Source organism: Variovorax sp. Varisp36 (genome assembly GCF_047304235.1).
In the GTDB taxonomy this organism is placed as follows: domain Bacteria; phylum Pseudomonadota; class Gammaproteobacteria; order Burkholderiales; family Burkholderiaceae_C; genus Variovorax.
In genome coordinates, this window is the sequence record NZ_JBGLYU010000043.1 from 1 (window position 1) to 52,727 (window position 52,727).

Genomic DNA, 52,727 nt, shown 5'->3' on the forward strand with positions numbered 1-52,727 from the left:
TGGCTGCGCCGAGGAGCGCAGCGGTTCGCGGATCAGGGCCCGCCCTTGTCTGAGCGAAGCGAGTTTGGGCGGGACCCCGCGAACCGCGAGCACCGCAGGTTGCCCGGAGCGAAGCGCAGGGACGCAGAAAGTAGGGTCGCCTTTCTTTTGCCTACGTTTCTTTGGCGAAGCAAAGAAACGTAGGTCGCCTGCCGGGGCGAGACCCGGCCCCGGGAAACAAACCAAGTCAAGCAACGTCAAGCCAACACCCACATCACAGTAGCCAGTGGCGGCACGCTGATCGAAACAGAGTCCGTCTTCCCATGCCATGGCACGGGAGAACTCTCGACAACGCCGTTTCCGACCCCACTGCCCCCATAAATCGAGCCATCCGTATTGACAATCTCCCGATAAGAGCCAGCACAAGGAACCCCCAGCCGATACCCATGCCGAGGCACCGGCGTGAAATTGCAGACCGCCACCACGAACGCCCCATCCCGAGCCCGCCGAACAAACGCAAACACCGACTGGTCCGCATCGTCATGCACGATCCATTCGAACCCCGCGCCCTCATGGTCGAGCTCATGCAGCGCAGGAAAGTGCCGATACACGTTGTTCAGGTCGCGCACCAGCCGCCGCACCCCTTGATGCGCCGCATGCTCCAGCAGATGCCAGTCGAGGCCGCGGTCGGCATTCCACTCCGCGTATTGCGCGAACTCGCCCCCCATGAACAGCAGCTTCTTTCCCGGATACGCCCAGAGGTAGCCATACAGGTTACGCAGGCCCGCGAACTTCTGCCACTCGTCGCCAGGCATCCGCCCGATCATCGAGCCTTTGCCGTGCACCACTTCGTCGTGCGACAGCGGCAGCACGAAGTTCTCGCTGAGCGCGTACATCAGCCCGAAGGTGATCTGCTGGTGGTGATGCTTGCGGTAGACCGGATCGGTGCCCGCATACGCCAGCGTGTCGTTCATCCACCCCATGTTCCACTTGTAGTGAAAGCCCAGCCCGCCGTCTTCCGGCGGCCGGGTCACGCCGGGAAAGCTTGTCGATTCCTCTGCCACCGTCATGGCCCCGGGCCGCTCGATGCCCACCACGCGGTTCATGCGACGCAGGAAGTCGATGGCCTCCAGGTTCTCGCGCCCGCCGAGCACGTTCGGCACCCACTCGCCGGCCTTGCGGCTGTAGTCGCGGTACAGCATCGAAGCCACCGCATCCACGCGCAGGCCGTCCACGCCGTAGCGCTCCAGCCAGTACAGCGCATTGCCGACGAGGTAGTTGCGCACCTCCGTGCGCGCGTAGTTGAAGATCAGCGTCTGCCAGTCGTTGTGGAAGCCTTCGCGCGGATCGGCGTACTCGTACAGCGCGGTGCCGTCGAAGCGGCCGAGGCCGTGCGAATCGGTCGGGAAGTGCGCGGGCACCCAATCGAGGATCACGCCCAGCCCTGCGGCATGCGCCGCTTCCACGAAATGCCGGAAGTCGCCCGGCGTGCCGAAGCGCGAGGTAGGCGCGTAGAGCCCGATCGGCTGGTAGCCCCATGAGCCGTCGAAGGGGTGTTCGCTGATCGGCAGCAGCTCGATGTGCGTGAAGCCCATGTCGCGCGCGTAGGGCACCAGCGTGTCGGCCAGCTCGCGGTAGTCCAGCCATTCGTGGCCGTTGTTCTTGCGGCGCCACGAGCCCAGGTGCACTTCGTAGATGCTGATCGGCGCAGGGCGCCCGTTCGCGGCGGCGCGGCCTTCGGGCAGCTTCACCGGCGCGGGAAGGGGCTGCACCACGCAGGCGGTGTCAGGCCGCAGCTGCGACGAGAACGCGAAGGGATCGGCCTTGCGCAGCACCTCGCCCTGCGCCGACAGGATCTCGAACTCGTAGCTGTCGCCCACCGTCACATGCGGCGCGAAGATCTCCCACACGCCGCACTCGCGGCGCAGCCGCATCATGTGGCGCCGGCCGTCCCAGTTGTTGAAGCTGCCCACCACCGACACGCGCTTTGCGTTCGGCGCCCAGACGGCAAAGGCCACGCCCTTCACGCCGTCCATCTCGCGCAGGTGCGCACCCAGCCGTTCCCAGGGGCGCAGGTGCGTGCCCTCGGCCAGCAGCCACACGTCGGTTTCGCCGAGCACGAACGGAAAGCGGTAGGGGTCTTCGAGCCGCGAGGTGTGCGCCTCCCAGTCGACCTGGAACGAGTAGCCCATGCGGGCCTCCGCGGCCGGGACCAATCCGCTGAACAGGTCCGATTCGGCATGCCGTGCCAGGATCGCAAGCGGCCAGCCGGTGCGCGAATGCAGCACGGCCACGCGCTGCGCACCGGGCAGCAATGTGCGCACTTCCAGGCCTTCGGGCGTCTCGTGCGGGCCCAGCACGGCGAACGGGTCGCCATGCTCCGCGCGCATCAGCGCATGGACTTCGGATTCGGGCAGCGGCTTGGAGGAGGGCATGGTGCTCAGCTTTGTCCTTCGGCGGCGGGCGTGCCGAAGAAGACGCCGTACGGCGCCAGCGCGAGCATGCGCTTTGCGCCTTCGGCCTGCATGACGGCGCTCGGCGCGAGCGGATGTCCGACGAGAGGCATCAGGGCTTCGGCCAGCGGCATCGAAACCGGTTCGCTCCCGAGGTTGAAGACCGCCTGCAGCGACGAATGCCCGTCGCGCCGCTCGAAATGCAGCAGAGGGTCGGGCGCATCGATGAAGCGGATGCCGCCGGTGCGCAGCAGGGGCTGCGTGCGCCGCCAGTGCAGCAGCGTGCGGCTGAAGGCGAGCATCGAATCGGGCCGCGCGGCCTGCCGTTCGACGGCCAGCGGAAGGTGGGGGCCGTACACCGGCAGCCAGGGCGTACCGGTGGTGAAGCCGCCGTTCGGCGCCGCGGTGGTCCACGGCATCGGCGTGCGGCAGCCGTCGCGGCCCTTGAACTCGGGCCAGAACGCGCGGCCGTACGGGTCCTGCAGCAGTTCGAAGGGCACTTCGGCCTCGGGCAGGCCCAGTTCCTCGCCCTGGTAGATGCTGGCGCTGCCGCGCAGTGCGAGCAGCAGCGCCAGCCAGAGCCGGTCGCGCCGGGTGTCGGCCGGGCCGCCGTCGCTCCATCGCGTGGCGACGCGCGGCACATCGTGGTTCGACACCGCCCAGCAACCCCAGCCGCCGGTGGGCGCCAGCGCGTCGTCGAGCGCCTCGACTTGGTGGCGCAGGTGGGCGGGGCGGTGGTCTGCCGTCAGCAGGCTGAAGCTGTAGGCCAGGTGCAGGCGCTTGCCGAGCTCGGTGTATTGCGCCATGACGGGCGGCGCGTTCTCGTCGCCGACCTCGCCCAGCGCCACCGCGCCGTAATCGTCGAGCAGGCGGCGCAGGCTTTCGAGGAAGGCCAGGTTCTCCATCTGGCTCTTGTCGTACAGGTGCTGCTGCATCGCGTAGGGGTTGTCGGCGCGCACTGTGCTGACCCCGTCGATCGACGCCGGTGAGGCCGGCGGGTTGTCGCGCAGCAGCGCATCGTGAAACTGGTGGTTGCAGGCGTCGAAGCGAAAGCCGTCCACGCCGCGCTCGCACCAGAAGCGGACCTCGCCCAGCAGGGCCTCCTGCACGGCGTCGCAGTGGAAGTTGAGGTCGGGCTGCTCGGCGAGGAAGCTGTGCAGGTAGTACTGCCGCCGGCGCGAGTCCCACTGCCAGGCCGAGCCGCCGAACACCGACAGCCAGTTGGTCGGCGGGGTGCCGTCGGCCTTGGGGTCGGCCCAGACGTACCAGTCGGCCTTGGGGTTGTCGCGGCTGCTGCGGCTTTCGGCGAACCAGGCGTGCTGGTCGGAGGTGTGCGAAAGCACCTGGTCGATGATGAGCTTCAGGCCCAGCGCGTGCATGCGCGCCAGCATGGCGTCGAAGTCGGCCAGCGTGCCGAACAGCGGGTCGACTGCGCGGTAGTCGGCCACGTCGTAGCCGAAGTCCTTCATCGGCGAGCGGAAGAAGGGGGAAACCCAGACGGCATCGACGCCGAGGCTGGCCACGTGCTCGAGCCGGGACGTGATGCCCGGCAGGTCGCCGATGCCGTCGCCATCGCTGTCCATGAAGCTGCGCGGGTAGATCTGGTAGATCACCGCGCCGCGCCACCATTCGCTGTCGCTCTTGCTGCCCATGCCGGCCCCTGTGGTCTGAAAATCATTGTGGCATGCGAAATCCGGGCCACCCGCGAAGCTTTCTACACTGGGCGTCGTTCCCCGCTCTTCAAGATGACATCAGATTCCGCTTCCTCCCTCGCCGCGCTCGAAGCGCGGCTCGCCCAGGACCTCGAATATCTCGGCTGGCCCGGCCGCAACTGGATGCCCGCCCGACAGGCCGGCGATGAATCCATGCTCGACGTGGCCATCATCGGCGGCGGCCAGGCCGGCCTGGCCGCCTCGGTCGCGCTGGCGCAGCTGGGCATTCGCGCCGTGGTGTTCGACCGCTCGCCCGCGGGCAAGGAGGGCCCCTGGGCGACGACGGCGCGCATGGAGACGCTGCGCTCGCCCAAGGAGCTCACCGGCCCCGCGCTCGGCCTGCCGTCACTCACCTTTCGCGCCTGGTTCGAGGCCCAGTTCGGGCTGGAGGCCTGGACCGCGATGGACAAGATCCCGCGCCTGCAGTGGATGGACTACCTGGTCTGGTACCGCCGCGTGATGGACGTGGACGTGCGCAACGACACCGCGGTGGTCGGCATCCACCCGCTGCCCGATGCGTCCGGCGTGCGGCTGGCCCTGCGCACGCCGCAGGGCGAGCGCAGCGTGCTGGCGCGCCGCGTCGTCCTTGCGACGGGGCGTGACGGCCTCGGCGGGCCGGCCGTTCCGGCTTTCGTCGACGCACTGCCGCGCTCGAAATGGGCGCATTCGTCCGACGACATGGACTACGGCCGGCTCGAAGGCCTGCGCGTGGGTGTGGTCGGCGCTGGCTCCTCGGCCATGGACAGCGCGGCCACCGCGCTGGAGGCCGGTGCGCGCAGCGTCGAGCTGCTGATCCGCCGGCCCGACCTGCCGCGCGTCAACAAGGGCAAGGGGGCGGGTGTGCCGGGGCTCACGCAGGGGCACTACGATTTGCCCGACGAGCTCAAGTGGCGCATCCGCCACTACATCAACGTGGCGAACGTGCCGCCGCCGCACGGCAGCACGCTGCGGGTGTCGGGGCACACCAATGCCTTCTTCAACTTCGGTTGCCCCATCCTCGCCATCGAGCCGCGGGGCGAGGCCATGCGCGTGTCGACGCCGAAGGGGGTTTTCGAATTCGACTTCCTGATCGTCTCGACCGGCTTCAAGGTCGACTGGCCGAACCGTCCGGAGTTTGCCGGCATCTCGGCCCACATCCGGACATGGAAAGACCGCTTCGAGCCCGCGCCCGGCGACGAAGACCAGGAACTGGCCGACTCGCCCGACCTCGGGCCCGCCTTCGAATTCCGGCAGCGCGTGCCGGGCGAATGCGCGGGGCTCGGGCGCATCCACTGCTTCTGCTACCCGGCCGCGCTGTCGCACGGCACGGTGTCGGGCGACATCCCGGCCATCAGCGATGGCGCCAGGCGGCTGGCGAGCGGCATTGCCAGCCTGTTCTATCGCGAGGACTTCGACCACCACTACGCCAACCTCGAGGCCTATGCCGAGCCGGAACTGTTCGGCGACGAATGGACGCCCGCGCTGCCGCCCCAAGAAAGAAACCGACCATGACAAGCACTCCCCACGATGTGATCGATGCCGCCGTCCCGCTGGCGCCGGACCACCCCCTCTGGGCGCTGCGGCGCCAGCGCGACAAGGTCGTTGCAGCCACGCAGGGCAGCTATGACGCGATGTTCTCGCCGGCCGTCGAAGGCCTGTCGGTAAGCGAGCGGCTGCTCGTGGCGCTGCATGCCTGCCGCGTGTCGAAGGCGGACAGCCTGGCCGCGCACTACCGCGACAGGCTGGCGGCCGAAGGCGCGGATGGCGACGTGATCGCTGCCGTGGACGCCGGGCGGCCCGTGGCCGATGCGCGCCTGCAGGCCGTGCTGGCCTTCACCGGCAAACTGATCGAGCGCCCCATCGAGGGCGACAAGGCCGCCGTGCAGTCGCTGGCCGCGAGCGGCCTCTCGACGCCCGCCATCGTGGCGATGAGCCAGTTGATCGCCTTCCTCTCGTACCAGATCCGCGTTGCCGCGGGCCTGAAGGCGCTGATCGCCGCGGAGGCTGCGGCATGACGGCCCCGATCCGCATCAAGGGCTTCACCACCGAGGCGCTCCAGTGGAAGCCGTGGCTCGACACGGTGAACGTCGACACCGCCACGCCTGCCCAGCTGGCCGCACTCGACGAGATGAGCCCGCAGGCGCGCAGCTCGCCGTACTTCCTGGTGCTGGCGCATCAGCCCGAGATACTGCTGCAGCGCTCCATCGCCTTCAACGCGATCATGTTCGCACCGGGCGGCATGCCGCGTGCCGAGCGCGAGCTGGGCGCCACGGTGGAATCGCGCGTCAACGGCTGCGTGTACTGCGCCTCGGTGCATGCGCAGCGCTTCGAGCAGCTGGCCAAGCGCAACGACGTGATCTCGCAGGTGTTCGAGGAGCCGCAAGGCGCCGGCACCACGGCGCGCGAGAAGGCCATCGTCGCGTTCTCGATCCGTCTCGGTGCCGAGCCCGACAAGGTCTCGGCCGACGACGTGCGCGGGTTGAAGGAGGCCGGGCTGACCGAGCAGGAGATCCTCGACCTGATCCATTCGGTCGCCCTGTTCGCCTGGGCCAACCGGCTGATGCTCAACCTCGGGGAGCCGGTGTTCCCCGAAGCCGACGCTTCATAAGCGCTCGAGCAGCCCGGCGACGGTTTCGTTCGCTAGGCCCAGCGGTTGAAGCAGGTCGTTCTCGCAGCGGAAGTCGATGCCGTTGACCAGCGAGGCCGCATCCACGATGGTGCGGGTCGCGGGCGTCGGCACGCCGGCGATGGCGCCCAGCGCCTCGACGAACGCCAGGCCGTAGGGCATGTCCTCGGTGACGTAGCGGGTGTCGGCCTGCGTGGGGCCGGGCGGACCGCCGCGCTTGGCGTGCAGCTCGGCGGCGATGTCCTCCAGCTTTGCCGACGCGGTGCCGAAGGAGCGCGCGAAATGCGCTTCGATGGGACCGAGCTCGATGCCGAACGCGGCGGCCACGGCGCGCCGCTCCCGGTCCAGCGCCTCGATCACGCGCGACACGCCGGGCGTCATGCAGTGGTACTGCGGCCAGTTCTCGGCGCGCTCGATGCGCGTCCAGTTGAACACCGCGAGCGGGCCGTGGGACTGCGGATTGACGTTGGCCAGGGCGCTCGCGAGGGCGCTGCCGTCGGGGAAGAAGCCGTCGCCGAAGAGGGCGGTGCACAGCGCGACGGCCTCTTCCACCCGCGAGCCGGGCAGGGCGGAGACGCCGACCGCCTTGCGCCGCGTCATCACCCTGACCTGCGTGCCGGACTCGCGGCGCGCGGTCAGCACGGTCGTGCCGAAGCTGGCGACCGTGATCCGCCGGCCTGCGCGCGCAGCTGCTTCGTGCAGATAGAGCGAGGACAGCGAGGCCATCGAGCTGACGATCACAGTCTGGCCGTCGCGCAGGAAAGGGAGCAGCGCGTCCATCACGCGCCTGTGGCCGTTGACGGGGAGGGCGAGCAGCAGCACGTCCGAAGCGGCGCAGAGCCCGGCCGCGCCGTCGGCGACCTCGACCTTCACCGAGAACGACTGGATGCCGCAGGCTTCCAGCGGCTGAGTGCGCAGCCCGTCCGCGCCCCGGCCGCCCGGCGACCACACCGTGACGCCATGGCCCGCCTGCCGCAGCCACGCCGCACTGGCCAGCGCGATCGCCCCGGCGCCGGCGATGCCGACGCGGTACTGCTTCGCCGCGACCGTCACAGGCGCATTCCCATTCGTGAACACCGTGGAACCGGCTTTGCCGGGCCACCGGTGTTGCCCCCGGCGAGGGGGTTGGCGAAGCGACACGAAGTGCGCGAAGCCTGGGGGAGAGCCAAGCTAGTCAACCTTGATTCCGCCTTGCTTGATCACTTTCGCCCAGCGCTGGCTGTCTTCCGCCACCACCTTGCCCAGCGCGGCCGGGCCGCCGCAGGTATTGACCGCGCCCAGCTGGGCGAAGCGCTGCCTCGTCTCCGGCAGGTTGCACACCTCGACCAGCGCCGCGGACAGCTTCTCGACGCTCGCCGCCGGCATGCGCGCCGGCGCCATCACGCCGACCCAGACCGGCACTTCCATGCCCGGCAGGCCCGTGGCCTCGCCGATGGTCGGGGCCGTGCCCATGCCGGGCAGCGCCGCATGGGAGAAGGTGCCGAGCACGCGCGCCTTGCCGCTGGCGACCATCGGCTCGATCGAGGCCACGCTGGTCACGATGGCCGCCACCTGCCCGCCCAGCAGGTCCGTCATGGCGGGCGCGGCGCCCCGGTAGGGCACGTGCAGCAGGTTCACGCCGCTCGCCTGCGCCAGCAGCGCCCCGGTCAGGTGTGACACGGTGCCGTTGCCGGTCGAGGCGTAGGTAACCTGGCCCGGCCTGGCCTTGGCGTCGCGCAGCACGTCGGCCACGGTCTTGTAGGGGCTTTCGGTGCGCACGGACAGCGTCATCGGCGTGTCCGCCACCAGGGCCACCGGCACCAGTTCGTGCACCGGGTCGTAGGGGAGCTTGGCCTGCAGGTGGGGTGCGATGGTGATGGCGCCGCCCGTTGCCAGCAGCACCGTGGCCCCGTCCGCCGCCTTGGCCACCGCGTCGGCGGCCACGATGCCGCCGGCGCCGGCCTTGTTGTCGACGATGACGCTCTGGCCAAGCCTGTCGGTGAGCTTGGCGCCCAGGTAGCGGGCGATGACGTCCTGGGCGCCGCCGGTGGCGAAGGGCACGACGAGGCGCAGGGGCTTGTCGTTCTGCTGGGCCCACAGCGGCGTGGCGGCAAGGCCGGCGGCGGCCGCGAAGGACAGGGCGAGATGTTTCCAGAGCAATTTCATTGTGTCTTTCCGTCCGCGTGAGGCAGCAAGCTGGGGAGCGAGTCTAGTCCGGCGCGATAATCCGTCCTCCCCGGCCACCCCGCGCCGGGTCTTGCCGAACCCGTCATGAATCCCAGCTACAAACCCAGCGACGTCGAGTCCGCTGCCCAGGCGCAATGGAGCGCCGCCGATGCCTACCGCGTCACCGAGGACGCGAGCCGCAAGAAGTACTACGCCTGCTCGATGCTGCCGTACCCCAGCGGCAAGCTGCACATGGGCCACGTGCGCAACTACACCATCAACGACATGCTCACGCGCTACCTGCGCATGAGCGGCTACAACGTGCTGATGCCCATGGGCTGGGACGCCTTCGGCCTGCCGGCCGAGAACGCGGCGCTGAAGAACGGGGTGCCGCCGGCCAAGTGGACCTACGAGAACATCGACTACATGCGCGGCCAGCTCCAGGCCATGGGCCTGGCGATCGACTGGAGCCGCGAGATCGCCACCTGCGATCCGAGCTACTACAAGTGGAACCAGTGGCTGTTCCTGAAGATGCTCGAGAAGGGCATCGCCTACCGCAAGACCCAGGTCGTCAACTGGGACCCGGTCGACCAGACCGTGCTGGCCAACGAGCAGGTGATCGACGGCAAGGGCTGGCGCACCGGCGCCACGGTCGAGCGCCGCGAGATCCCTGGCTACTACCTGAAGATCAGCGACTACGCCGAAGAGCTGCTCGAGCACACCCAGCACAAGCTGCCGGGCTGGCCCGAGCGCGTCAAGCTGATGCAGGAGAACTGGATCGGCAAGAGCGAGGGCCTGCGCTTCGCCTTCACGCATGACATCCATGGCGCCGACGGCAAGCTCATCCAGGACGGCCGCATGTACGTGTTCACCACGCGTGCCGACACCATCATGGGCGTGACCTTCTGCGCCGTCGCGCCCGAGCATCCGCTGGCCGCACACGCCGCCACGCTCGATCCGAAGGTCGCGGCCTTCATCGAGGAGTGCAAGGCCGGCGGCACCACCGAGGCCGAACTCGCCACGCAGGAGAAGAAGGGCGTGCCCACCGGCCTCACGGTGATGCATCCGATCACCGAGGAGCAGGTGCCGGTGTGGGTCGGCAACTACGTGCTCATGGGCTATGGCGACGGCGCCGTGATGGGCGTGCCCGCGCATGACGAGCGCGACTTCGCCTTCGCCAACAAGTACGGCATCGAGATCATCCAGGTCGTGCTGGTCGACGACGAGCCGCATTTCGACTATCACAAGTGGCAGGACTGGTACGCCGACAAGCAGCGCGGCGTGACCATCAACTCCGACAACTTCAGCGGCATGACCTACAAGGAGGCCGTGGCCGCCGTGGCGCACGCACTGGGCCAGAAGGACCTGGGCGAGCTGCAGACCACCTGGCGCCTGCGCGACTGGGGCGTGAGCCGCCAGCGCTACTGGGGCACGCCGATCCCGATCATCCATTGCGAAGAGCACGGCGCGGTGCCGGTCCCCGAGAAGGACCTGCCCGTGGTGCTGCCGACCGACTGCGTGCCCGACGGCTCGGGCAACCCGCTGAACAAGCACGAAGGCTTCCACGCCGGCGTGACCTGCCCCGTGTGCGGCAAGGCCGCGCGGCGCGAAACCGACACGATGGACACCTTCGTGGACAGCTCGTGGTACTTCATGCGCTACTGCGACCCGAGGAACGACGACGCCATGGTGGCCGGCGGCGCCGACTACTGGATGCCGATGGACCAGTACATCGGCGGCATCGAGCACGCGATTCTTCACCTGCTGTACGCGCGCTTCTGGACCAAGGTGATGCGCGACCTCGGCCTGGTGAAGGCCGACGAGCCCTTCAGCAAGCTGCTCACGCAGGGCATGGTGCTCAACCACATCTTCTACAAGCGCAACGAGAAGGGCGGCAAGGACTACTTTCCGCCCCTCGAAGTCACGGCGGTGCTCGACGCGCAGGGCCGCATCACCGGCGGCACGCTGGCCGACGGCACGAAGGTCGAGTACGGCGGCGTCGGCAAGATGGGCAAGAGCGAGCGCAACGGCGTCGACCCGCAGGACCTGATCGAGAAGTACGGCGCCGACACCGCGCGCCTGTACACCATGTTCACCGCGCCGCCCGAGGCCACGCTCGAGTGGAACGACGCGGCCGTCGAAGGCAGCTACCGTTTCCTGCGCCGCGTGTGGAACTTCGGCGTGGCGCAGGCGGACGTGGCGCCGGTCGCGATCGAGGGCCGGAGCTTCGGCAAGTCCGCCCAGGCGCTGCGCCGCGAGGTGCACACCGTGCTGCGCCAGGTCGACTACGACTACCAGCGCATGCAATACAACACCGTGGTGTCGGGCGCGATGAAGCTGCTCAACGCGCTGGAGGGCTTCAAGCCCGACGGCAGCACCGGCGACGCGGCCGCGGTGCGCGAAGGCTTCGGCATCCTGCTGCGCTGCCTTTACCCGGCCACGCCGCACATCGCCCAGCAGCTCTGGAACGAACTCGGCTACGACAAGGACCTGGGCGGCCTGCTCGACGCGGCCTGGCCCACGGTCGACGTCGGCGCGCTGGTGCAGGACGAGATCGAACTGATGCTGCAGGTCAACGGCAAGCTGCGTGGCAAGCTCAGCGTGCCGGCCGGCGCGTCGAAGGACGAGATCGAGAAGCTCGCGCTCGCCTGCGACGACTTCGTCAACTTCGCCGAAGGAGCGCCGCCCAAGCGCGTGATCGTGGTTCCCGGCCGCCTGGTCAACGTGGTTCTCTGAACGACTCAAGCAAGCATGAACACTCGCAATGCCTCGCTGCCGCGCCGCGGCTTTCTTCTCGGGCTGACGGTGGCGGGCGCTTCGCTCGGCCTGGCGGGCTGCGGCTTCGAGCTGCGCAAGGCGCCGGTCTTCGCCTTCAAGACGCTGTCGGTGTCGGGCAACTCGGCCATGATCAATCAGATCCGGCGCGAGCTGCGGGCCACCGGCTCGGTGACATTGGTGCCGGCCGACCAGTCCTCCACCGCCGACGTGGTGCTCGAGATCCTCGGCGAGGATCGCAACCGCTTCGTGATCTCGACCAATTCGGCCGGCCTCGTGCGCGAGTTGCAGCTGCAGTTGCGCGTGCGCTTTCGCCTGCGCACGCCGGGTGGCAAGGACCTGCTGCCGGCCTCCGAGGTTTCGCAGACGCGTGACCTGAGCTTCAACGAAACCAACGCGCTGGCCAAGGAAGGCGAGGCCGATCTGCTGTTCCGCGACATGCAGGCGGATATCGCGCAGCAGCTGATGCGTCGCCTGGCAGCCGTCAAGGAACTCTGAGGCTGCGCGCTCCGGCCTCCATTCGATTGCCATGCAACTCGCCAGCGCCCAGCTCGGGGCCCATCTCCAGAAGGGCCTGAAGCCGCTCTACACGATCCACGGCGACGAGCCGTTGCTCGCGCAGGAGGCGGCCGACACCATCCGCACCGCCGCGCGTGCGCAGGGCTACACCGAGCGCAGCTCGTACACCGTGGCCGGCGCGCACTTCGATTGGAGCGCGGTGCTCGCGGCCGGGGGCTCGCTCTCGCTGTTCGCCGACAGGCAGATTGTCGAGATCCGCATTCCCTCGGGCAAGCCCGGCAAGGACGGCAGCACGGCGCTGCAGCAGCTGGCCGAGGCTGCGCCCGGCAACGACAGCACGCTCACGCTGGTGATGCTGCCGCGGCTGGACAAGGCCACGCGCACCGGTGCCTGGTTCTCGGCGCTGGAGAACAACGGTGCGAGCATCCAGGTCGACCCGATCGAGCGCAACGCGCTGCCGCAATGGATTGCGCAGCGCCTGGGCCAGCAGGGCCAGCGCGTGATGCCCGGCGACGAAGGCCAGCGCACGCTGCAGTTCTTCGCCGATCGCGTGGAGGGCAACCTGCTCGCCGCGCACCAGGAAATCCAGAAGCTCGCGCTGCTGCACCCGGCCGGCGAGCTGAGCTGGGAGCAGGTCGAGGCTGCGGTCAACAACGTGGCGCGCTACGACGTGTTCAAGCTGTCCGAAGCCGTGCTGGCCGGCAATCCGCAGCGCGTGGCGCGTATGCTCGACGGCCTGCAGGCCGAGGGCGAGGCCGAGGTGCTGGTGCACTACACGATCGCGGAGGACATCCGGGCGCTCAAGCGCGTGAAGGACGCCATGGCCTCGGGGCGCCCGCTGCCGATGGCGCTGCGCGAGAACCGCATCTGGGGCCCGCGCGAGCGCGCCTTCGAGCGCGTGCTGCCGCGCCTGGACGACCGCATGCTGGCCCGGCTGCTGCGCGCGGCGCACGTGGTGGACGGCATCGTGAAGGGCCTGAAGCAGCCCGACTGGCCCGCCAGCGGCTGGCAGGCCCTGCAGCGGCTGGCGCTGATGCTGTGCCGCGCGTGCAGCAGCGCGGCGACCGCTCCGCGACGCGCCTGACTCGGCCCGCGCACGATGGCTCCAGCCATCAAAAGGCCCGTGTAAGCCGGGTCACAGGTCGGCGTGGGAAAATGAACACATGAATGCGTTCAACGTCAGCGAGCACATGCAGACCCTGGGTCTGCAAGCCAAAGCCGCTGCATTCCTCATGGCCCGTGCGGATGCAGCCACCAAAAACAAGGCATTGAAGGCGCTGGCCCGGCGCCTGCGCGAAGCCGGCCCGGTGCTGGCCGTAGCCAACCAGAAGGACCTCGAGCGCGCCACGGCCGCCGGCCTCTCGGCGCCGATGGTGGACCGCCTCAAGCTCACGCCCAAGGTCATCGAGACCGTGGCGCTCGGCTGCGAGCAACTCGCCGGCATGGCCGACGTGATCGGCGAGATCATCGGCATGAAGCAGCAGCCCAGCGGCATCCGCGTGGGCCAGATGCGCGTGCCGATCGGCGTCTTCGGCATGATCTACGAGAGCCGCCCCAACGTGACCATCGAGGCCGCGAGCCTGGCCATCAAGAGCGGCAACGCGGCCATCCTGCGCGGCGGCTCGGAAGCCATCGAGTCGAACAAGGCGCTGGCGCTGCTGGTGTCCGAGGCGCTGGCCGAAGCCGGCCTGCCGGTCGATGCGGTGCAGCTGGTACAGACCACCGACCGCGAAGCCGTCGGCCAGCTGATCGCCATGCCCGAGTTCGTCGACGTGATCATTCCGCGCGGCGGCAAGGGCCTGATCGAGCGCATCAGCCGCGACGCCAAGGTGCCGGTCATCAAGCACCTGGACGGCAACTGCCACGTCTACGTGGACGATACGGCCGAGTTCGACATGGCGCTGCGTATCGTCGACAACGCCAAGACCCAGAAGTACAGCCCCTGCAATGCCGCCGAAGGCCTGCTGGTGTCGGCCTCGGTGGCCGACGACTTCCTGCCCGAGATCGCCGCCATCTTCGCGGCCAAGGGTGTGGAAATGCGCTGCGACCCGGCCGCCGCCGCCATCCTGCGCGCCGACGGTGCGATCGATCCGAAAGCCAGGGTGGTCGATGCGGTCGAATCCGACTGGTCCGAGGAATACCTGGCCGCCGTCATCAGCATCAAGGTGGTGGCCGGCGTGGACGAGGCCATTGCGCACATCAACCGCTATTCGAGCCACCACACCGACGCCATCGTCACGCGCGACCACGTGCATGCGCAGCGCTTCCTGCGCGAGGTTGATTCGGCCAGCGTGATGGTCAATGCGAGCACACGCTTCGCGGACGGTTTCGAGTTCGGTCTGGGCGCCGAAATCGGCATCAGCACCGACAAGTTCCATGCGCGCGGACCGGTGGGGATCGAAGGGCTGACCTCGCTCAAGTACGTGGTGCTGGGCCAAGGCGAAGTGCGGACCTGATGCGCGCCGCTGTCGTGGTCTTGTCTTCGGGATGGGCACCCCCAATTCCTACAATTCCGCTCTACCTTTAAGCACAAAACCAACAAGGCCGCCCGCATGGTTCCGCATCTCGTCACCGCCCTGACCGGCCCGATCAACGAACTGGAGCAGCGGGTGCTCGACTCGATGCCTGCCATCGAGCGCTGGTTCCGGCTCGAGTGGATGGAGCACACGCCGCCGTTCTACAGCGCCGTCGACATCCGCAACGCCGGCTTCAAGCTGGCCCCGGTCGACACCAACCTGTTCCCGGGCGGCTGGAACAACCTCACCAAGGAAATGCTGCCGCTGGCGGTGCAGGCCGCGCAGGCGGCCATCGAGAAGATCTGTCCGGAAGCGCGCAACCTGCTCGTCATTCCGGAAAATCACTCCAAGAACACCTTTTATCTCGCCAACGTTGCGCAACTGGTGCGCATCTTCCATATGGCGGGGCTCAATGTGCGCATCGGGTCCATCGACCCCGCCATCAAGACTTCCAAGAAGATCGAGTTGCCCAACGGCGACACCGTGACGCTCGAGCCGGTGGTGCGCAGCAAGCGCCGCCTGGGGCTGAAGAACTTCGATCCCTGCACAATTCTCCTCAACAACGAGCTTTCTGCGGGAACGCCTGGCATCCTCGAAGACTTGCACGAGCAGTATCTGCTGCCGCCGCTGCATGCAGGCTGGTCGGTGCGCCGCAAGAGCAACCACCTGCACAGCTACGAGGAGCTGTCCAAGCGCTTCGGCAAGCTGCTGGGCATCGACCCCTGGCTCATCAACCCGATCTATGCGCGCGCCGAAGGCGTGGACGTGGCCGAGGGCCGCGGCATCGACGTGCTGACCAGCCATGTGGACGCGGTGCTGACCAAGGTGCGCCGCAAGTACAAGGAATACGGCATCAACGAGAAGCCGTTTGTGGTCGTCAAGGGCGGTCACAGCGGCAGCGGCAGTCCGGGCGTCGTGACGGTGCGCGACGCCAAGGACGTGGAGGCGCTGATCGGCAAGCCCCGCGCTGCGGCCGGCATTCCCGCCGCCAAGCCGGGCGCCAGCCGCGATCTGCGCGACCCCACCGAGCTGATCGTGCAGGAAGGCGTGCTGACCAACGAGCGCGTGCACAACGGCGTGGCCGAACCGGTGGTCTACATGATGGATCGCTACGTGGTGGGCGGCTTCTACCGCGTGCATGCCGAGCGCGCCGCCGACGAGAACCTGAAGCTGCCGGGCGCGAGCTTCGTGCCGCTGGCTTTCTCTGAAAGTGCGCACTTGCCTCAGCCCGGTGCCAAACCCGGCGCCAGTGCCCCGAACCGCTTCTACATGTACGGCGTGGTGGGCCGGCTGGCCATGGTGGCCGCCAGCTACGAAATGGAAGCGACCGATCCGGACGCCGAAATCTACGAATGATTTCCCGGGGTGGCTGGCGGCGGCTTGCGCCGGTCGCAAGCAGCGGCAAAATAGCGGCCCCACAGCAACGGAAACAAAAGGGCGGGAGGGGTGACAATGGTGAACTAAAGTTCCCCCGTGTCGCACCCTGGCGTGTCTGACGCGTCGATTCCAGCAGCCTGTCCTTTTCCCATCGACCTCGTGTCAGCCCCCAAAAATCTCTCAGCCGGCCTGATCGTCGGCGCCATCGGCGTCGTCTATGGCGACATCGGCACCAGCGTGCTGTATGCCGTCAAGGAAGTGTTCGGCCACGGCCATGTGCCGTTCACCGTCGGGAACGTCTACGGCATCCTCTCGATGTTCTTCTGGACGCTCACCGTCATCGTCTCCATCAAGTACGTCGTGCTCGTGCTGCGCGCCGACAACGAAGGCGAAGGCGGCCTCGTCGCCATGCTCGCGCTGGCCTCCCGCGCGGTGGCCGACAAGCCCAGGCTGCGCCACGTGCTGCTGGTGGTCGGCATCTTCGGCACCTCGCTTTTCTATGGCGACGGGGTCATCACCCCGGCCATCTCGGTGCTCTCGGCGGTCGAGGGCCTGGAGGTGGTGTCGCCGCACTTCACGCACTACGTCATTCCGCTCACGCTGGTCGTGCTGTTCTGCCTGTTCGTGGTGCAGAAGCGCGGCACGGCAGGCATCGGCAAGTTCTTCGGGCCGATCACGCTGGTGTGGTTCCTGGCGATCGCCGTGCTCGGCGTGTCCCAGATCCTGCACCACCCCGAGATCCTGAAGGCGCTGAATCCGTTCTACGCGCTGAAGTTCATGTGGGACAACCCCGGCACCAGCTTCATCCTGCTGGGCGCCACCGTGCTGTGCGTGACCGGCGCCGAGGCGCTGTACGCCGACCTGGGGCACTTCGGCAAGAGCCCGATCCGCATCGCGTGGTTCTCGGTGGTGATGCCGGCGCTCACGCTCAACTACTTCGGCCAGGGCGCGCTGCTGCTGGAGAACCCCGAGGCGGTGAAGAACCCGTTCTTCATGATGGCGCCCGAATGGGCGCTCATCCCGCTGGTGCTGCTGGCCACCGCGGCCACCGTGATCGCGTCGCAGGCCCTGATCACGGGCGCCTTCAGCGTCACGCGCCAGGTCATTCAGCTGGGCTACCTGCCGCGCCTGAACATCGAGCACACCAGCGTGCGCACGGCGGGCCAGATCTATATCCCGCTGGTCAACTGGGGCCTGTTCGTGGCCATCGTGCTGGCGGTGGTCATGTTCCGCTCGTCGAGCAGCCTGGCCGCGGCCTACGGCATCGCCGTGACCACCGACATGCTGATCACCACGGTGCTGACCTTCTTCGTGATCCGCTATGCGTGGAAGCTGCCGCTGGCGCTTTGCATCGCGTCGACCGCGGTCTTCTTCGTCGTCGACTTCCTGTTCTTCGCGTCGAACCTGCTCAAGCTGTTCGAAGGCGGCTGGTTCCCGCTGCTGATCGGCGGCTTCGTCTTCACGCTGATGATCACGTGGAAGGAAGGCCGCCGCCTGATGGGCGAGGCGCAGCATGCCGATGCGATCGACCTGAAGTCCTTTCTCGGCTCGGTGTTCGTGAGCCCGCCGGCACGCGTGGATGGCACGGCGGTGTTCCTCACGGCCGAGCCGGGCACCGTGCCCAACGCGCTGCTGCACAACCTGAAGCACAACAAGGTGCTGCACGAGCAGAACATGTTCGTGACCGTGCGCAACCACGAGGTGCCATGGATCCCGATGGACAAGCGCATCGAGATCGAGGCGCTCGGCCACCACTGCTGGCAGATCATGGTGCACTACGGCTTCAAGAACGACATCGACCTGCCGCGCGCACTCGAAAACGCGCGCATGCGCGGCTGCCAGCTGGAACAGATGACGACCAGCTACTTCCTGTCGCGCGACGTGGTCATCCCCACGCTCGGCAGCGGCATGGCGCCGTGGCGCGAGAAGCTGTTCGCGCAGATGCACCACAACGCGAGCGGAGCGGCGGCGTTCCTGGGGCTGCCGAACAACGCGGTGGTGGAGCTGGGGTCGAAGATCGAGATCTGAGGCCTGGCGCGGTACGCCTCAGCCGAACTCCCCGAGCCGATCCCTCTCGAGCCTCGCCACATGCGAGGCGATCGCGCCCGGCGTGGTGAACCAGACATCGCCCCGCTCGCGCGCCTGCGCCAGGCGCGCGAGCGCGGTGCGCAGGTGCCTCAGCCGGTAGGGCTGCCCGACGATGTACGGATGCAGCGCCAGGCCCATCACCAGCGGCTGCGCGCGCGACTGGTCAAGCATTTCCTCGAAGTTGTCGATCACCATGGCGCTGAAGTCCTTCGCGTCCATCAGGCGGCCGACGATCATCGGGATGTCGTTGAGTTCCTGCGGGTACGGCACCGACCACAGCGAACCGCCACCGCGCGTGCGCATGCGCAGCGGCTGGTCGTCGTGGCACCAGTTGAGGGTGTAGCCGTAGCCGGTCTCGGCCAGCAGGTCGGGCGTGAGGACGCTTTCGGAGATCCATGGCGAGAGCCAGCCGGTGGGCGCCTGCCCGCTTTCGCGCAGCATGCGCTCGCGGCAGCGCAGCAGCAGTGCGCGCTCGTGCTCCTCGTCGAGCACGCCCTGGCGCTCGGCATTGCTGTGGCCGTGGCCGATCAGTTCGTCGCCGCGCGCCACCAGCGCCTGGACCAACTCGGGGCAGTGGTCGTACAGCGCGGTGTTGACGAGCGCGCCTGTGGGCAGCGCGAGCGCGTCGAACAGTTCCAGGCAACGCCACGCGCCGACGCGGTTGCCATACTCGCGCCAGCCGTGGTTGAGCACGTCGGGTTGCGGCGAGGCCGGGCCGATGCACGCGCCCAGCCCGTCGCCGAAGGCGAAATGCTCGACGTTGAAGCCGATGTACACCGCCAGCCGCGCGCCGTTCGGCCACGCGTAGTCGGGACGCCGCGTGATGGGCCGGTAGTCGAAGCGGTCGTGCGTGGGGAGCCGGTCGGGCCAGCGCGTGCTCATGCCGGCGGCCTCACAGCACGGCGAGGCCGGCGCGCACCAGCAGCCATTCGGCGCTGTCGTTCCAGACGTCCATCTGCACGATCAGGCCGTGGCGCACCACATAACGGTCGACATAGCGATTGCCTTCGAAGGCCGTGCCGTCGGGCCATGCACCGTAGAGCGTGCCGAGGCTGTAGACCACCGTTTCCTCGGGCGTGCCGCCAGCCACCGTTTCGGTGCGCTCGATCTTCTTCTTGACCCATGCATAGCGCTTCGCGTTGAAGGCCGAGGTGTCGCCGGGCGCCTTCATCGGGCGGTTGCCGGTGAAGCGGATGCGGATGTCGGGCGCGGTGAAGCGGGAGGCCGACTGCGGGTCCGGGATCATCACCAGGCGAAGGAATTCGTCGACCACGGCGGCGGGATCGGGAGCAGGGCTGCCCTGCGAAACGGATGTCTCCACGAGGTTCTCCGGTAGTTGTCGGAGCCGGATTCATGCAATTCCCGTGCCGGATGGTTGACGTTACGAGGCCGGGATTGTTGACAATCCTGCGATTGCGGGCTCCCGGCACAATCGTCCGATGCTGCGGGTTCAAGAGGGGAAAAAGCCCCCGCCGGCAAGGACATCGCCGCTTCCGGCAACATCGCGCCCGATATCCCATGCCATTGGCCACCGTACCCCGGCACCGCAAGAAAGAACGCCTGATGAAAAACATCCTCTTCGTCGCCGATCCGCTCGATCACTTCAAGATCTACAAGGACACGACCTTCTCGATGATGCGCGAGGCGCAGCGCCGCGGTTATCGCATCGCCGCCTGCCTGCCGCAGGACATCCAGTGGAAATCGGGTGGCGTGGTCACGGCCACGGTGCAGCAGATCACGCTGACCGGCGACGCCCGGGACTGGTACGCCGTCGACATCACCGAGGCCAAGGCGCTGAAGGATTTCGACGCCGTGCTGATGCGCAAGGACCCGCCCTTCGACGCCGAATACATCTATGCCACGCACCTGCTGGAGCAGGCCGAGCGCGAGGGTGCGCAGGTGGTGAACTCGCCGCGCGCGCTGCGCGACCACCCCGAGAAGCTCGCGATCATGGAGTTTCCGCAGTTCGTCACGCCCACGCTGGTCACGCGCAGCGCGCAGGCCGTGCGCGACTTCCACGCGGAGCACGGCGACATCATCCTGAAGCCGCTCGACGGCATGGGCGGCATGGGCATCTTCCGCGTGAAGCAGGACGCGCTGAACCTCGGCTCCATCGTCGAGACGCTCAACAAGGACGGCGCCGAAACGATCATGGTGCAGCGCTTCGTGCCGGAAGTGGTACAGGGCGACAAGCGCATCCTGATCATCGCGGGCGAGCCGGCGCCTTTCGTGCTGGCGCGCATTCCGCAGGGCACCGAGGTGCGCGGCAATCTGGCGGCCGGCGGCAAGGGCGTGGCGCAGCCGCTCACGGCGCGCAATCGCGAGATCGCCGAGACCGTGGGACGCACGCTCGCGCCGCGCGGTCTGCTGCTGATCGGGCTCGACGTGATCGGCGACTCGGTCACCGAGATCAACGTGACCAGCCCGACCTGCTTCCAGGAAATCACCGAGCAGACGGGCTTCGACGTGCCGGCGATGTTCGTCGATGCGCTCGAGGCGCACCTGGCCCGGGCTTCAGCGCACTGAGCGCTGACCGTCCACGAACACATGCAGTTCGCCTGGCGTGAACTGCGTCCATGTCTCGTTGGTGGTCAGCGGTGCGGTCACGACCACGGCCACGCGGTCGTTGGGCGTGGTGTGCCGTGCGAAGTCGATCTCCAGGTCTTCGTCCGACAACTGCGCCGTCACGAAGGGATGGCGGCGCTCCACGTACCAGAGGTTGGTCGAGGCATGCGCCCACAGCGCCTGCCCGTTGGACAGCATGAAGTTGAAGGTGCCGTGCGCCGCGAGCTGCGGTGCCAGTTCGCGCAGCGTGAGCGTCAGCTCATCGATGCTCGGCACGCCCGCATGCGACTTGGCCAGCTCCTGCATGATCCAGCAGAAGGCGTGCTCGCTGTCGGTGTTGCCCACCGGATGGAAGTTGCCGTGCAGGCGCGGGCGGAATTCCTTCAGGTCGCCGTTGTGGGCGAACACCCAGTAGCGCCCCCAGAGCTCCCGCACGAACGGGTGGCAGTTCTGCAGGTTGACCTCGCCCTGCGTCGCCTTGCGGATGTGCGCGATGACGTTGCGGCTCTGTATGGGGTAGCGCCGGATCAGCTCCGCCACCGGCGATTCGCACGCCGGCTGGTGATCGACGAAGTGGCGCAGCCCGCGGTCCTCGAAGAACGCGATGCCCCAGCCATCGGCGTGATGATCGGTGCGGCCGCCGCGTTGAGCGAAGCCGGTGAAGCTGAAGGTCACGTCCGTGGGCGTGTTGCAATTCATTCCAAGCAATTGGCACATGGCGCCATTAAAGCGCGAGCGCCAGCCGCTTGGCGAATCCGCTCGCCCTTTCAGCGCACGAAGCGGCCTTCGGGCGTGACGCGCACCATCTCGATGAAGCGCGAGCCGGTGGTGCCGCCGGTCGAGAAATCGATGTCCATGCCGGCCAGGCGCAGCTTGAGCGCGCGCAGCGTCGCGTGCAGGCGCGCGCGCGTCAGGTCGCGGCCGGTGCGCTTGAGCGCTTCGATCATCACCAGTGCGTTCAGGTAGCCCTCGAAGCTGCCGTAGCCCACCGGCACCTGCGCCCGCTCGGCCAGCCGGCGATAGTCGCGCGTCACGGTTTCCACCTCGCCCCAGGGATAGGGCATGACCTGCGAGATCGCCAGGCCGCCCGCCTGCAGGGGCACCACCTTGGCCGTGACCTCGCCCGGCACGATCGACATGCCATAGAACATCGGCTTGCTGCCGGCGTCGTAGGTGGCCTTGATCACCTCACCCGCCACGGTGCCGGCCAGGTACATCAGGATGGCCTGGGACTGGCTGTCGGCCAGCGCCTTGCCGGCGGCGGCGGCGTTCGAGCCGTCGCCCTTGACCATGACCGTGGCCGTCGGGGCGAGCTTGCGGGGGGCCATGGCCGCCTCGATCAGCTTGACCGCCTCGGCGCCGCCGGGGTTGTCGAGGTGGGCGATGGCGATCTTGTTCACGCCGATGGTGGCCAGGTGCTCGACCAGGGCCTGTGCTTCGCGTGCGTTGCTGGCGCGCACGAAGTAGGCCGAGCCCGCCACGCGTTCGCGCGCGCTGTCGCCCACCCCGTAGCCGCCCACGCTGGGCGCGCCGCTCTGCTGCAGCAGCTTGGCCGCAGCGGCCGTCGTGCCCGAGCCCACGCAACCGAAGAAGGCGAACACGCGGTGGTCGTTCAGCAGCTTGCCGTAGTTTTCCACCGCCTTGTCGGCCTTCAGCTCGTCGTCCAGCGCCACCATCTTGATCTTGCGTCCGCCCACGCCGCCCTGTTCGTTGACCGAATCGAACGCCAGCGCGGCACCGTTGTGCACGACCTTGATCTGCGAGCCGAGCGGCCCGCTCAGCACGGCCGAACTGCCGAGCACGATTTCACTGTCGCTCACCCCCGCCTCGGCGGCTTGCACAGACGAGAGCCGCGCGAGGCCGCCGGCGAGAACTGCCGTCGAGGCGATAAAACTTCTGCGTTGCATGATGTAAGACCCACTCTAACTGTGTTTAACAACTGTTAACAATTAGAAACGATGGGGTCTTAGGTAGTACTGAGTGCTTACCCTTGTTGCGGTGGGTGGCGCAACTGCCAAGCCGCGCAGATGGCAATCGCGCAAAGCCCTGCCAGCATCGCGAACACCTCATCGAAGGCGGCCAGCCGCGCCGGGCTGCTCATCGGGTTGGCGAGCGAATCGCCATGCGCCGCCAGCCGCCACTCGAGAACGATGGCGCACAGGCTCACGCCCGCCGCGCCGCCCAGCATGCGTACGAAGTTGATGGCGCTTGCGCCCTGCGGGATCAGCGGCTTGGCCAGCGGCCGCATCGAGCCCAGGTTGAGCGAGGGCAGGATGAAGCCCAGCCCGATGCGCCCGATGATCGCGAAGGCCACCAGCAGCCACAGCGCGCTGTCGAGCCGCAGCACCATCATCAGCGCGAACGATGCCGCCAGCAGCGCGAGGCCGATCGTCACCAGCACCCAGGTCGGGTGCTGGTCGGCCAGCCGGCCGACGCCGGCGATGGTCAGCGCGAGCACGATGCCCGCCGGCAGCAGGATGGTGCCCACGTGCGAGGCCGACAGATGCAGGCCCACCTGCATGTATACCGGCAGCAGGTAGGTCGAACCGAACAGCGCCGTCCCGTAGATGAAGGCCACCACGCTGCCCATGGCGAATTGCCGGTACTGGAACAGCGCGAGGTTCATCAGCGGCGTGCCGCCCGAGGCCGCGAGCCGCCGCTGCCACCACACGAAGGCGGCGAACGACACCAGCGCGCCCGCCAGCAGCAGGCCGGCCTGCAGGGGCGAATCGCCGCGCAGCGCGACCAGCCCGTTCAGCAGGCACAGCGTGCCGACCGTGCCCAGCGCCAGCCCGCGCGCGTCGAGCCCCCCGCCGCGCGCCGCGGCCACGCCGCCCGGCGCGGTGGTCGGCACGAACTTGTAGGCCAGCCACAGCGAGGCCAGGCAGAACGGCACCACCATGAAGAAGATCGAGCGCCAGCCGAACAGGTCGACCAGCACCCCGCCGATGCTCGGCCCCACCGCCGGCGCCAGCACCACGCCCATGCCGAAGATGCCGCTCGCGCGTCCCTGTTCGTGCGGCTCGAAGGCGCGCAGGATGATGATGGCCGGGATGGGCTGCACCACGCCCGCCGCCAGCCCCTCGGCCACGCGCGCGAGCAGCACCAGCGAGAAGTCGTTGGCCACGCCGCCCACGATACCGCCTGCGAGCAGCAGCAGCATGGTGCCCACGTAGGTGCGCCGGTAGCCGTAGCGCGACAGCAGCCAGGGCGTGGTGAGCATCGACACCGTCATCGCCACCATGAAGCCGGAGCTCACCCACTGCGCGCGTTCCTGGCCGAGCGAGAAGTGGTGGCTCATGCCCGGGATCGCCACGTTGACGATGGTCGAGGACATGATCGACGCCATCGTGCCCACCATGACCGACAGCAGCAGGTACCAGCGGTAGCGCTCGCCATAGCGTTCGCGCAGCGTGCCGATGGAGGGCGGGGCCGGCGTGGTCGCTGCTTCGGAGGTCTGTGGGGAGGTCATGGGGGCGGCGGAATGTCTCGGGTCCGTCGTCCTACAAGCATATCGGTCTTTGCGCGGGCGGGGGCGCGACGGGTGGCCCGCACAATGCGTCGGCTGTCCCCTCAGCGTCAGGAACAAGATCGAAACAACACATGGACACCGTGCCCGACGAACAACAAGCCAACGCCCAACCGGCCCCCGCCGAGCCGGAAGGCACCCCCACGCTCGCGACCGAGCTGGCCGCGCCGACCGTGAGCCGCGCCTACCGCTGCCAGTGCGGCCGCCCCGTGTTCCTGCGCAACAGCAAATGCCTGGCCTGCCACACGCCGCTCGGCTACGTGATCGACCGGCTCGGCGTGATGCCGCTCGCGCCGGCGGTGGGCGAGGGCGCCCAGCCCGACACCTTCACCGTGTTCGGCGATCCGCATGGCAAGACCTACCGCCGCTGCACGAACCTCATGACCCCGGCAGCCTGCAGCTGGATGGTGCCTGCCGCACGCGAAGGCGAGACCCTGCCCGACGACACCCAGGGCCTCGCGCCCGGCTACTGCCTGGCCTGCAGCGTCACCCGCACCATTCCCGATCTTTCGGTGGAAGCCAACGGCGAACTCTGGGGCAAGCTCGAGACCGCCAAGCGCCGGCTCATCTCGCAGCTGCTCGCACTCGGCCTGCCGGTGGTGAGCCGCCACGCCGATCCCGTGCACGGGCTGACCTTCGACTTCCTGAGCAACATGCCGGGCGGCCCGCATGTGATGACCGGCCACCAGCACGGCGTGATCACGCTCAATGCCGAGGAGGCCGAGGACGCCGTGCGCGAGCGCATCCGCGCCGAGATGCGCGAGCCCTACCGCACGCTGCTGGGCCACTTCCGCCACGAGGTCGGCCACTACTACTGGGACCTGCTGGTGCTGCCCACGCCGTGGATCGACGACTTCCGCGCGCTCTTCGGCGACGAACGCGCCGACTACGCCGCTGCGCTGCAGCACCACTACGAACAGGGTCCGCCGCCCGACTGGGCCGACCGCTTCGTGAGCAGCTACGCGAGCACGCATCCCTGGGAAGACTGGGCCGAGACCTGGGCCCACTACCTGCACATGGCCGACACGGCCGACACCGCGATGAGCTTCGGTGTCGACGCAACCAACGTCGAGCTGGCAAGCGACCTCTTCACCACCGACGACCTCTGGCAGCCGGACGCTCCCGATGCCGGCAAGTTCCTCGACTTCATCAACGGCTGGGTGCTGCTCACCAACGTGCTCAACGAGCTGTCGCGCAGCATGGGGCAGCCCGACTACTACCCCTTCGTGCTGCCGCGTGCGGCCGTGGGCAAGCTGCAGTTCATCCACCGGGTGATCACTCAGCAGCGGCCGGGCAGTGCGCCGACGATGGTGGTGGCCAGCGATGTGGCCGATTCCGCACCCGACGAACAGGAGCAGTCACAGGGGCAATCGCAGAGCCCTGCTCAGTCCTGAGCCGGTGGTGCGCCGGTCGCGCAGCGCATGCAGATGCACGCCAGCCCGCGCATGTCTTCCGGCAGGTTCGTGAGCGGCGCCTTGCCGAAGTCGGCCTGCATGCACCAGCAGGGCGGCTGCGCCTGGCCCGTCTCGCGTTCGATTTCCATTGCGCAGCGGTTCGCCTCGCCGCACAGCGGGCAGCGCGTGGCGTCGATCAGGCCGGTGGCCGCCGCCGAAGTCGTCATGCGATCTCGAAAGCCGGCAGCTTCTTCGCCACCGCCACGTTCTGCAGCGTCACGTAGACCGGCAACCCGCCGCTGTAGTCCGGGTAGTCCTCGCCCTCGATCAGCGGCAGCAGGTAGCGCCGGCACTGCTCGGTGATGCCGTAGCCATCGTCCGAGATGAAATCGCGCGGCATCGGCTTCTCGACGTTGGCCACGGATTCGAGCGGCGCGCAGCCCAGGCGGTAGGCATAAGGCACATCGGACGTGCGCTCGATGGTGGGCATGACGGCATTGCGGCCTTCGAGCGCCAGCTCCACCGCGCGCTGTCCCAGCTCGTAGGCCTGCTTCACGTCGGTGGCCGAGGCGATGTGGCGCGCCGCGCGCTGCAGGTAGTCGGCCACCGCCCAGTGGAACTTGTGGCCCAGCGCTTCCTTGATCATCTGCGCCACCACCGGCGCCGCGCCGCCGAGCTGCGCATGGCCGAAGGCGTCGCGCGTGCCCTGTTCGGCAAGGAAGGTGCCGTCGGGGTGGTGGCAGCCTTCGGACACCACCACCGAGCAATACCCGTGCTGCTTCACCAGTTCGTCGACGCGCGCGATGAAGCGCGGCTTGTCGAACTCGATCTCCGGGAACAGCACCACCACCGGAATGCCCTGGTCCGCTGCCAGCCCGCCCGCCGCGGCGATCCAGCCCGCGTGCCGCCCCATCACTTCGAGCACGAACACCTTGGTCGATGTTGCCGCCATCGAACGCACGTCGAACGAGGCCTCGATGGTCGACACCGCCACGTACTTCGCAACCGAGCCGAAGCCGGGACAGCAGTCGGTCAGCGGCAGGTCGTTGTCGATGGTCTTGGGCACGTGGATGGCCTGCAGCGCATAGCCCATCGACTGCGACAGCTGGCTCACCTTGAAGCAGGTGTCGGCCGAATCGCCGCCGCCGTTGTAGAAGAAGTAGCCGATGCCGTGCGCTTTGAACACCTCGATCAGCCGCTCGTACTCGCGCCGGTTCTTCTCGAGCGACTTGAGCTTGTAGCGGCACGAACCGAAAGCGCCCGAGGGCGTGCTGCGCAGCGCCGCGATCGCCTCGGCCGATTCGGCGCCGGTGTCGATCAGCTCCTCGGTCAGCGCGCCGATGATGCCGTTGCGCCCGGCATAGAGCTTGCCGATGCGCTCGGGATGTTTTCGCGCCGTCTCGATCACGCCGCAGGCCGACGCGTTGATGACCGAGGTGACACCGCCCGACTGGGCGTAGAAGGCGTTGAGGATGGGCATGCGCGGCATTCTCCCGCAGCCCCCCGGCAGGCGCCAGTGTCAGGGTGACAGGATGTCAGCGGCTTTCGAAGACCGGCGGGCGTTTCTGCAGGAAGGCGCTCACGCCTTCGCGGAAGCTCGGGCGGTCGATCAGCTCGCGCTGGCGCTCGCTCTCGTAGTGCAGCTGCTCCTTCAGCGTGTGGCGCTCCGAGGCCTCGAAGGCCTCGCGTGCCTCGAGCACTGCATGCGCCGGCAGGCGGGCGAGGCGCTGCGCGATGCCCTTGGCCTCCTCCATCAACTGCTCGTCGTCCACGCAACCCCAGATCAGGCCCCATTGCACAGCACGCCCCGCGCCCACGCGCTCGTCGAGCAGCGCCATGCCCATGGCGCGCGCCCGGCCGGCGCGGCGCGGAATGGCCCAGGTGCAGCCTAGGTCCGGCACGATGCCCAGCTTGGGCAGAAAGGGCAGGTAGAAATATGCGCTGCGCGCGGCAATGGTCACGTCGGCTGCCAGCGCAAGGCCCACGCCGGCGCCGGCCGCGGGGCCATTGACGGCGGCGACCACGGGAACAGGCAGCGTGCGCAGCGCCTCGATCAGTGGATTGCTGAGCTGTTGCATCCACTCCGCCGTCTGCGTGCCGAGGGACTTGCCGTCGTCGCCCGGCGCCATCGCGCTCAGGTCGGCGCCCACGCAGAAGGCCTTGCCGGCGCCCGTGAGGATCACTGCGCGCACCGCGCGGTCGTCGCGGATGCGTTCCAGCGCATCGCGCAGTTCGACCTGCAGCTCGCGCGCGATCGGGTTGAGCTTGGCGGGAAGATTCAGCGTGAGCGTGGCGATGCCGTCGGCCAGCTCCTGGAGGATGTAGGGCTGATCGTTCATCTGGCGGTGGAGGTGGGTGCGTCGGGGCTCATGGGCATCGATGGTTCGATGCACACGAGCCCGGGTCAAGCCGGGGACAACCCGTGTGACGGAAGTCGCCAAGGCGACCGGGTGCCCGTGCCCCTCGGGAGAGGCATGGCGGCCGGCCGTGCATCCGACACGGTGATGCACGACGCCTCCAGCGCCGACACCAGCACGCGCCGGTGCTCGGTGCCTTCGAAGCGATCGCCGGGCTCCAGCACGATGTCGCGCGGGTCGCGGTCGAGCGTGACCCAGACCGAGCCGCTTCGGCATTCGATGCCCACGCCCGCGCCATCGGGTACGGCGAAGACGGAACGTTTCGGCAGGCTGACGTGGAAGCGGGAAGAAGCGGGGGAAGAGGTGCTCATGGCAAGCTCCATTGCATTCGTGATACGAATGAATATAGTGAGCCGGTCCCTCATTTGCACACGGTCATTCGGAACTCTTTGCATGCGCGTAGAGAATGTCAAACCCTCCGGCGCCATGAATGGCGAGCTGCCGCCGCTCGAATTGCTGCGCAGTTTCGAGGCGGCCGCGCGCCGGCTGAGCTTCACGCTCGCGGCCGGCGAGCTGCACCTGACGCAGTCGGCCGTGAGCCGGCAGATCCAGCAGCTCGAAGCCAGCCTGGGCGTGCTGCTGTTCGAGCGCCGCCACCGCGCGCTGTCGCTCACCGAGGCCGGTGGCGTGCTGCAGCGCGCCGTCACCGACAGCCTGGAGCGCCTGCGCGACGCCACTGCGCGCGTGCGCGCCAGTGCCGCGCCGCGCCAGGTGGCGATCACCACCACGCCGGGCTTCGCATCGCTGTGGCTCATTCCGCGGCTCGTGCGCTTCACCGGCAGCCATCCGCAGGTCGACGTGCGCGTGTCGGCCACGCTCGACGTGCTCGACCTGGAGCGCAGCCGCATCGACCTGGCGGTGCGCTTCGTGCCGATCGATCGCGGCGTCGGCGCGGCGCTGTTCGAGGAGTCGGTGGTGCCGCTGTGTGCCCCGCAGCTCGCGGCGGCCTTGCACGCGCCCTCGGATCTTTCGGGACTCACGCTGCTCACGATCGAGTACCCGGACCACAGCGAAGCACCGACGACCGACTGGGAGCCCTGGCTCAAGGTCATGGGGCTCGCCGACCTGCGCATGAAGAGCACGCTGCGCTTCACGCAATACGCCGACGCGGTGGCCGCGGCCGTGGCGGGCCAGGGCGTGGTGATCGGCCGGTTGCCGTTGCTGCAGGACCTGGTGAGAGACGGCCACCTGGTCGCACCGCTGGGCGAGGGCGCCGCGTCGCGCCGCGGCTACTTCGTCGAGATGTCGAAGCGCGCCGGGAGCAACCGCGACGCGCAGGATTTCGCGCAGTGGCTGCGCGACGAAGCGGAAGCGGCGCGGCGGACCTGAAGGCCCGTCGCGCCGGCGCTGAAGAAGGTTGCGATCAACCCGGCAGCAGCACCTTGTTCACGACGTGGATCACCCCGTTCGACTGGTAGACGTTGGCGATCGTCACCATCGCCGTGCCGCCCTTGGCATCGGTCACCATCACGTTGCCGCCGCTCATCGTCGCGATCAGCGTCCCGCCGCTCGCGGTCTTCAGCGTGGCCTTGCCGCCGCCTGCGTTGATGGCGCTCATCAGCGCCGGGCCATCCATCCGGCCGGGCACCACGTGGTAGGTCAGCACCTTGCTCAGCGTGGGCTTGTTCTCGGGCTTGAGCAGCGTGTCGACCGTGCCGGCCGGCAGTGCAGCGAAGGCCGCGTTGGTCGGTGCGAACACGGTGAACGGGCCGGGGCTCTTGAGCGTGCCCACGAGGTCCGCGGCCTTCACGGCCGCGACCAGCGTGGTGTGGTCCTTCGAATTCACGGCGTTGTCGACGATGTCCTTCGTCGGGTACATCGCCGCGCCGCCGACCATCGGGTTCGACGACATGCCGCCGCCGCTGTCGCTCATGGCCGTGCCGCTCGCGCAAGCGCCGAGCAGGACCGAAACGCCGACTGCAATCATGAGTTTCTTCATTGAAGGCTCCTGGAAAGAAAGGTTCTTGGTGGAAGGTGACTGTGGAAACCGCCAGCAGCTCGGAGGCGCGGTGCGCTTGAGTCGGATACGGCGCGGCCGCGCAACTGGATTCACGCGACGGCGCCGCGTCGGCTTCGCGCCACAACCACCCATGCGGCGCTTGCGCGTCGCATGCGGGCTCGCCAAAATCCGCCCTTCGTTTTTCAGCGACTGTTTCTTTTCACCGCGCCTGGCGACGACCAACCTCCCGGGCGACAAACCAATCCAATGAACCGTTTCCTGAACACCTGATCCGCACACCGACCGCCCCGGCCGGACGTGCATCCATGCACCCGCCCGAGGCCCGTCGACAAAGGCCCCGCGCAGCCATTCGCCGGGGCCTTTCTGTTTTTCGGAGTGTGCGCACATGAGTGCTCAACGAAAGGCCCGAGACGACGACAAGCGTCTGGGCCGGTTTTACTTTTCGGTGCCCGGCGTGGCACCTCGCAATCCTGTAGTGGCCGCGATGGCGCGCGGCGAATCGAACCAGAAGGCAGGGCGCCACCTGCGCACGCATCGCGCCGAGCGGCGTGCGCAGAAAGTTGCGCTACAGAAGGCGGCCCGCAGCCTGCAGGAAGACTGACGGCATGCGCGAAGACATGGACGAGGCCGTCGTCGCAATGATCGCGGGCGGCGTGCTGATGCTGGCGATCAAGCGCTGAGCCGCACCGGCGCCGCGCGCGGCAGCACGAGGAACGCGAGCGTGCCCGCGGCCAGCATGCCCGCGACCGTGAGGAACACCGCGCGGAACGGCTCGACGCCATTCGCCACGGCCCACGACGCGGCCACGCCCGTCGTCCACTGCATCAGCGACACGCCGAGGAACATCGCCATGTTGAGCAGCGCCATCGCGCGTCCCGTCATCGCAGCGGGGTAGGCGTTCCTGGTGTAGGCGTACTGCAGCACGCTGTAGCCCGAAAGCAGGCCGTAGAAGACCGGCAGGCCGATGTCCACCGCGCGCGATTGCGTCAGCGCCATGGCGCCGAACATCAGCGCGCCGGCGAACGAACATCCCATCATCCAGTGTGCGCGGCGTGCGCCGCCCGGGTCCATCCGGCCGAACAGCGCCGGGCTGAGCATGCCGGCGACCGTCATGACCAATGCGACATTGCCGCTGGCCACCAGCGACAGGCCGTGCCGGTCGTGCAACACCGGCCCGAGCCACAGGCCGCGCAGCGTGATGAAGGCCGCGTACGACACGCAGGCGAAGCACAGCAGGCCCAGGGTGTGCGGCATCGCGAACAGCGGCAGCAGCTCGCGCACCGCCTTGCGTAGCGACTGGCGCTCGGCCGGCACTGCCTGCGGGCTCGCCTGGTCCACCGCACGCACCGGCTCGTGCACGCGCCAGAAGATGACGATCCACGAGAGCACGGCGAACCCGGCCAGCACCGCGTACCCCGCGCGCCACGAGGAAGCCTCGATCAGCAAGGCCAGCGGCGTGCCGGTGAACAGGATGCCCAGGCCGGCCATGCTCATCACCAGTCCCGACATGGCGGTGAAGCGCGAGGCGTCGAAGTGCCGTGCGATGAACACCGTGCACACCAGGAAGGCCGGCGCGCAGCCGACGCCGATCAGCGCCTGCCCCAGCAGCAGGGCGCCGAAGCTCGACGCCATTGCGCACAGCGCCGCGCCCGCGATGGCCAGCGGAAAGGCGACCAGCACCGTACGGCGCACGCCGAACATGTCGATCGACACGCCCATCGCGAGCTGCATGATGCCGAACATGAAGTGAAAGGTGCCGGCCCAGGTGCCGAGCTGTTGTGGCGTCAGGCCGAAGTGACTGGCGAGCGGCGTTGCCATCATGGCGCCGACGGTGCGGAAGGCCTGGCTCAGGGCGAAGGCGCTGGCGAGTGCGACCAGCATCGCGGCGGCCGAGGTTGACCAGCGCGGCGGAGGCGGCAATGCCGCATTCGTGTTCATTGAAGGGAAGGATCGGGAAGAGAAGGGGGCGCCAAGAATGCTAACGGCACGCGGCCCTCATGCAGAACGGCGCCCTCGGGCGCCGTTCGTTCGCTTGAACCCCGGCAGGGTGCCGGGGATGCAGATCAGGCCTCGCCCTTCACCTTCAGCCGCCACGCATGCAGCAGCGGCTCGGTGTACCCGCTCGGCTGCTCGATGCCCTTGAACACCAGTTCCTGCGCAGCCTTGTAGGCCGCCGAGGTCGCGAAGTTGCCGGCCATCGGCTGGTAAAGCGGGTCGCCCGCGTTCTGTTCGTCGACCACCTTGGCCATGCGCTGGAAGGTCTCGTCGACCTGCGCCTTGGTCACCACGCCGTGCAGCAGCCAGTTGGCGATGTGCTGGCTCGAGATGCGCAGCGTGGCGCGGTCTTCCATCAGGCCGACGTTGTGGATGTCGGGCACCTTGGAGCAGCCCACGCCCTGGTCGATCCAGCGCACCACGTAGCCGAGGATGCCCTGCACGTTGTTGTCGATTTCCTGCTGGCGCTCTTCGGGCGTCCACTTGGCCTCGGGCGTGATCGGCACCTGCAGCAGCGCATTGAGGATGTTGTCGCGCTCGGCATCGGCGTCGATCTTCTCCAGCTCCTGCTGCACGGCGGTCACGCTGACCTGGTGGTAGTGCAGCGCGTGCAGCGTGGCGGCGGTGGGCGAGGGCACCCAGGCGGTGTTGGCGCCGGCCTTGGGGTGGCCGATCTTCTGCTCGAGCATGGCGGCCATCAGGTCGGGCATGGCCCACATGCCCTTGCCGATCTGCGCCTTGCCGCGCAGGCCGCACGAGAGGCCGACCAGCACATTGTTCTTTTCGTAGGCGCCAATCCACGCGCTGGACTTCATGTCGCCCTTGCGGATCATCGGGCCGCCCTGCATGGCGGTGTGCATCTCGTCGCCGGTGCGGTCGAGGAAGCCGGTATTGATGAAGGCCACGCGCGCGGCCGCTTCGGCGATGCAGGCCTTGAGGTTCACGCTGGTGCGGCGCTCCTCGTCCATGATGCCGAGCTTCACGGTGTTGGCGGGCAGGCCGAGCAGCTGCTCGACGCGGCCGAACAGCTCGCTGGCGAAAGCCACTTCGGCCGGGCCGTGCATCTTCGGCTTGACGATGTAGATGCTGCCGGTGCGCGAGTTGCCCTTGCGCTTGAGGTCGATGGTGGCGATGGTGGTGGTCACCACGGCGTCGAGGATGCCCTCGGGGATTTCCTTGCCGCCGGCATACAGCACGGCGGGGCTGGTCATCAGGTGGCCCACGTTGCGCAGGAACATGAGCGAGCGGCCGTGCAGCTTCACGGGTTGGCCGTTGGCGCCGGTGTATTCGCGGTCGGGGTTCAGGCCGCGCGTGAAGGTCTTGCCGCCCTTGGCGACTTCTTCCGTGAGCGTGCCTTCGACGATGCCCAGCCAGTTCGAGTACGCGACCACCTTGTCGGCCGCGTCGACCACGGCCACCGAGTCTTCGAGGTCGAGAATGGTCGAGAGCGCGGCTTCGAGCACGAGGTCGCTCACGCCGGCCGCGTCGGTCTTGCCGATGGCGGTGTTGCGGTCGATGCGGATGTCGAGATGGATGCCGTTGTGCTTCAGCAGCACGGAAGACGGTGCCGCCGCATCGCCCTGGTAGCCGATGAACTGGGCGGGGTCGGCCAGGCCGGTGCTGCTGCTCTGCAGCGCAACGACGAGCTTGCCGTCCTTCACGCTGTAGCCGGTGGCGTTCTTGTGCGAGCCGTTGGCCAGCGGCGCGGCCTGGTCGAGCACGTTGCGCGCGAACTCGATGACCTTGGCGCCGCGCACGGGGTTGTAGCCCTTGCCCTTCTCGGCGCCGCCGGCTTCGGAAATGGCGTCGGTGCCGTAGAGCGCGTCGTACAGCGAGCCCCAGCGCGCGTTGGCGGCGTTGAGCGCATAGCGTGCGTTCAGGATCGGCACCACCAGCTGCGGGCCGGCCTGCAGCGCGAGTTCGGAGTCGACATTCGCGGTGGTGGCCTTCGCGCCCTTGGGCTGCGGCAGCAGGTAGCCGATCTTCTCGAGGAAGGCGCGGTAAGCCGGCATGTCGGCGATCGGACCGGGATTCTTCTTGTGCCAGGTGTCCATCTCGGTCTGCAGGCGGTCGCGTTCGGCGAGCAGGGCGATGTTCTTCGGTGCGAGGTCGCTGACGATGGCGTCGAAGCCCTTCCAGAAGACGTCGCTGGCCACGCCGCTGGCGGGCAGGACCTTGTCTTCGATGAAGCGGTGGAGCTCGGCCGCGACCTGAAGTCCGTGGGCGGTGGTGCGAGTGGTCATGGGGTTTCTCCTTGAGAAAGATGCAATCCTGAACCGAACTTTATTCGATACTTTGCTGGCGAGTAAGGGCCGGGGGCGGGATTTATCTGTGACAAAAATAGAGGTAATCGAAGCTCTTCCGCGATGGCGTCAGACCTGCCCGGTGAGCTCGCGCGCGGCCGCGCGCACTGGCTCGATATAGCGCTCGTCGTAGCGGTGCGTGGGCATCGTCAGCGTGACGGCCGCAGCGAGGCTGCCATCGGCATGGAACACCGGCGCCGAGATCCCCGCCAGTTCGGCCGTGCGGTCGCCCACCAGCGCGCAATAACCCTGCGTGCGGATGGCGTCGTACAGCTTGCGTTCCCTGGTGCCGCGCGGCCGCTCGGCCTCGGGTCCGAAGGCGATCAGCACGCGCGCCCCCGCGCCGCGGTCGTTGGGCAGCAGGTCGCCAGCGCGCACGTGGTCGCGCACCACATGCGATGAGTCGACCCGGAACTGGCACAGCCGCACCCAGCTGTCGCCCTGGTCCTGCCGCACGTGGTACGCGGCGCTTTCGCCCGTTGTTGCGGCGAGCGCGCGAAGCACCGGCGGCACGATGCGGTCGAGCGACAGCGACGCCGCGTACAGCCCGTGCAGCCGCGCGATCTCCATGCCCAGCGCGTAGCGGCCGTCGTCCTGCCGGCGGATGAGCCGCGCATGTTCGAGCGAGGCCAGCAGCCGCAGCACCGTGCTCTTGTAGAGCTGCGTGCGCTCGGCGAACTGCGCGAGCGACAGCGCCTCGTCGCCCGGCTGGAAGGCGCAGAGCAGGCTCAGCGCGCGATCGACCGCGGCGGCGCCGCCGGGGGCGGCATTGAGGTCGGACACCGATTCGGTCAGGGCTTTGCGGGGCATGGCGTGGCTTGACATTCGATTGGATCGACTGTCTAATTCTGTTTGTTGGAATATAGTTCTATAAGATAGAACAGTCAAGCCCAAGGAGACAAGTCCGATGACACCCCCCGACGTCCTCATCAGCGAGGTCGGCCCGCGCGACGGCCTGCAATCGGTCAAGGCCACCATGCCGACGGCCGACAAGCTGCGCTGGATCGACGCGCTTCATGCGGCCGGCGTGCGCGAGATCGAGGTCGCCTCCTTCGTGCCCGCGAAGCTGCTGCCGCAGATGGCCGACGCCGCCGAGGTGGTGCGCCACGCCATCACGCTGCCCGGCCTCACGGTGATGGCGCTTGTGCCCAACCGCAAGGGCGCGCAGGCCGCGCTCGAAGCGGGCGTCCACAAGCTCACGATGCCGGTGTCGGCCAGCGTGGCACATTCGCTGGCCAACGTGCGCAAGACGCCGACGGAAATGGTGGAAGAAGTGCGTGCCATCGCCGAACTGCGCAACGCCGTCGCGCCGCAGGTGAAGCTGGAGGCCGGCATCTCCACCGCCTTCGGCTGCACGCTGCAGGGGCTGGTGCCGGAGGACGACGTGATCCGCCTTGCCGCGCAGTGCATCGAGGCCGGTGCCGACGAGTCGGGCCTGTCCGACACCGTGGGCTATGCCAACCCGGCACAGGTGCGCCGCCTGTTCAAGCGGCTGCGCGCCGAACTCGGCCAGCACGCCGGCGCGGCCCACATGCACAACACGCGCGGCCTCGGCATCGCGAACTGCCTCGCCGCGTGGGACGAGGGCGTGCGCACCTTCGATGCCTCGCTCGGCGGACTCGGCGGCTGCCCTTATGCACCGGGTGCGTCGGGCAATGCGGTCACCGAAGATCTCGTCTTCATGTTCGAGGCCATGGGCGTGCGCACCGGCATCGACCTGGAAAAACTCATCGCGGCGCGCGCGCCGCTCATGGCCGGGCTGCCCGGCGAACCGGTCTATGGCATGACGCCCGAGGCCGGCCTGCCCAAAGGTTTTGTTCAGGGCTTTGTCCAGGAAACCAGCGCACATGTCTGAAGCCAACCCACTTCCCTACGCCGGCGTGCGCGTCGTCGAGTTCACCCACATGGTCATGGGCCCGACCTGCGGCCTGCTGCTGGCCGACCTCGGTGCCGAGGTCATCAAGGTCGAGCCCATCGAGGGCGACAGCACGCGGCGGTTGCTCGGCTCGGGATCGGGCTTCTTCCCGACCTTCAATCGCAACAAGAAGAGCATCGCGCTCGACCTCAAGAAGCCCGAGGGCGTGGAGGCCGCGCTGCGCCTCATCGCCACCGCCGACATCGTGAGCGAGAACTTCAAGCCCGGCACCATGAAGAAGCTGGGGCTCGATTACGACACGCTCGCCAAGCTCAACCCGCGCCTCATCTACGTGAGCCACAAGGGCTTCCTGCCCGGCCCCTACGACCACCGCACCGCGCTCGACGAGGTGGTGCAGATGATGGGCGGCCTCGCCTACATGACCGGCCGCGCGGGCGACCCGCTGCGCGCGGGCACCAGCGTGAACGACATCATGGGCGGCATGTTCGGCGCCATCGGCGCCATGGCCGCGCTGCGCCAGCGCGATCTCACCGGCAAGGGTTGCGAGGTGCAGTCCGCGCTGTTCGAGAACAACGTGTTCCTGGTGGCGCAGCACATGATGCAGTTCGCCGCCACCGGCAAGGCGGCCGACCCGATGCCCAGCCGCATCTCGGCCTGGGCCGTGTACGACGTGTTCACCGTGAAGGACGGCGAGCAGATCTTCCTGGCGGCGGTGAGCGACAAGCAGTGGACCATCTTCTGCAAGGCCTTCGGCCTCGAGGAGATGCTGGCCGACCCGCGCCTGAAGACCAACAACGACCGCGTGCTGGCGCGCGAATGGATGATGCCCATCCTTCGCTCGCACCTCGCCAACCACAGCGCGGCCGAACTCGCCGCGGTGTTCGAGAAGAACGAGCTGCCCTTCGCGCCCATCACCAAGCCGCAGGCGCTGTTCGACGATCCGCACCTCAACGCCACCGGCGGCCTCGCGCCGGTGCGCATGAACGACGGCAGCATGGCAAAGGTGCCGCTCATGCCGTTCACGCTGGCCGGCGAACGCCCGGGCATCCGCCTGCAGCCGCCGCGCGTGGGCGAGCACGGCCGCGAGCTGCTGAAAGAAGTGGGCTACAGCGACGAGGAAATCGCCGCGCTCCAAACGCACAACATCACCCTCGGAGACTGAACTCATGTTTTCCAATGCACGGCGCGCCTTTCTGGCGTGCGCCGCGGCCGCCGCATGGCTGAACGCCGCACCTGCCTTCGCCGACACCGCCTGGCCCGACAAGCCGGTGCGGCTCATCGTTCCCTACACGCCCGGCGGCGCCACCGACATCGTGGCGCGGCTTGTCGCGCAGAAGCTGGCCGACGACACCAAGTGGACCTTCATCGTCGACAACCGCGCGGGCGGCAACGGCAACATCGGCATGGACGTGGTGGCCAAGGCCAAGCCCGACGGCTACACCATCGGCCTGGGCCAGACCGCCAACCTCGCGATCAACCCGACGCTTTTTCCGAAGATGCCCTACGACGCATTGAAGGACCTGATGCCGGTGTCGGTCGTGGCCTCGCAGCCGGTGGTGCTGGTGGTGCGTGCCGACGCGCCGTTCAAGACGCTGGCCGAGCTGGTCGCCGCCGCCAAGGCCAAGCCGGGCGAGATCCGCCAGGCGCTCGCAGGCACCGGCACGCTGGGCCACATGGCTGGCGAAGTGCTGGCCAAGCGCGCGGGCTTCAAGGTGCTCAACGTGCCCTACAAGGGCGCCGCGCCCGCCATCACCGACCTGCTCGGCGGCCAGACCGACTACATGTTCGCCACGCCGCAGGGCGCGCTCTCGATGGTCAAGGGCGGCCGTCTGCGCGCGCTGGCCGTCACCTCGGCCAAGCGCCTGCCGGTGATGCCGGACGTGCCCACCGTGGCCGAGAGCTACAAGGGCTTCGAGGCGGTGGACTGGAAGGCGCTGGTCGCGCCGGCCGGCACCAGCCCCGAGATCGTGAAGAAGCTCAGTGCCGCCGTCGACAAGGCGCTGGCCAAGCCCGCGACCATCTCTCAGCTGCTGGCCGAAGGCAGTACGCCCGTCGGCGGCAGCCCGGAGCAGGCGGCGCAGTACATCAAGTCGGAGCACGCGCGCTGGGGCGCCGCGGTGCGCGAGGCGGGCGTGCAGCCCGAATAAAGAAGAGGGCGGAACAAGGCGGGCGATATAGTTTCCGCCCCATGGACCGCCTCAAGCAGCTCGAATCCTTCGTTTCCGTCGCAACCCGCGGCGGTCTCACGGCTGCGGCCAAGGCCGAAGGCGTGGCGCCGGCCATCATGGGCCGCCGGCTCGATGCGCTCGAGGAGCGGCTGGGCGTCAAGCTGCTGGTGCGAACCACGCGTCGCATCACGCTCACGCACGAGGGCAGTGCCTTTCTCGAAGACTGCCAGCGCCTGCTGACCGAGTTCGCCAACGCCGAGGCCAGCGTGAGCGCCGGCGGCGTCAAGGCCAGCGGCCACCTGCGCGTGACCGCACCAGCGGGCTTCGGCCGCCGCCACGTCGCGCCGCTCGTGCCGCGCTTTCATGCGCTGCACCCCGAAGTGACGATCTCGCTGAACCTCAGCGACCGCGTGGTCGACGTCACCGGCGAGAGCTTCGACTGCGCCGTGCGCGTGGGCGACCTGCCGGATTCCTCGCTGGTGAGCGTGCGGCTGGCCGACAACCGCCGCCGCTGCGTCGCCACGCCGGAGTTCGTGCGGCGCCACGGCAAGCCGAAGCACCCGGGCGAGCTCTCGCGCTTTGCCTGCCTCGCGCTGTCCAGCGATGCCTCGCAGACGCGCGGCTGGGCCTTTCGCATTACCGCCGAGAGCGGCACGCAGGAACTGATCCACCTGCGCCCCAGCGGCCCGCTCGATTGCTCCGACGGCCAGGTGCTGCACGACTGGTGCCTGGCAGGCCACGGCATTGCATGGCGCAGCACCTGGGAGGTCGAGGCCGAGATCGACGCCGGCCTGCTGGTGCCGCTGCTCGACGAATTCGCCGCGCCGCCCAACGGCATCTACGCGGTGTTCGCGGGCGCCAAGCACCTGCCGCTGCGGGTGCGGCTGTGGCTTGATTTCCTCAAGGAGCAGTACGGGAAGCCGGAATTCTGGGGCGGGAGGGCGTAGAGCGCTTTCGCCGCGTCACAATCTGTTTACATTCCAATTCCATTGACGCTCCACCCACGCTGAAGGTGATTGCGGCTTCTTCGCGGAACACCGAGGGACCGGCTTTGCCGGGCCTCAGGTGTTGCCCCCGGCAGGGGAAGGAGAAGCGACACGAAGTGCGCGAAGCCTGGGGGCGAGTCACAGCCTTGAAAGCCAACGATGACGCTCGAAGCCATCCTCGCCTATCTGCATTTGCTCGCCATCCTGACGATGGTCGTTTTCATTTCCAGCGAAGCGGCGCTGTGCCGTGTGCAGTGGCTCAACGCGGCCGTGGTGGAGCGGCTGGCCAGGGTCGACATGGTCTACGGCATGGCCGCCATCGCGGTGCTCGCCACGGGCATCGCGCGCACCTGGTGGGGCGTGAAGGGCACGGCCTGGTACTGGACCAACCCGCTGCTGCATGTGAAGCTGGGGCTCTTCATCATCGTCGGCGTGATCTCGATCTTCCCGACGCTGACCTACTTCCGCTGGCGCAAGACGCTGCGCGCCACCGGCAAGCTGCCGGCCGAGGCCGACGTCAAGAAGACGCGCCGGCTGGTGATGATCCAGGCGCACCTGATCGCGCTGATTCCGCTGGTGGCGGTGTTCCTGGCGCGGGGCTTCGGCAAGTAGGCCTCCGGGCGGGAAGAATCGCACGGGTTCGCCGGACTTCAGGGCCGGTCACGGACATGAAAAAGGCCCGCACGCGGCGGGCCTCGTTTCACAAGCAGTGCCGTTTTCAGGCCTTGGCTGCATCCGCCGTGCACTTCTTCATGAAGCTGTTCTTGGCGGCGCCGGCCAGAGCTTTGCCGTTCTTGTCGACCGCCTTGGTTGCGCATGCGGGGGTCGCTGCAGCCTTGGCTTCCTTTTCGCACTTCTTGATGGAACTGCTCTTGGCGGCGCCTGCCAGGGCCTTGCCGTTCTTGTCGACCGCCTTGGCTTCGCAGCTGGCGGCGGGTGCGGCCGCAGCGGCCGGGGCTGCCGCAGGCGCGGCCGCCTTGTCTTGCGCCTGTGCGGCACCGAAGGAAAGACAAGCGCCGAGTGCGACCAGGGAAAGGAGCTTCTTCATGGTGATATGTCCTTGCAGGGTTGAGTTGTGACAGGAGCCCCGCCTTTGGGGCCGGCCCTCCTAACGGCCGAAGACAACAATCGGATGACGATCGTTAATTGGGCCCGGGTTTGCCCCCGGTAAAATTCGCGGATGCTATTGGTCAAACAGGAGCTGCTCGCGGCGCTCGCGAACACGCTCGAATCCCTCTCGCCCGGCGCCGGCTCCAAAGCCGCGTTCGAGTCGCCCAAGGTGGCTGCGCATGGCGATTTCGCCAGCACGGCCGCGATGCAGTTCGCCAAACCGCTAGGGCGCAAGCCTCGCGAGCTGGCCGAGCAACTGAGCGCTGCGCTGCTCGCCACCCCCGCTTTCGGCCAATGGGTCGAGGCGATCGAGATCGCCGGCCCCGGCTTCCTCAACATCCGCCTGAAGACGGCGGCCAAGCAGCAGATCGTGCGCGAGGTGCTGTCCGCCGCGAATGCTTTCGGGCAGCAGCCGGCCACCGGCGAGAAGGTGCTGGTCGAGTTCGTCTCGGCCAACCCGACCGGCCCGCTGCACGTCGGCCACGGCCGCCAGGCCGCGCTCGGCGACGCCATCTGCAACCTGCGCGCCTCGCAGGGCGAGAGCGTCTGGCGCGAGTACTACTACAACGACGCCGGCGTGCAGATCCAGACGCTGGCCAACAGCACGCAGCTGCGCGCCCGCGGCTTCAAGCCCGGCGATGCCGAGTGGCCCAGCGGCGACAAGGCCCCGGCCTACAACGGCGACTACATCGCCGATATCGCGGCCGACTTCAAGGCGAAGAGGACCGTCAAGTCGGAAGACCGCGAAGTCACCGCCAGCGGCGACATCGAGGACATCGACGCCATCCGCGAGTTCGCCGTGGCCTACCTGCGCCGCGAGCAGGACCTGGACCTGCAGGCTTTCCGCGTGCGCTTCGACCAGTACTACCTGGAGTCCAGCCTGTACACCAGCGGCCGCGTCGAGGCTGCGGTGCAGAAGCTCGTAGCCGCCGGCAAGACCTACGAGCAGGACGGCGCGCTGTGGCTGAAGTCGACCGACTACGGCGACGACAAGGACCGCGTGATGAAGAAGCAGGACGGCACGTACACGTATTTCGTGCCCGACGTCGCGTACCACATCGCCAAGTGGGAGCGCGGCTTCCACAAGGTCATCAACATCCAGGGCACCGACCACCACGGCACCATCGCCCGGGTGCGCGCCGGCCTGCAGGCGGCCGGCGAAGGCATTCCCGAGGGCTACCCCGACTACGTGCTGCACACCATGGTGCGCGTCATGAAGGGCGGCGAAGAGGTCAAGATCAGCAAGCGCGCCGGCAGCTACGTCACGCTGCGCGACCTGATCGAGTGGACCAGCACCGATGCCATCCGCTTCTTCCTGCTCAGCCGCAAGCCCGACACCGAATACACCTTCGACGTCGACCTCGCGGTGACGAAAAACAACGACAACCCGGTTTATTACGTGCAGTACGCGCATGCGCGCATCTGCTCGGTGCTGGCCGGCTGGGGCGGCGACGCCGCCACGCTCAAGGACGTCGACCTGTCGCCGCTCGAAAGCCCGGCCGCCCAGGCGCTGATGCTGCTGCTGGCCAAGTACCCGGCCATGCTGACGGCCGCGGCCAAGGATTTTGCCCCGCACGACGTCACGTTCTACCTGCGCGAGCTGGCCGCCAGCTACCACAGCTACTACGACGCCGAGCGCATCCTGGTCGACGACGAAAAGGTCAAGCTGGCCCGCCTGGCGCTGGTCGCCGCGACCGCGCAGGTGCTGCACAATGGCCTCGCGATTCTCGGCGTCAGTGCGCCGAGCAAGATGTGAACTCCTCACCATGAAGAAGACAACCAGACAACGCGGCAACATCGTCATCGGCCTGATCATCGGGCTGGTGCTCGGCCTGGGCGTCGCGCTGGGCATCGCGGTCTACGTGACCAAGGTGCCGATCCCGTTCGTGACCAAGACGCAGCGCGGCGGCGCCGAGCAGGACGAGGCCGAAGCCCGCAAGAACCGCGACTGGGACCCGAACGCGCCGCTGGCCGGCAAGGCCGGCGCCGCCAAGCCCGCGCCGGCGGCCCCGGCCGCCCCAGTCAATCCCGTCACCGGCGAGCCGGCAACCACCGCCGTGGCCCCGGCTACCGCCCCGCCCACGACCGCACCCCCCGTGCCCGTGGTGGTGGCGCCCAAGCCGCCGCGCCCTGCGCCGGTGCCGGCCGAAGCCAACTCCCTGCCGGCATCGAACGATCCGCTCGGCGACCTCGCCCGCGCGCGCTCGGGCAACGTTTCGGGCTCCGGCACGACCACTGCCTCGGCCGCGCCGAGCAGCAGCAACAACAGCAACGCCAGCAGCAGTTCAGGCGCCGATCCGTTCATGTACTTCGTGCAGGCCGGCGCCTTCCGCACCACCGACGACGCCGAGGCGCAGCGCGCCAAGCTGTCGCTGATGGGCGTCGAGGCCAAGGTCACCGAGCGCGAGCAGGCGGGCCGCACCGTCTACCGCGTGCGCGCCGGCCCCTTCAACAAGAAGGACGACGCCGATCGCCTCAAGGAGCGGCTCGACGGCGGCGGCATGGATTCGGCGCTGGTTCGCGTGCAGCGCTGACCCGGCGGCCGACACGAATAGCCCCTAAGCTTCGCGCCGCGGCATTTGCCGCCACCATTCATCGTTGCCCTGGGCGCGCCGGGTGCGGGGGAACTCCCCGCCGCGCGCCGGCTCAGTCTGCGTACCAACTGGAGAACCTTTTCAATGAAACGTCGTGACTTTTCGCTGGCCGCCACTTCGCTGGGCCTGCTTTCGCTGGCTGGCAACACCGCGCACGCCCAGGCGCGCGCGCCCAAGGCCGGCACCGAGTACCTGGCGCTCGACAAGCGCGTACCGGTCGACGCGCCAGCCGGCAAGATCGAAGTGGTCGAGTTCTTCTCGTACAACTGCCCGCACTGCAACGACTTCGAACCGGCGCTGGAAGCCTGGCTCAAGACCGTGCCGAAGGAAGTGGCGTTCCGCCGCATTCCCGTGCCCTTCGTGGGCAACGACGTCGAGGCCAAGCAGCGCCTGTACTATGCGCTCGAGGCCATGGGCAAGGTCGACGAATTCCAGCCGAAGGTCTTCAACGCGATCCACGCACAGCGCCAGAATGTGAACGGCGACGCCAACATCATTGCCTGGGCAGCGGCCAATGGCCTGGACGGCGCCAAGTTCAAGGAGGTCTTCACCTCGTTCGGCGTGGCCAGCAAGGCCAAGCGCGCTTCGCAGATGACCGACGCCTACAAGGTCGCCGGCGTGCCGGCGATGGCCGTGGCCGGCCGCTGGTATGTGGATGGGGAAACCGCCGGCAACATGACCAAAGTGCTTCAGGTCGTGAACTATCTGGTCGGCGAAGCAAGGAAGGGCTGACCCCAGGCTGCGCGCACGTCGTGTCGCTTCGCCTGCCCCTTGCAGGGGGCAACACCTGCGGCCCGGCGGAGCCGGTTCCGCGGTGTTTCTGGTAGAACCAGAAGGAAAGTCAAGCCCGCTTCGGCGGGCTTTTTCATCTGTGCGGGCGGGGCTGACGCAATCAGCCGCATACAATGCCGAGCAAGTTTCGTGCCTCTATGACATTGCACTCTCACCCCACCACTTCCTTCCTTCGTCGCATCGGCCGCCTGGCCGCCGGCGCGCTGTTGCTGGCCGGCCTCGCCTCGGGCGCCGCGGCCGAGACCGCCGACCGCGCCAAGCCGATGAACATCGAGTCCGATTCGATGCGCTACGACGACCTGAAGCAGACCAGCGTGTTCACCGGTAACGTTCTGGTAACGAAGGGCACGATCATCATCCGCGGCGCGCGGCTGGACGTGCGCCAGGACGCCGAGGGCTACCAGTACGGCGTGGTCACCGCCGCGCCCGGCAAGCGGGCCTACTACAAGCAGAAGCGCAATGCGCCCGACGAGTGGATCGAGGGCGAGTCCGACGTCATCGAGTACGACAGCCGCGCCGACAATGTCAAGTTCATCCGCAACGCCACGATGCGCCGCCTGATCGGCGCCACGCCGAACGACGAAAGCCAGGGCGCGCTGATCGTCTACGACCAGAGCAACGACACCTACACGGTCAACGGTTCCACCGTGCCGCCGAACACCGCCGTCAACGCGGCCACCCCGGGTGGCCGCGTGAAGACCATCCTGACCCCCAAGGCCGCGACCGCGCCGGGTGCGCCCGCTGCCGGCGCCCCGGCCGGCGCCAAGGCGCCGCCGCCGGCGCCCACCCCGGCGCCCGGCAAGGGCCTGCGCCCGAGCACCACGCTCGGTGACGAGGGAGAAACCCGCAAGTGATCGAATCCGTTGTATCGCAGGACGCCAACAGCACGCCGGGCAGCCGCCTGGTCGCGCGCGGCCTGAAGAAGAGCTATGGCAGCCGCACGGTCGTGAAGGACGTCTCGCTCGACGTGCAGAAGGGCGAAGTCGTCGGGCTGCTCGGGCCGAACGGCGCGGGCAAGACCACCTCGTTCTACATGATCGTGGGGCTGGTGCGCGCCGATGCGGGCGACATCACCATCGACGGCGAGCCCATCGCCCACATGCCGATCCACCGCCGCGCCCGCATGGGCCTGAGCTACCTGCCGCAGGAGGCCTCGATCTTCCGCAAGCTCACGGTCGAGGAAAACGTGCGCGCCGTGCTCGAGCTCCAGAGCGAGCCCGATGCCAACGGCAAGATGGCGCCACTGTCGAAGCAGCACATCGAAGAGCGCCTGTCCGAACTGCTGGCCGACCTGCGGGTGGACCACCTGCGCGACTCGCCCGCGCTGGCGCTGTCGGGCGGCGAGCGCCGCCGCGTCGAGATCGCGCGCGCGCTGGCCACCCAGCCGCGCTTCATCCTGCTGGACGAGCCCTTCGCCGGCATCGACCCGATCGCGGTGATCGAAATCCAGCGGATCATCAGCTTCCTGAAGGAGCGCGGCATCGGCGTGCTCATCACCGACCACAACGTGCGTGAGACGCTGGGCATCTGCGATCACGCGTTCATCATCAGCGACGGGCATGTGCTGGCACAAGGCACACCCTCGGAGATCGTCGACAACGCCGAAGTACGCAGGGTGTACCTGGGCGAACACTTCCGGATGTGATCGTGCGGCGAGGGTCAAGGATCATCGTGGCCACCGTCCGCGCGGAGCTTCCTCGCGGGGGCCGCCGCGCACGGCCGCCCGAAGCGGCCGGCCCGCCCCCGGTAGGGGGTTGGCGTAGCGCGAAGCGCGCAGCCTGGGGGGGGGCCATTTCCTCATGAAGCAAGGGCTGTCCCTTCGCGTCTCGCAGCATCTGGCACTGACGCCACAGCTGCAGCAGTCCATCCGGCTGCTTCAGCTTTCCACGCTCGAACTGAGCCAGGAAGTCGAGCAGATGCTGGACGAAAACCCGTTCCTCGAACGCACCGCGGAAGAAGCGGCGCGCGAGGAATTCGGGCTCGACACGGCTGATGCGCCGGTTCCGCGCGATGAGGGCGAGAGCGACTTCGCGCCTTCGGCCGCCAGTGCGCCCGCCGAGACCACCAGCACCACCACGGCGGATACCGACGGGCCAGCTGCCGAGATCGCCGAGCGTGAGCCCGACTGGGAAGGCGACGGCACCGTCGACATGGCGGCGCCCGACGACAGCGAGTGGGGCAGCGACGCGCCCGCGCGCCAGAACAACCTCGGCGACGACGAACGTGCCGACGCTACCGAACTCGCGCGCAGCCAGGAGTCGCTGCAGTCGTTCCTGCACCGCCAGGCGCTGAGCCTGCGCCTGAACGAGAACGACAGCGCCGCGCTGCGCTTTCTCATCGAATCTCTCAACGACGACGGCTACCTCGAAGACTCGCTGCCCGCACTGGCCTCGGGCCTGGCTGGCGACGACAACGACCAGTTCGACGACCTCGTGCATCACTTCCAGGTGGCGCTCGGACTGCTGCAGAGCCTGGAGCCCGCGGGCGTAGGCGCGCGCGACCTCGGCGAATGCCTGGGCATCCAGCTGCGCGCCATGGCCAGCGAGGACGAGACCGACGAAGAGGCGCTGGTCCGCAAGACCGCCATCACCGTCTGCAAGCAGCCCATGGAGCTGCTTGCGCGCCGCGATTTCAAACGCCTGGCCACGCTCACCCGCAGCAGCGAGGAGCTGGTGCGCTCGGCGCTGCAGATCATCGCGCGGCTGGAGCCCAAGCCGGGCCGGCGCTTCGTCGACGTGGAGCGCAACATCGTCATTCCCGATGTGATCGTCACCAAGACCGGCCGCGGCACCAACGTGAAGTTCCGCGTCATGTTGAACCCCGAGGTGATGCCGCGCCTGCGCGTGCACGACATCTATGCCGGCGCGCTCAAGTCGCACAAGGGCGAGGGCAGCCAGGCGCTGTCGCAGCGGCTGCAGGAGGCGCGCTGGTTCATCAAGAACATCCAGCAGCGTTTCGACACCATCCTGCGCGTGAGCAACGCCATCGTCGAGCGGCAGAAGAGCTACTTCGTGCATGGCGAACTCGCGATGCGCCCGCTGGTGCTGCGCGAGATCGCCGACGAGCTGGGCCTGCACGAATCGACCATCTCGCGCGTGACCACCGCCAAGTACATGGCCACGCCGTTCGGCACCGTCGAGCTCAAGTACTTCTTCGGCTCGGCGCTGGGCACCGAGACGGGCGGCAATGCGTCGAGCACCGCGGTGCGCGCGCTGATCAAGCAGTTCGTGAGTTCCGAGAGCATCAAGAAGCCGCTGTCGGACAGCCAGATCTCCGAGATGCTGAAAGAGCAGGGCATCGAGTGCGCGCGGCGCACCGTGGCCAAGTACCGCGAGGCGCTGCGCATCGCGCCCGCGAACCTGCGCAAAGCCCTGTAACTTGGCACACCCCCAGGCTATGCGCACTTCGTGTCGCTTCGCCAACCCCCTTGCAGGGGGCAACACCTGCGGCCCGGCAAAGCCGGTTCCGCGGTGTTCCCCGAACGGACCTGGACCGTATTGGCGCTGGGGCCTGGCGCTGTTGTTCGCGGCTTTCGCACTGCTCGCCACCGGCTGCGCCACCCTGCCCGACGAGGCCCCGCGCGCACCCACCAAGGCCATGGCCGTCTCGGCCGACACCGCACTCGGCAAGCTCGCGCTGGCCTCGCAGCCCGACCCCGACCTGAGCGGTTTTCGCCTGATGCCCGGTGGCGACTTCGCCTTCGACACCCGCATCCAGCTGGCCCGCCGTGCCCAGCGCACGCTCGACGTGCAGTACTACCAGATCGAGAACGACGAGACCGGCCGCTACCTGCTGCGCACCCTGCGCGACGCCGCCCAGCGCGGCGTGCGCGTGCGGGTGCTGATGGACGATCTCTACACCTCGGGCGAGGACGAACTGCTGCTCGGCTTTGCCGCCACGCCCAACGTCGAACTGCGCCTGTTCAACCCGTTCCCGGCCGGGCGCGCGAGCATCCTGAAGCGCTTCACCGCCTCGCTGTTCGACTTCAGCCGCGTCAACCGGCGCATGCACAACAAGCTGTTCATCGCCGACGGCGCGATGGCGGTGGCGGGCGGGCGCAACATCGGCAACCAGTACTTCACGCGCACCGCGGGCGAGAATTTTCTCGACCTCGACACCTTCGTCACCGGTGCGCTGATCCCGCGGCTGGGCAGCCTGTTCGACCAGTACTGGAACAGCATCTACGTGCGGCCGATCCAGTCGGTGGTGCGCAGCGAGTTGTCGGCCGAAGAGCTGCAGCGCCGCTTCGACACAGTCACCGGCCCCGACACCACTCCACCGCCGCCGAAGCCCGCGCCCAACGACCTGCTCGGCTACAGCCCGATGGTGGAAGACCTGAACGCCGGCAAGCTCGGCCTGATCTGGACCACCGCCGAGGCCTATGCCGATTCGCCCGAGCGCGTGATCGGCAAGACCGCCTCCTACGGCGGCGTGCCGCTGCTCGACGTCGACAGCGTGCGCTACAACGTGGTCGAGCAGATGCGCCGCGCACGCTCCGAAGTGACCATCGTCTCGCCCTACCTGATCCCGGGCGCCACGGGGCTGGAGGTGATGCGCGAGATCCGCAACCGCAACGTGAAGATCAGCGTCGTCACCAATTCGCTGGCCGCCACCGACGAGCCGCTGGTGCACACCGCCTACCGCCGCTACCGGCCCGACATGCTCAAGCTCGGCGCCGACCTCTACGAGCTGAGCTCCACGCGCACCCGGCGCAGCGTGCGGCTGGGCCTGTTCGGCACCTCGGTGGGCAGGCTGCATGCCAAGTCGGCCGTGATCGACCGGCGCACGCTGTTCGTCGGCTCGATGAATTTCGACCCGCGCTCGGAGTCGGCCAACACCGAGATCGGGCTGATCATCCACAGCGCCGAGATGGCGCAGCAGGCGCTGAAACTCATCGACGTGCTCAAGCAGCAGGGCGCCTACCGGCTGCGCTTTGCCGAAGGCAGCAACGAGTCGCGCATCGAATGGGTCAGCGAGGATGCCGGCAAGCTCACCGTGCTGACCGAGGAGCCCGACTCCAGTTTCTGGGGCCGGGTCATGCTCGAATTGCTGGCGCCGCTGACGCCGGAGAGCTTGCTCTAGCTGGTGCTCGTGGCGCCGGCGAGGCCGGGCAGCGGTGTCATTGCACGTTGACCGCTTCGACCTGCACCAGCAGCTTCACCTTGTTCTCGAAGCCGAAGTTCAGCCCCCAGGTGATGCCCCAGTCGCTGCGCTCCACCGTGGTCTCGAAGTCGCCGCCGCACACCTGGCGGTTGATCAGCGGGCTCAGGTAGCAGTTGAAGCGCACGGCCTTCAGCGTCACAGGCCTGGTCTGGCCCATCAGCGTGAGCGTGCCGGGCACGTCGGTCACCTTGCCGCCGCTGAAATCGATGCGGTCGGCCACGAAGCGGCCGGTCGGAAACTCGGCCACGTTGAAGAAATCCTTGCTCTGCACATGGCGGTTGAGCAGGTCGACGCCGGTGTTGATGGAGCTGATGTCCATCGTGATGTCGACCTTGCCGCTGGCGCCGGTGCCGTCAATCTGCACGGAGCCGTCCTTGGTGCTGAAGCGCCCGCGGTTGGTGGTGGTGCCGTAGTGCCCCATCTCGTACATCACGAAGGTGTGGGTCGGATCGATCACGTAGTTGGCGTTCTTCGCCGGCCCGCCCGCGGGCTTGGCGGCCACGGCCGGGGCGAACTCCGTTGGCAGTTGCTGTTGCTGCGCCGTGGCGCTGCCGGTGAATGCGGCGGCCGACAGGGCCGCGGCGAGAAGGAGCTTTTTCATGGCGTTGGATGCGGGAGGAAAGAGGAAAGTGAGTGAGAGGCGGACAGCCTGGCGCTTCACAGCGGCCCGAAGCCCGTGAGCGTGAACCTGAAGCGCACCTGCACGTCGTTGCCGACCGTCGAGGTGTCGGTCCATTCGCCTTCGCCCACCTTGTAGTCGAGCCGCTGGATCGTGAAGCTCCCCGTGGCAACCGCCTCCTTGCCGCCGGCCGCGGCGATGCTGACGGGCACCGTCACGTATTTGGCGATGCCCTTGATGGTGAGCTTGCCCGCCATCTCGAACTTGCCGTCGCCCAGCGCCTTGATGGCGCTCGACTGGAAGCTTGCCTGCGGAAAGTGCGCGGCGTCGAACCACGGCTGCTTGGGCAGCTCCGCATCGCTCATCGGGACGCCGAAGCCGGCGCTGGCCGTGTCGATCTGCAGCGCGACGGTGCCGCCCTCGGGCTTCTTCGGATCGAAGGCCACCTGCGCGTCGAATTTCTTGAACGTGCCTTCCACGGGCACGCCCATCTGCTTGCTGACGAAGACGATCTGGCTCTTGTCGGCCACGAGCTTGGCCGCTGCGGGCTCGGCGCCGGCCGGCAGCACCAGGGTGGCGAAAGCCAGCGCCGCGAGCGACGGCGCGAGACGGAAAAACGGGCGCTTGATCATCGAGCTGGTTCCTTGCGTGGCCGGGGCCACATGCGTTTGAGAAGACCGTCGCGGTCGATCCAGTGGTGCTTGAGCACCGCCGCCACGTGCAGCAGCGTGACGCCCGCCAGCACGAAGGCGCAGTTGCGGTGCAGCGGCTGCAGCACCGCCTCGGCGAAGGCGTGGTCGACCGGCACGAAGTCGGGCAGCGGCAGCACGCCGAACCACGCCACCGGCATGCCCATGGCCGAGCTGTAGGCCCACCCGGACAGCGGCACCGCGAAGAACAGCAGGTACATCAGCGTGTGGCTGATGCGGTAGCTCGCCAGCTGGAGCGCCGACATGCCCGGCGGGAGCGCCGGTGGACGATGCCCGAGCCGCCACAGCAGCCGCAGCGCCGACAGCGCAAGGATGGTGACGCCCGCCCACTTGTGCCAGCTGTAGATCTTCAGGCGCAGCGGCGAGAACGGCAGCCCCGTCATGTAGAGCCCTACGCCGAACGAGCCCACGATCAGGGCCGCAAGCAGCCAGTGCAGCGCCATCGTGAACGGGTCGTAGCGCGGGTCGGCGGCGAGGGGGGATGAGGATGTGTCGGCGGACATCGTGAGCAGGACAGGCGGCCTGTGCGCGGAGCATATATCGGAAGCGATGACATCACCGCACGGCCCGTGCCAGCCCGCCGCCCTGCCGGCCTCAGCCCTGCGACGGCTGTTGCGCCCTCAGCAGCACGCCGCGCAGTTCGTCCGGCTGCACCGGCTTGCGCAGCGCATGCCAGCCACGCTCGGCGGCGAGCCGCTGGGTGGCTTCGTTGATGTCGGCCGAAATCAGCGCGATCGCCAGCGACGGCTTCTGCCGCTGCAGCTTGTCGGCCAGCGCGATGCCGTCGAGCGCACCCGGCAGGCGGATGTCGCACAGCGCCGCGTCGAGCGCGCGCAGGTCGGCCAGCGCCAGCGCCTCGGCGGCGCTGGCATAGACGCGCGGCTCCACGTCCCATTGCCGCAGCAGGGCACTGAGACTGTCGGCCACCACCGTGTTGTCTTCCACCACCAGCACTGCGAGCCCGGGGCGCAGCGTGTGCGTTGCATCGGCGCCGTCGCCCTGCGGCACGGAAGCAGGGCGCGCCGCCACCATCGCGCCGTCGGGCGCGGCAGGCAGCTCGAAGCTGAACACCGACCCCCGCCCCGGCGCCGAGCGAAGCGACACCGCAATGCCGAGCTGCGCCGCCAGCCGCCGCACGATCGCCAAGCCCAGCCCGTGGCCGCGCTGCAGGTTGCGCTCGACGTTGCCGATCTGCTCGAAGTCGTCGAACACGCGCTGCTGCGCGTCGGCCGCGATGCCGATGCCGCTGTCGCGCACCTCGACGCGCCAGGCCCGGCCGGTGCCGCGCCGGCGCGCCCGCACCGCCAGCAGCACCCGCCCGCGCGGCGTGAACTTGACGGCGTTGTCGACCAGGTTGGCGAGTACGCGGCGCACCGACACGGTGTCGCTCCAGGCGATGGCGTCGTGCGGGCAGCGCACCAGCACCCGGCCGTCGCCTGCCTGCCGCGCCAGCCCCAGCAGCAGCGGCGCCAGAGCCACTGCCGCCGGACGCAGCGGATCGACCGCGGCCTCGATGCGGCCGATTTCGAGCAGCTGGTTGGTCAGCCCTTCGAGCGCCTGCTGCGCGCGCGCCAGCGAGCCCACGGTGTACTGAACCGCCTCCATGTCCGCGCCGCTGTTCAGCTGCTGGCGCAGCACTTCGGCCTGCAGGCCGATGGCCATCACCGGCTGGCGCAGGTCGTGGTTGGCGGCAGAGAAGAAGCGCAGCCGCTCGGCCTGCGCCAGCTCGGAGGCGCGCAGGCCGGCCAGCGCCTGTTCGCGCAGCGTGCGCTCGTTGAGCCGCAGGCCGATGTTCTCCTCGAGCTGGCGCGAGCGCTCGGCCACCAGCTTCCACATCATCGCGATCAGCCCGATGCCGATGACCGCCACGGCCATCATCACCGGCGCACCCAGCCAGAGGCCGGTGACGATGATCGGCGCCAGCAGCAGCGTGATCGCCAACTGGGTGGCCGGCGTATAGAACGACACCGAGAAGGCCGACGACAGCGTCATGCCCATCAGGATCAGGCCCAGCAGCAGCTGCAGGTCGGCGCGCGCAGGGTCGAACAGCAGCACGCCGGCCAGCCCGTGCGCCAGTTCCCAGATGGCCGTGCGCAGCGTGTGCGTGCGCTGTTCCTCGCGCAGGTTTTCGGGCGTGAAGGGCTCGGGCAGGCGCTGCGGGAAGAAGCCGCGCATCACCGTCACCCCGGTGACCAGTGCGATCCACACCAGCGCGCGCGGCACCGAGTATTGCCAGGCGAAGAGCGCCGCCACGCCGCAGTTCAGCAGGTATTGCACCAGCAGCACCGGGCCGATGGGCCGGATGGACAGCCGCAGCACCTCGCACTGGATCGCGAAGCGGTCGCTGCTGCCGGTGGGGGCCGGGGATGCGGGGGTG

At 68.2% G+C, this 52,727-nt stretch carries 47 protein-coding genes; 25 read left to right on the forward strand and 22 right to left on the reverse strand.

Translation table 11 applies throughout. From position 1 onward, the window contains the following. Positions 1-236: 236 nt before the first annotated feature. Together glgB and ACCD11_RS21880 are read right to left on the reverse strand one after the other, a co-directional pair. The gene (gene glgB / locus ACCD11_RS21875; protein ID WP_413315445.1) at positions 237-2,414 is read right to left on the reverse strand and encodes a 1,4-alpha-glucan branching protein GlgB; all 2,178 of its coding nucleotides are present in this window, start codon (positions 2,412-2,414) and stop codon (positions 237-239) included. A gap of 5 nt (positions 2,415-2,419) precedes the next feature. Then, positions 2,420-4,084: an alpha-amylase family glycosyl hydrolase gene (locus tag ACCD11_RS21880; RefSeq protein ID WP_413315446.1), complete on the reverse strand. Its 1,665-nt coding sequence runs from the start codon at positions 4,082-4,084 to the stop codon at positions 2,420-2,422. 93 nt (positions 4,085-4,177) lie between these two features. Between ACCD11_RS21880 and ACCD11_RS21885 the strand changes: the two genes are divergently transcribed. The 3 genes from ACCD11_RS21885 to ACCD11_RS21895 are packed head-to-tail and all read left to right on the forward strand — an operon-like array spanning position 4,178 to position 6,731. After that, positions 4,178-5,635, forward strand: coding sequence for an NAD(P)-binding domain-containing protein (locus ACCD11_RS21885; protein ID WP_413315447.1), 1,458 nt, complete (start codon positions 4,178-4,180; stop codon positions 5,633-5,635). Continuing rightward, on the forward strand, positions 5,632-6,138 hold the full coding sequence (locus tag ACCD11_RS21890; RefSeq protein WP_413315448.1) for a CMD domain protein: 507 nt from the start codon (positions 5,632-5,634) through the stop codon (positions 6,136-6,138). The genes ACCD11_RS21885 and ACCD11_RS21890 overlap by 4 nt, the downstream gene beginning before the upstream one ends. Continuing rightward, on the forward strand, positions 6,135-6,731 hold the full coding sequence (locus ACCD11_RS21895) for a peroxidase-related enzyme (RefSeq protein ID WP_413315449.1): 597 nt from the start codon (positions 6,135-6,137) through the stop codon (positions 6,729-6,731). Before ACCD11_RS21890 ends, ACCD11_RS21895 begins: the two co-directional genes overlap by 4 nt. Here ACCD11_RS21895 and ACCD11_RS21900 read toward each other — a convergent pair. Then, the gene (locus ACCD11_RS21900; RefSeq protein ID WP_413315450.1) at positions 6,726-7,802 is read right to left on the reverse strand and encodes an NAD/NADP octopine/nopaline dehydrogenase family protein; all 1,077 of its coding nucleotides are present in this window, start codon (positions 7,800-7,802) and stop codon (positions 6,726-6,728) included. The two genes, ACCD11_RS21895 and ACCD11_RS21900, sit on opposite strands and share 6 nt — an antisense overlap. 117 nt (positions 7,803-7,919) lie before the next feature. Next, positions 7,920-8,894 (reverse strand): Bug family tripartite tricarboxylate transporter substrate binding protein, encoded by a 975-nt coding sequence (locus ACCD11_RS21905; protein ID WP_413315451.1) that lies wholly within the window; start codon positions 8,892-8,894, stop codon positions 7,920-7,922. Positions 8,895-8,999: 105 nt separating this feature from the next. Here ACCD11_RS21905 and leuS point away from each other — a divergent pair, with 105 nt between their 5' ends. The 6 genes from leuS to ACCD11_RS21935 all read left to right on the forward strand — a co-directional run bounded on the left by leuS (position 9,000) and on the right by ACCD11_RS21935 (position 18,109). Continuing rightward, positions 9,000-11,630 carry a leucine--tRNA ligase gene (gene leuS, locus ACCD11_RS21910; RefSeq protein ID WP_413315452.1) on the forward strand — a complete coding sequence of 877 codons (2,631 nt, stop codon included), beginning with the start codon at positions 9,000-9,002 and terminating at the stop codon, positions 11,628-11,630. Between the two features lie 15 nt (positions 11,631-11,645). Continuing rightward, the gene (lptE, locus tag ACCD11_RS21915; RefSeq protein ID WP_413315453.1) at positions 11,646-12,167 is read left to right on the forward strand and encodes an LPS assembly lipoprotein LptE; all 522 of its coding nucleotides are present in this window, start codon (positions 11,646-11,648) and stop codon (positions 12,165-12,167) included. A 31-nt stretch (positions 12,168-12,198) separates the two neighbouring features. Continuing rightward, entirely contained in the window at positions 12,199-13,272 is a 1,074-nt protein-coding gene (gene holA / locus ACCD11_RS21920; RefSeq protein ID WP_413315454.1) for a DNA polymerase III subunit delta, read from the forward strand. Positions 13,273-13,351: 79 nt separating this feature from the next. Then, complete coding sequence (locus tag ACCD11_RS21925; RefSeq protein ID WP_007837640.1) at positions 13,352-14,644, forward strand: glutamate-5-semialdehyde dehydrogenase; 1,293 nt, start codon at positions 13,352-13,354, stop codon at positions 14,642-14,644. Between the two features lie 96 nt (positions 14,645-14,740). After that, positions 14,741-16,060: a glutamate--cysteine ligase gene (gene gshA, locus ACCD11_RS21930; RefSeq protein ID WP_413315455.1), complete on the forward strand. Its 1,320-nt coding sequence runs from the start codon at positions 14,741-14,743 to the stop codon at positions 16,058-16,060. A gap of 180 nt (positions 16,061-16,240) precedes the next feature. Next, positions 16,241-18,109 (forward strand): potassium transporter Kup, encoded by a 1,869-nt coding sequence (locus tag ACCD11_RS21935; protein ID WP_007837644.1) that lies wholly within the window; start codon positions 16,241-16,243, stop codon positions 18,107-18,109. Positions 18,110-18,127: 18 nt separating this feature from the next. Here ACCD11_RS21935 and ACCD11_RS21940 read toward each other — a convergent pair whose 3' ends face one another. Beyond that, a complete protein-coding gene (locus tag ACCD11_RS21940) occupies positions 18,128-19,051 on the reverse strand; it encodes a polysaccharide deacetylase family protein (RefSeq protein ID WP_413315456.1) in 924 nt (307 codons plus the stop codon). A gap of 10 nt (positions 19,052-19,061) precedes the next feature. Continuing rightward, positions 19,062-19,490 carry a hypothetical protein gene (locus ACCD11_RS21945; protein ID WP_007837651.1) on the reverse strand — a complete coding sequence of 143 codons (429 nt, stop codon included), beginning with the start codon at positions 19,488-19,490 and terminating at the stop codon, positions 19,062-19,064. A 242-nt stretch (positions 19,491-19,732) separates the two neighbouring features. On the opposite strand from ACCD11_RS21945, the gene gshB reads away from it, so the two are divergent. Continuing rightward, entirely contained in the window at positions 19,733-20,695 is a 963-nt protein-coding gene (gene gshB / locus ACCD11_RS21950; protein WP_413315457.1) for a glutathione synthase, read from the forward strand. On the opposite strand, the gene ACCD11_RS21955 is transcribed toward gshB, so the two are convergent. The 3 genes from ACCD11_RS21955 to ACCD11_RS21965 form a co-directional block, all read right to left on the reverse strand. Beyond that, complete coding sequence (locus tag ACCD11_RS21955; RefSeq protein ID WP_042674183.1) at positions 20,684-21,451, reverse strand: class II glutamine amidotransferase; 768 nt, start codon at positions 21,449-21,451, stop codon at positions 20,684-20,686. The genes gshB and ACCD11_RS21955 overlap by 12 nt on opposite strands. A gap of 50 nt (positions 21,452-21,501) precedes the next feature. Beyond that, positions 21,502-22,641: an ABC transporter substrate-binding protein gene (locus tag ACCD11_RS21960; protein ID WP_007837654.1), complete on the reverse strand. Its 1,140-nt coding sequence runs from the start codon at positions 22,639-22,641 to the stop codon at positions 21,502-21,504. A 77-nt stretch (positions 22,642-22,718) separates the two neighbouring features. Beyond that, on the reverse strand, positions 22,719-24,206 hold the full coding sequence (locus ACCD11_RS21965; RefSeq protein WP_413315458.1) for a DHA2 family efflux MFS transporter permease subunit: 1,488 nt from the start codon (positions 24,204-24,206) through the stop codon (positions 22,719-22,721). Between the two features lie 131 nt (positions 24,207-24,337). Between ACCD11_RS21965 and ACCD11_RS21970 the strand changes: the two genes are divergently transcribed. Then, positions 24,338-25,657 (forward strand): putative zinc-binding metallopeptidase, encoded by a 1,320-nt coding sequence (locus ACCD11_RS21970; RefSeq protein ID WP_007837656.1) that lies wholly within the window; start codon positions 24,338-24,340, stop codon positions 25,655-25,657. On the opposite strand, the gene ACCD11_RS21975 is transcribed toward ACCD11_RS21970, so the two are convergent. From ACCD11_RS21975 to ACCD11_RS21990, 4 genes are all read right to left on the reverse strand, one after another. Then, a complete protein-coding gene (locus ACCD11_RS21975) occupies positions 25,648-25,884 on the reverse strand; it encodes a cysteine-rich CWC family protein (protein ID WP_007837657.1) in 237 nt (78 codons plus the stop codon). The genes ACCD11_RS21970 and ACCD11_RS21975 overlap by 10 nt on opposite strands. Next, positions 25,881-27,137: a 6-phosphofructokinase gene (locus ACCD11_RS21980; protein ID WP_413315459.1), complete on the reverse strand. Its 1,257-nt coding sequence runs from the start codon at positions 27,135-27,137 to the stop codon at positions 25,881-25,883. The genes ACCD11_RS21975 and ACCD11_RS21980 overlap by 4 nt, the downstream gene beginning before the upstream one ends. A 55-nt stretch (positions 27,138-27,192) precedes the next feature. Continuing rightward, positions 27,193-27,996 (reverse strand): enoyl-CoA hydratase-related protein, encoded by an 804-nt coding sequence (locus tag ACCD11_RS21985; protein ID WP_413315460.1) that lies wholly within the window; start codon positions 27,994-27,996, stop codon positions 27,193-27,195. A 65-nt stretch (positions 27,997-28,061) separates the two neighbouring features. Beyond that, positions 28,062-28,385, reverse strand: coding sequence for a DUF2917 domain-containing protein (locus ACCD11_RS21990; RefSeq protein WP_413315461.1), 324 nt, complete (start codon positions 28,383-28,385; stop codon positions 28,062-28,064). Between the two features lie 82 nt (positions 28,386-28,467). Between ACCD11_RS21990 and ACCD11_RS21995 the strand changes: the two genes are divergently transcribed. Next, positions 28,468-29,403 carry a LysR substrate-binding domain-containing protein gene (locus ACCD11_RS21995; RefSeq protein ID WP_413315462.1) on the forward strand — a complete coding sequence of 312 codons (936 nt, stop codon included), beginning with the start codon at positions 28,468-28,470 and terminating at the stop codon, positions 29,401-29,403. A gap of 34 nt (positions 29,404-29,437) precedes the next feature. Here ACCD11_RS21995 and ACCD11_RS22000 read toward each other — a convergent pair whose 3' ends face one another. Beyond that, positions 29,438-30,013 (reverse strand): fasciclin domain-containing protein, encoded by a 576-nt coding sequence (locus tag ACCD11_RS22000; protein WP_413315463.1) that lies wholly within the window; start codon positions 30,011-30,013, stop codon positions 29,438-29,440. Between the two features lie 406 nt (positions 30,014-30,419). Between ACCD11_RS22000 and ACCD11_RS22005 the strand changes: the two genes are divergently transcribed. Further along, positions 30,420-30,635 (forward strand): hypothetical protein, encoded by a 216-nt coding sequence (locus tag ACCD11_RS22005; RefSeq protein ID WP_007837669.1) that lies wholly within the window; start codon positions 30,420-30,422, stop codon positions 30,633-30,635. A gap of 68 nt (positions 30,636-30,703) precedes the next feature. Here ACCD11_RS22005 and ACCD11_RS22010 read toward each other — a convergent pair whose 3' ends face one another. The 3 genes from ACCD11_RS22010 to ACCD11_RS22020 all read right to left on the reverse strand — a co-directional run bounded on the left by ACCD11_RS22010 (position 30,704) and on the right by ACCD11_RS22020 (position 35,142). Further along, complete coding sequence (locus ACCD11_RS22010) at positions 30,704-31,972, reverse strand: MFS transporter (protein ID WP_007837671.1); 1,269 nt, start codon at positions 31,970-31,972, stop codon at positions 30,704-30,706. A 125-nt stretch (positions 31,973-32,097) separates the two neighbouring features. After that, the gene (locus ACCD11_RS22015) at positions 32,098-34,272 is read right to left on the reverse strand and encodes a malate synthase G (RefSeq protein ID WP_413315464.1); all 2,175 of its coding nucleotides are present in this window, start codon (positions 34,270-34,272) and stop codon (positions 32,098-32,100) included. Positions 34,273-34,401: 129 nt separating this feature from the next. Beyond that, entirely contained in the window at positions 34,402-35,142 is a 741-nt protein-coding gene (locus ACCD11_RS22020; RefSeq protein ID WP_007837677.1) for an IclR family transcriptional regulator, read from the reverse strand. A 97-nt stretch (positions 35,143-35,239) separates the two neighbouring features. Here ACCD11_RS22020 and ACCD11_RS22025 point away from each other — a divergent pair, with 97 nt between their 5' ends. From ACCD11_RS22025 to ACCD11_RS22045, 5 genes are all read left to right on the forward strand, one after another. Further along, on the forward strand, positions 35,240-36,187 hold the full coding sequence (locus tag ACCD11_RS22025; protein WP_413315465.1) for a hydroxymethylglutaryl-CoA lyase: 948 nt from the start codon (positions 35,240-35,242) through the stop codon (positions 36,185-36,187). Then, the gene (locus tag ACCD11_RS22030) at positions 36,180-37,370 is read left to right on the forward strand and encodes a CaiB/BaiF CoA transferase family protein (RefSeq protein ID WP_413315466.1); all 1,191 of its coding nucleotides are present in this window, start codon (positions 36,180-36,182) and stop codon (positions 37,368-37,370) included. Before ACCD11_RS22025 ends, ACCD11_RS22030 begins: the two co-directional genes overlap by 8 nt. 4 nt (positions 37,371-37,374) lie before the next feature. Further along, a complete protein-coding gene (locus tag ACCD11_RS22035; RefSeq protein WP_413315467.1) occupies positions 37,375-38,355 on the forward strand; it encodes a Bug family tripartite tricarboxylate transporter substrate binding protein in 981 nt (326 codons plus the stop codon). Between the two features lie 41 nt (positions 38,356-38,396). Then, positions 38,397-39,323 (forward strand): LysR family transcriptional regulator, encoded by a 927-nt coding sequence (locus ACCD11_RS22040; protein WP_007837687.1) that lies wholly within the window; start codon positions 38,397-38,399, stop codon positions 39,321-39,323. Positions 39,324-39,521: 198 nt separating this feature from the next. Next, positions 39,522-39,974: a DUF2214 family protein gene (locus ACCD11_RS22045; RefSeq protein ID WP_007829859.1), complete on the forward strand. Its 453-nt coding sequence runs from the start codon at positions 39,522-39,524 to the stop codon at positions 39,972-39,974. 106 nt (positions 39,975-40,080) lie between these two features. Here ACCD11_RS22045 and ACCD11_RS22050 read toward each other — a convergent pair whose 3' ends face one another. Next, a complete protein-coding gene (locus ACCD11_RS22050) occupies positions 40,081-40,410 on the reverse strand; it encodes a hypothetical protein (protein WP_056588666.1) in 330 nt (109 codons plus the stop codon). A 132-nt stretch (positions 40,411-40,542) separates the two neighbouring features. Here ACCD11_RS22050 and argS point away from each other — a divergent pair, with 132 nt between their 5' ends. The 7 genes from argS (at position 40,543) to ACCD11_RS22085 (ending at position 48,940) form a co-directional block, all read left to right on the forward strand. After that, on the forward strand, positions 40,543-42,228 hold the full coding sequence (gene argS, locus ACCD11_RS22055; protein ID WP_413315468.1) for an arginine--tRNA ligase: 1,686 nt from the start codon (positions 40,543-40,545) through the stop codon (positions 42,226-42,228). Between the two features lie 10 nt (positions 42,229-42,238). Then, a complete protein-coding gene (locus ACCD11_RS22060; RefSeq protein ID WP_007829865.1) occupies positions 42,239-43,006 on the forward strand; it encodes an SPOR domain-containing protein in 768 nt (255 codons plus the stop codon). 144 nt (positions 43,007-43,150) lie between these two features. After that, positions 43,151-43,798: a thiol:disulfide interchange protein DsbA/DsbL gene (locus ACCD11_RS22065; protein ID WP_007829867.1), complete on the forward strand. Its 648-nt coding sequence runs from the start codon at positions 43,151-43,153 to the stop codon at positions 43,796-43,798. Between the two features lie 197 nt (positions 43,799-43,995). Next, on the forward strand, positions 43,996-44,712 hold the full coding sequence (lptA, locus tag ACCD11_RS22070) for a lipopolysaccharide transport periplasmic protein LptA (protein WP_007829869.1): 717 nt from the start codon (positions 43,996-43,998) through the stop codon (positions 44,710-44,712). Then, positions 44,709-45,503: an LPS export ABC transporter ATP-binding protein gene (lptB, locus tag ACCD11_RS22075; RefSeq protein ID WP_007829871.1), complete on the forward strand. Its 795-nt coding sequence runs from the start codon at positions 44,709-44,711 to the stop codon at positions 45,501-45,503. Before lptA ends, lptB begins: the two co-directional genes overlap by 4 nt. A gap of 154 nt (positions 45,504-45,657) precedes the next feature. Then, the gene (gene rpoN, locus ACCD11_RS22080; RefSeq protein ID WP_413315469.1) at positions 45,658-47,235 is read left to right on the forward strand and encodes an RNA polymerase factor sigma-54; all 1,578 of its coding nucleotides are present in this window, start codon (positions 45,658-45,660) and stop codon (positions 47,233-47,235) included. A 19-nt stretch (positions 47,236-47,254) separates the two neighbouring features. Further along, positions 47,255-48,940, forward strand: a complete 1,686-nt coding sequence (locus tag ACCD11_RS22085) for a phospholipase D family protein (RefSeq protein WP_413315470.1) — start codon at positions 47,255-47,257, stop codon at positions 48,938-48,940. A 37-nt stretch (positions 48,941-48,977) separates the two neighbouring features. On the opposite strand, the gene ACCD11_RS22090 is transcribed toward ACCD11_RS22085, so the two are convergent. The 4 genes from ACCD11_RS22090 to ACCD11_RS22105 form a co-directional block, all read right to left on the reverse strand. Beyond that, positions 48,978-49,622 carry a YceI family protein gene (locus tag ACCD11_RS22090; RefSeq protein ID WP_413315471.1) on the reverse strand — a complete coding sequence of 215 codons (645 nt, stop codon included), beginning with the start codon at positions 49,620-49,622 and terminating at the stop codon, positions 48,978-48,980. Positions 49,623-49,678: 56 nt separating this feature from the next. Beyond that, positions 49,679-50,272 (reverse strand): YceI family protein, encoded by a 594-nt coding sequence (locus ACCD11_RS22095; protein ID WP_413315472.1) that lies wholly within the window; start codon positions 50,270-50,272, stop codon positions 49,679-49,681. After that, positions 50,269-50,853, reverse strand: a complete 585-nt coding sequence (locus ACCD11_RS22100; RefSeq protein WP_007829882.1) for a cytochrome b — start codon at positions 50,851-50,853, stop codon at positions 50,269-50,271. The genes ACCD11_RS22095 and ACCD11_RS22100 overlap by 4 nt, the downstream gene beginning before the upstream one ends. A gap of 91 nt (positions 50,854-50,944) precedes the next feature. Further along, a partial coding sequence (locus ACCD11_RS22105) for an ATP-binding protein (RefSeq protein ID WP_413315473.1) occupies positions 50,945-52,727 on the reverse strand: 1,783 nt, incomplete at its 5' end.

Excerpts from the sequence above, each read along its gene's own strand:
- ACCD11_RS22005 (WP_007837669.1), top strand. The coding sequence starts at position 30,420 with ATGAGTGCTCAACGAAAGGCCCGAGACGACGACAAGCGTCTGGGCCGG.
- ACCD11_RS21925 (WP_007837640.1), top strand. The coding sequence starts at position 13,352 with ATGAATGCGTTCAACGTCAGCGAGCACATGCAGACCCTGGGTCTGCAA.
- ACCD11_RS21885 (WP_413315447.1), top strand. The coding sequence starts at position 4,178 with ATGACATCAGATTCCGCTTCCTCCCTCGCCGCGCTCGAAGCGCGGCTC.
- argS (WP_413315468.1), top strand. The coding sequence starts at position 40,543 with ATGCTATTGGTCAAACAGGAGCTGCTCGCGGCGCTCGCGAACACGCTC.
- ACCD11_RS22025 (WP_413315465.1), top strand. The coding sequence starts at position 35,240 with ATGACACCCCCCGACGTCCTCATCAGCGAGGTCGGCCCGCGCGACGGC.
- ACCD11_RS21940 (WP_413315456.1), bottom strand. The coding sequence starts at position 19,051 with ATGAGCACGCGCTGGCCCGACCGGCTCCCCACGCACGACCGCTTCGAC.
- ACCD11_RS22085 (WP_413315470.1), top strand. The coding sequence starts at position 47,255 with ATGCGCACTTCGTGTCGCTTCGCCAACCCCCTTGCAGGGGGCAACACC.
- ACCD11_RS22045 (WP_007829859.1), top strand. The coding sequence starts at position 39,522 with ATGACGCTCGAAGCCATCCTCGCCTATCTGCATTTGCTCGCCATCCTG.
- ACCD11_RS21995 (WP_413315462.1), top strand. The coding sequence starts at position 28,468 with ATGCGCGTAGAGAATGTCAAACCCTCCGGCGCCATGAATGGCGAGCTG.
- ACCD11_RS21970 (WP_007837656.1), top strand. The coding sequence starts at position 24,338 with ATGGACACCGTGCCCGACGAACAACAAGCCAACGCCCAACCGGCCCCC.
- glgB (WP_413315445.1), bottom strand. The coding sequence starts at position 2,414 with ATGCCCTCCTCCAAGCCGCTGCCCGAATCCGAAGTCCATGCGCTGATG.
- ACCD11_RS22095 (WP_413315472.1), bottom strand. The coding sequence starts at position 50,272 with ATGATCAAGCGCCCGTTTTTCCGTCTCGCGCCGTCGCTCGCGGCGCTG.
- ACCD11_RS21890 (WP_413315448.1), top strand. The coding sequence starts at position 5,632 with ATGACAAGCACTCCCCACGATGTGATCGATGCCGCCGTCCCGCTGGCG.
- ACCD11_RS22010 (WP_007837671.1), bottom strand. The coding sequence starts at position 31,972 with ATGAACACGAATGCGGCATTGCCGCCTCCGCCGCGCTGGTCAACCTCG.
- rpoN (WP_413315469.1), top strand. The coding sequence starts at position 45,658 with ATGAAGCAAGGGCTGTCCCTTCGCGTCTCGCAGCATCTGGCACTGACG.
- ACCD11_RS21955 (WP_042674183.1), bottom strand. The coding sequence starts at position 21,451 with ATGTGCCAATTGCTTGGAATGAATTGCAACACGCCCACGGACGTGACC.
- ACCD11_RS22090 (WP_413315471.1), bottom strand. The coding sequence starts at position 49,622 with ATGAAAAAGCTCCTTCTCGCCGCGGCCCTGTCGGCCGCCGCATTCACC.
- lptA (WP_007829869.1), top strand. The coding sequence starts at position 43,996 with ATGACATTGCACTCTCACCCCACCACTTCCTTCCTTCGTCGCATCGGC.
- ACCD11_RS21880 (WP_413315446.1), bottom strand. The coding sequence starts at position 4,084 with ATGGGCAGCAAGAGCGACAGCGAATGGTGGCGCGGCGCGGTGATCTAC.
- ACCD11_RS22030 (WP_413315466.1), top strand. The coding sequence starts at position 36,180 with ATGTCTGAAGCCAACCCACTTCCCTACGCCGGCGTGCGCGTCGTCGAG.
- ACCD11_RS22100 (WP_007829882.1), bottom strand. The coding sequence starts at position 50,853 with ATGTCCGCCGACACATCCTCATCCCCCCTCGCCGCCGACCCGCGCTAC.
- gshA (WP_413315455.1), top strand. The coding sequence starts at position 14,741 with ATGGTTCCGCATCTCGTCACCGCCCTGACCGGCCCGATCAACGAACTG.
- ACCD11_RS22040 (WP_007837687.1), top strand. The coding sequence starts at position 38,397 with ATGGACCGCCTCAAGCAGCTCGAATCCTTCGTTTCCGTCGCAACCCGC.
- ACCD11_RS21895 (WP_413315449.1), top strand. The coding sequence starts at position 6,135 with ATGACGGCCCCGATCCGCATCAAGGGCTTCACCACCGAGGCGCTCCAG.
- ACCD11_RS21990 (WP_413315461.1), bottom strand. The coding sequence starts at position 28,385 with ATGAGCACCTCTTCCCCCGCTTCTTCCCGCTTCCACGTCAGCCTGCCG.
- ACCD11_RS22020 (WP_007837677.1), bottom strand. The coding sequence starts at position 35,142 with ATGCCCCGCAAAGCCCTGACCGAATCGGTGTCCGACCTCAATGCCGCC.
- ACCD11_RS21960 (WP_007837654.1), bottom strand. The coding sequence starts at position 22,641 with ATGCAACGCAGAAGTTTTATCGCCTCGACGGCAGTTCTCGCCGGCGGC.
- ACCD11_RS21985 (WP_413315460.1), bottom strand. The coding sequence starts at position 27,996 with ATGAACGATCAGCCCTACATCCTCCAGGAGCTGGCCGACGGCATCGCC.
- ACCD11_RS21980 (WP_413315459.1), bottom strand. The coding sequence starts at position 27,137 with ATGCCCATCCTCAACGCCTTCTACGCCCAGTCGGGCGGTGTCACCTCG.
- ACCD11_RS21905 (WP_413315451.1), bottom strand. The coding sequence starts at position 8,894 with ATGAAATTGCTCTGGAAACATCTCGCCCTGTCCTTCGCGGCCGCCGCC.
- leuS (WP_413315452.1), top strand. The coding sequence starts at position 9,000 with ATGAATCCCAGCTACAAACCCAGCGACGTCGAGTCCGCTGCCCAGGCG.
- ACCD11_RS22050 (WP_056588666.1), bottom strand. The coding sequence starts at position 40,410 with ATGAAGAAGCTCCTTTCCCTGGTCGCACTCGGCGCTTGTCTTTCCTTC.
- ACCD11_RS22035 (WP_413315467.1), top strand. The coding sequence starts at position 37,375 with ATGTTTTCCAATGCACGGCGCGCCTTTCTGGCGTGCGCCGCGGCCGCC.
- holA (WP_413315454.1), top strand. The coding sequence starts at position 12,199 with ATGCAACTCGCCAGCGCCCAGCTCGGGGCCCATCTCCAGAAGGGCCTG.
- ACCD11_RS22060 (WP_007829865.1), top strand. The coding sequence starts at position 42,239 with ATGAAGAAGACAACCAGACAACGCGGCAACATCGTCATCGGCCTGATC.
- gshB (WP_413315457.1), top strand. The coding sequence starts at position 19,733 with ATGAAAAACATCCTCTTCGTCGCCGATCCGCTCGATCACTTCAAGATC.
- ACCD11_RS22015 (WP_413315464.1), bottom strand. The coding sequence starts at position 34,272 with ATGACCACTCGCACCACCGCCCACGGACTTCAGGTCGCGGCCGAGCTC.
- ACCD11_RS22065 (WP_007829867.1), top strand. The coding sequence starts at position 43,151 with ATGAAACGTCGTGACTTTTCGCTGGCCGCCACTTCGCTGGGCCTGCTT.
- ACCD11_RS22000 (WP_413315463.1), bottom strand. The coding sequence starts at position 30,013 with ATGAAGAAACTCATGATTGCAGTCGGCGTTTCGGTCCTGCTCGGCGCT.
- ACCD11_RS21965 (WP_413315458.1), bottom strand. The coding sequence starts at position 24,206 with ATGACCTCCCCACAGACCTCCGAAGCAGCGACCACGCCGGCCCCGCCC.
- lptE (WP_413315453.1), top strand. The coding sequence starts at position 11,646 with ATGAACACTCGCAATGCCTCGCTGCCGCGCCGCGGCTTTCTTCTCGGG.
- ACCD11_RS21975 (WP_007837657.1), bottom strand. The coding sequence starts at position 25,884 with ATGACGACTTCGGCGGCGGCCACCGGCCTGATCGACGCCACGCGCTGC.